Origin of the sequence: Umezawaea sp. NPDC059074 (assembly GCF_042738955.1) — a bacterium.
In the GTDB taxonomy this organism is placed as follows: domain Bacteria; phylum Actinomycetota; class Actinomycetes; order Mycobacteriales; family Pseudonocardiaceae; genus Umezawaea.
Map to the genome: position 1 here is coordinate 1 of NZ_JBHYHC010000027.1, position 52,522 is coordinate 52,522.

Annotated in this window: 39 protein-coding genes and 2 rRNA genes; 19 read left to right on the plus strand and 22 right to left on the minus strand. The window is 70.7% G+C overall.

The annotated features are described in order from the left end of the window. From ACFWW9_RS14930 to ACFWW9_RS14945, 4 genes are all read left to right on the plus strand, one after another. Nucleotides 1–1,031, plus strand: a 23S ribosomal RNA gene (locus tag ACFWW9_RS14930); the annotation flags it as partial. Between the two features lie 111 nt (nucleotides 1,032–1,142). Then, a 5S ribosomal RNA gene (rrf, locus tag ACFWW9_RS14935) occupies nucleotides 1,143–1,259 on the plus strand. 135 nt (nucleotides 1,260–1,394) lie between these two features. Beyond that, complete coding sequence (locus ACFWW9_RS14940; RefSeq protein WP_390376707.1) at nucleotides 1,395–2,963, plus strand: deoxyguanosinetriphosphate triphosphohydrolase family protein; 1,569 nt, start codon at nucleotides 1,395–1,397, stop codon at nucleotides 2,961–2,963. A 351-nt stretch (nucleotides 2,964–3,314) separates the two neighbouring features. Continuing rightward, nucleotides 3,315–6,071 carry a S8 family serine peptidase gene (locus ACFWW9_RS14945; RefSeq protein ID WP_390376897.1) on the plus strand — a complete coding sequence of 919 codons (2,757 nt, stop codon included), beginning with the start codon at nucleotides 3,315–3,317 and terminating at the stop codon, nucleotides 6,069–6,071. A 111-nt stretch (nucleotides 6,072–6,182) separates the two neighbouring features. Here ACFWW9_RS14945 and ACFWW9_RS14950 read toward each other — a convergent pair whose 3' ends face one another. The 3 genes from ACFWW9_RS14950 to ACFWW9_RS14960 all read right to left on the minus strand — a co-directional run bounded on the left by ACFWW9_RS14950 (nucleotide 6,183) and on the right by ACFWW9_RS14960 (nucleotide 9,060). Then, complete coding sequence (locus ACFWW9_RS14950; protein ID WP_390376710.1) at nucleotides 6,183–6,809, minus strand: hypothetical protein; 627 nt, start codon at nucleotides 6,807–6,809, stop codon at nucleotides 6,183–6,185. A gap of 219 nt (nucleotides 6,810–7,028) precedes the next feature. Beyond that, entirely contained in the window at nucleotides 7,029–7,754 is a 726-nt protein-coding gene (locus ACFWW9_RS14955) for a hypothetical protein (protein ID WP_390376713.1), read from the minus strand. A gap of 100 nt (nucleotides 7,755–7,854) precedes the next feature. Continuing rightward, nucleotides 7,855–9,060 (minus strand): MFS transporter, encoded by a 1,206-nt coding sequence (locus ACFWW9_RS14960; RefSeq protein ID WP_390376716.1) that lies wholly within the window; start codon nucleotides 9,058–9,060, stop codon nucleotides 7,855–7,857. Between the two features lie 121 nt (nucleotides 9,061–9,181). Between ACFWW9_RS14960 and ACFWW9_RS14965 the strand changes: the two genes are divergently transcribed. After that, entirely contained in the window at nucleotides 9,182–9,535 is a 354-nt protein-coding gene (locus tag ACFWW9_RS14965; RefSeq protein WP_390376719.1) for a MerR family transcriptional regulator, read from the plus strand. Nucleotides 9,536–9,544: 9 nt separating this feature from the next. Here ACFWW9_RS14965 and ACFWW9_RS14970 read toward each other — a convergent pair whose 3' ends face one another. Both ACFWW9_RS14970 and ACFWW9_RS14975 read right to left on the minus strand, forming a co-directional pair. Continuing rightward, complete coding sequence (locus ACFWW9_RS14970) at nucleotides 9,545–17,851, minus strand: SpvB/TcaC N-terminal domain-containing protein (protein WP_390376722.1); 8,307 nt, start codon at nucleotides 17,849–17,851, stop codon at nucleotides 9,545–9,547. Between the two features lie 398 nt (nucleotides 17,852–18,249). Continuing rightward, the gene (locus ACFWW9_RS14975) at nucleotides 18,250–18,594 is read right to left on the minus strand and encodes an ArsR/SmtB family transcription factor (protein ID WP_390376725.1); all 345 of its coding nucleotides are present in this window, start codon (nucleotides 18,592–18,594) and stop codon (nucleotides 18,250–18,252) included. Nucleotides 18,595–18,702: 108 nt separating this feature from the next. On the opposite strand from ACFWW9_RS14975, the gene ACFWW9_RS14980 reads away from it, so the two are divergent. Beyond that, nucleotides 18,703–19,581, plus strand: coding sequence for an MFS transporter (locus tag ACFWW9_RS14980; RefSeq protein ID WP_390376728.1), 879 nt, complete (start codon nucleotides 18,703–18,705; stop codon nucleotides 19,579–19,581). 243 nt (nucleotides 19,582–19,824) lie between these two features. Here the strand turns inward: ACFWW9_RS14980 and ACFWW9_RS14985 are convergent, their stop codons facing one another. Together ACFWW9_RS14985 and ACFWW9_RS14990 are read right to left on the minus strand one after the other, a co-directional pair. Further along, nucleotides 19,825–20,226 carry a hypothetical protein gene (locus ACFWW9_RS14985; protein ID WP_390376731.1) on the minus strand — a complete coding sequence of 134 codons (402 nt, stop codon included), beginning with the start codon at nucleotides 20,224–20,226 and terminating at the stop codon, nucleotides 19,825–19,827. A gap of 148 nt (nucleotides 20,227–20,374) precedes the next feature. Beyond that, nucleotides 20,375–21,349, minus strand: coding sequence for an ArsR/SmtB family transcription factor (locus ACFWW9_RS14990; protein WP_390376734.1), 975 nt, complete (start codon nucleotides 21,347–21,349; stop codon nucleotides 20,375–20,377). 60 nt (nucleotides 21,350–21,409) lie between these two features. Here ACFWW9_RS14990 and ACFWW9_RS14995 point away from each other — a divergent pair, with 60 nt between their 5' ends. After that, nucleotides 21,410–22,597 carry an MFS transporter gene (locus tag ACFWW9_RS14995; RefSeq protein ID WP_390376738.1) on the plus strand — a complete coding sequence of 396 codons (1,188 nt, stop codon included), beginning with the start codon at nucleotides 21,410–21,412 and terminating at the stop codon, nucleotides 22,595–22,597. Here ACFWW9_RS14995 and ACFWW9_RS15000 read toward each other — a convergent pair. Further along, nucleotides 22,581–23,423, minus strand: a complete 843-nt coding sequence (locus ACFWW9_RS15000; protein WP_390376741.1) for a helix-turn-helix transcriptional regulator — start codon at nucleotides 23,421–23,423, stop codon at nucleotides 22,581–22,583. The genes ACFWW9_RS14995 and ACFWW9_RS15000 overlap by 17 nt on opposite strands. A 116-nt stretch (nucleotides 23,424–23,539) precedes the next feature. Here ACFWW9_RS15000 and ACFWW9_RS15005 point away from each other — a divergent pair, with 116 nt between their 5' ends. After that, nucleotides 23,540–24,586 (plus strand): aldo/keto reductase, encoded by a 1,047-nt coding sequence (locus ACFWW9_RS15005; RefSeq protein WP_390376744.1) that lies wholly within the window; start codon nucleotides 23,540–23,542, stop codon nucleotides 24,584–24,586. Nucleotides 24,587–24,590: 4 nt separating this feature from the next. Here ACFWW9_RS15005 and ACFWW9_RS15010 read toward each other — a convergent pair whose 3' ends face one another. Further along, nucleotides 24,591–25,169, minus strand: a complete 579-nt coding sequence (locus ACFWW9_RS15010; protein ID WP_390376747.1) for a TetR/AcrR family transcriptional regulator — start codon at nucleotides 25,167–25,169, stop codon at nucleotides 24,591–24,593. A 91-nt stretch (nucleotides 25,170–25,260) separates the two neighbouring features. Here ACFWW9_RS15010 and ACFWW9_RS15015 point away from each other — a divergent pair, with 91 nt between their 5' ends. Further along, a complete protein-coding gene (locus tag ACFWW9_RS15015; protein WP_390376750.1) occupies nucleotides 25,261–25,707 on the plus strand; it encodes an anthrone oxygenase family protein in 447 nt (148 codons plus the stop codon). Nucleotides 25,708–25,767: 60 nt separating this feature from the next. Next, nucleotides 25,768–26,547, plus strand: coding sequence for a hypothetical protein (locus ACFWW9_RS15020; protein ID WP_390376753.1), 780 nt, complete (start codon nucleotides 25,768–25,770; stop codon nucleotides 26,545–26,547). Here ACFWW9_RS15020 and ACFWW9_RS15025 read toward each other — a convergent pair. The 4 genes from ACFWW9_RS15025 to ACFWW9_RS15040 all read right to left on the minus strand — a co-directional run bounded on the left by ACFWW9_RS15025 (nucleotide 26,532) and on the right by ACFWW9_RS15040 (nucleotide 30,388). Beyond that, nucleotides 26,532–27,065: a hypothetical protein gene (locus ACFWW9_RS15025; RefSeq protein WP_390376756.1), complete on the minus strand. Its 534-nt coding sequence runs from the start codon at nucleotides 27,063–27,065 to the stop codon at nucleotides 26,532–26,534. The genes ACFWW9_RS15020 and ACFWW9_RS15025 overlap by 16 nt on opposite strands. A gap of 9 nt (nucleotides 27,066–27,074) precedes the next feature. Continuing rightward, on the minus strand, nucleotides 27,075–29,183 hold the full coding sequence (locus tag ACFWW9_RS15030) for an MMPL family transporter (RefSeq protein ID WP_390376759.1): 2,109 nt from the start codon (nucleotides 29,181–29,183) through the stop codon (nucleotides 27,075–27,077). Nucleotides 29,184–29,185: 2 nt separating this feature from the next. After that, complete coding sequence (locus tag ACFWW9_RS15035; protein ID WP_390376761.1) at nucleotides 29,186–29,758, minus strand: TetR/AcrR family transcriptional regulator; 573 nt, start codon at nucleotides 29,756–29,758, stop codon at nucleotides 29,186–29,188. Nucleotides 29,759–29,890: 132 nt separating this feature from the next. Then, nucleotides 29,891–30,388 (minus strand): MarR family winged helix-turn-helix transcriptional regulator, encoded by a 498-nt coding sequence (locus ACFWW9_RS15040; RefSeq protein ID WP_390376764.1) that lies wholly within the window; start codon nucleotides 30,386–30,388, stop codon nucleotides 29,891–29,893. A gap of 84 nt (nucleotides 30,389–30,472) precedes the next feature. Here ACFWW9_RS15040 and ACFWW9_RS15045 point away from each other — a divergent pair, with 84 nt between their 5' ends. Next, nucleotides 30,473–31,123, plus strand: a complete 651-nt coding sequence (locus tag ACFWW9_RS15045; protein WP_390376767.1) for an NADPH-dependent FMN reductase — start codon at nucleotides 30,473–30,475, stop codon at nucleotides 31,121–31,123. Between the two features lie 40 nt (nucleotides 31,124–31,163). On the opposite strand, the gene ACFWW9_RS15050 is transcribed toward ACFWW9_RS15045, so the two are convergent. Then, a complete protein-coding gene (locus ACFWW9_RS15050) occupies nucleotides 31,164–31,709 on the minus strand; it encodes a carboxymuconolactone decarboxylase family protein (protein WP_390376770.1) in 546 nt (181 codons plus the stop codon). 171 nt (nucleotides 31,710–31,880) lie between these two features. On the opposite strand from ACFWW9_RS15050, the gene ACFWW9_RS15055 reads away from it, so the two are divergent. The 3 genes from ACFWW9_RS15055 to ACFWW9_RS15065 all read left to right on the plus strand — a co-directional run bounded on the left by ACFWW9_RS15055 (nucleotide 31,881) and on the right by ACFWW9_RS15065 (nucleotide 34,423). Beyond that, nucleotides 31,881–32,471 (plus strand): MarR family winged helix-turn-helix transcriptional regulator, encoded by a 591-nt coding sequence (locus ACFWW9_RS15055; RefSeq protein ID WP_390376773.1) that lies wholly within the window; start codon nucleotides 31,881–31,883, stop codon nucleotides 32,469–32,471. A gap of 69 nt (nucleotides 32,472–32,540) precedes the next feature. Next, nucleotides 32,541–33,209, plus strand: coding sequence for a type 1 glutamine amidotransferase (locus ACFWW9_RS15060; RefSeq protein WP_390376776.1), 669 nt, complete (start codon nucleotides 32,541–32,543; stop codon nucleotides 33,207–33,209). Further along, entirely contained in the window at nucleotides 33,206–34,423 is a 1,218-nt protein-coding gene (locus ACFWW9_RS15065; RefSeq protein WP_390376778.1) for an MFS transporter, read from the plus strand. The genes ACFWW9_RS15060 and ACFWW9_RS15065 overlap by 4 nt, the downstream gene beginning before the upstream one ends. Here the strand turns inward: ACFWW9_RS15065 and ACFWW9_RS15070 are convergent. Further along, the gene (locus ACFWW9_RS15070) at nucleotides 34,392–34,994 is read right to left on the minus strand and encodes a MarR family winged helix-turn-helix transcriptional regulator (RefSeq protein ID WP_390376781.1); all 603 of its coding nucleotides are present in this window, start codon (nucleotides 34,992–34,994) and stop codon (nucleotides 34,392–34,394) included. The two genes, ACFWW9_RS15065 and ACFWW9_RS15070, sit on opposite strands and share 32 nt — an antisense overlap. Between ACFWW9_RS15070 and ACFWW9_RS15075 the strand changes: the two genes are divergently transcribed. Continuing rightward, nucleotides 34,993–35,289, plus strand: coding sequence for a hypothetical protein (locus ACFWW9_RS15075; RefSeq protein WP_390376784.1), 297 nt, complete (start codon nucleotides 34,993–34,995; stop codon nucleotides 35,287–35,289). The two genes, ACFWW9_RS15070 and ACFWW9_RS15075, sit on opposite strands and share 2 nt — an antisense overlap. On the opposite strand, the gene ACFWW9_RS15080 is transcribed toward ACFWW9_RS15075, so the two are convergent. Beyond that, nucleotides 35,268–37,634 (minus strand): ricin-type beta-trefoil lectin domain protein, encoded by a 2,367-nt coding sequence (locus ACFWW9_RS15080; RefSeq protein ID WP_390376787.1) that lies wholly within the window; start codon nucleotides 37,632–37,634, stop codon nucleotides 35,268–35,270. The genes ACFWW9_RS15075 and ACFWW9_RS15080 overlap by 22 nt on opposite strands. Nucleotides 37,635–38,013: 379 nt before the next feature. Between ACFWW9_RS15080 and ACFWW9_RS15085 the strand changes: the two genes are divergently transcribed. The 3 genes from ACFWW9_RS15085 (at nucleotide 38,014) to ACFWW9_RS15095 (ending at nucleotide 41,935) form a co-directional block, all read left to right on the plus strand. Continuing rightward, nucleotides 38,014–39,477 (plus strand): arabinofuranosidase catalytic domain-containing protein, encoded by a 1,464-nt coding sequence (locus ACFWW9_RS15085; protein WP_390376790.1) that lies wholly within the window; start codon nucleotides 38,014–38,016, stop codon nucleotides 39,475–39,477. Nucleotides 39,478–39,544: 67 nt separating this feature from the next. Next, nucleotides 39,545–41,047 carry a non-reducing end alpha-L-arabinofuranosidase family hydrolase gene (locus ACFWW9_RS15090; protein WP_390376793.1) on the plus strand — a complete coding sequence of 501 codons (1,503 nt, stop codon included), beginning with the start codon at nucleotides 39,545–39,547 and terminating at the stop codon, nucleotides 41,045–41,047. 102 nt (nucleotides 41,048–41,149) lie between these two features. Next, the gene (locus tag ACFWW9_RS15095) at nucleotides 41,150–41,935 is read left to right on the plus strand and encodes an alpha/beta fold hydrolase (protein WP_390376796.1); all 786 of its coding nucleotides are present in this window, start codon (nucleotides 41,150–41,152) and stop codon (nucleotides 41,933–41,935) included. A 42-nt stretch (nucleotides 41,936–41,977) separates the two neighbouring features. Here ACFWW9_RS15095 and ACFWW9_RS15100 read toward each other — a convergent pair whose 3' ends face one another. The 6 genes from ACFWW9_RS15100 to ACFWW9_RS15125 all read right to left on the minus strand — a co-directional run bounded on the left by ACFWW9_RS15100 (nucleotide 41,978) and on the right by ACFWW9_RS15125 (nucleotide 50,151). Continuing rightward, complete coding sequence (locus tag ACFWW9_RS15100; protein WP_390376798.1) at nucleotides 41,978–45,118, minus strand: DUF4132 domain-containing protein; 3,141 nt, start codon at nucleotides 45,116–45,118, stop codon at nucleotides 41,978–41,980. A gap of 207 nt (nucleotides 45,119–45,325) precedes the next feature. Continuing rightward, nucleotides 45,326–46,492, minus strand: a complete 1,167-nt coding sequence (locus tag ACFWW9_RS15105; RefSeq protein WP_390376801.1) for a 4-hydroxybenzoate 3-monooxygenase — start codon at nucleotides 46,490–46,492, stop codon at nucleotides 45,326–45,328. Between the two features lie 107 nt (nucleotides 46,493–46,599). Next, the gene (locus ACFWW9_RS15110; RefSeq protein WP_390376804.1) at nucleotides 46,600–47,361 is read right to left on the minus strand and encodes a helix-turn-helix domain-containing protein; all 762 of its coding nucleotides are present in this window, start codon (nucleotides 47,359–47,361) and stop codon (nucleotides 46,600–46,602) included. Then, nucleotides 47,358–47,921, minus strand: coding sequence for a biliverdin-producing heme oxygenase (locus ACFWW9_RS15115; RefSeq protein WP_390376806.1), 564 nt, complete (start codon nucleotides 47,919–47,921; stop codon nucleotides 47,358–47,360). The genes ACFWW9_RS15110 and ACFWW9_RS15115 overlap by 4 nt, the downstream gene beginning before the upstream one ends. 23 nt (nucleotides 47,922–47,944) lie before the next feature. Then, a complete protein-coding gene (locus tag ACFWW9_RS15120; RefSeq protein WP_390376809.1) occupies nucleotides 47,945–48,388 on the minus strand; it encodes a response regulator in 444 nt (147 codons plus the stop codon). Between the two features lie 11 nt (nucleotides 48,389–48,399). Next, a complete protein-coding gene (locus tag ACFWW9_RS15125; RefSeq protein WP_390376812.1) occupies nucleotides 48,400–50,151 on the minus strand; it encodes a PP2C family protein-serine/threonine phosphatase in 1,752 nt (583 codons plus the stop codon). Between the two features lie 77 nt (nucleotides 50,152–50,228). Between ACFWW9_RS15125 and ACFWW9_RS15130 the strand changes: the two genes are divergently transcribed. Further along, nucleotides 50,229–52,522, plus strand: a 2,294-nt coding sequence (locus ACFWW9_RS15130; RefSeq protein WP_390376815.1) for an ATP-binding protein, incomplete at its 3' end; no start/stop codon positions are given.

The following is a 52,522-nucleotide window of genomic DNA, read 5'->3' on the forward strand; positions in this document are numbered from 1 at the left end:
AAGGGCGAAGCTGAGAACTTAAGCGCCAGTAAACGGCGGTGGTAACTATAACCATCCTAAGGTAGCGAAATTCCTTGTCGGGTAAGTTCCGACCTGCACGAATGGCGTAACGACTTCTCGACTGTCTCAACCGCAGGCCCGGCGAAATTGCATTACGAGTAAAGATGCTCGTTACGCGCGGCAGGACGGAAAGACCCCGGGACCTTTACTATAGCTTGGTATTGGTGTTCGGTTCGGCTTGTGTAGGATAGGTGGGAGACTGTGAAGCGGCCACGCCAGTGGTTGTGGAGTCGTCGTTGAAATACCACTCTGGTCGTACTGGATGTCTAACCTCGGTCCGTGATCCGGATCAGGGACAGTGCCTGGTGGGTAGTTTAACTGGGGCGGTTGCCTCCCAAAGGGTAACGGAGGCGCTCAAAGGTTCCCTCAGCCTGGTTGGCAATCAGGTGTCGAGTGCAAGTGCACAAGGGGGCTTGACTGTGAGACAGACATGTCGAGCAGGGACGAAAGTCGGAACTAGTGATCCGGCGCTGGCTGGTGGAAGCGGCGTCGCTCAACGGATAAAAGGTACCCCGGGGATAACAGGCTGATCTTGCCCAAGAGTCCATATCGACGGCATGGTTTGGCACCTCGATGTCGGCTCGTCGCATCCTGGGGCTGGAGTAGGTCCCAAGGGTTGGGCTGTTCGCCCATTAAAGCGGTACGCGAGCTGGGTTTAGAACGTCGTGAGACAGTTCGGTCCCTATCCGCCGCGCGCGTAGGATACTTGAGGAAGGCTGTCCCTAGTACGAGAGGACCGGGATGGACGAACCTCTGGTGTGCCAGTTGTCCTGCCAAGGGCACTGCTGGTTGGCTACGTTCGGAAGGGATAACCGCTGAAAGCATCTAAGCGGGAAGCCTGTTCCAAGATGAGGTATCCCACCCCTTTGAGGGTTAAGGCCCCCAGCTAGACCACTGGGTTGATAGGCCGGAGATGGAAGCCTAGTAATGGGTGGAGTTGACCGGTACTAATAGGCCGAGGACTTGTTTACGAAGACGCTACGCATCCACTGTGCGGTTCTGAAAGAACCGAACCGGACCACACGGTCCCACCAGGCTAGTTGGGTGGGGTTGTGTGCCTACGGTAGGTAATTTCATAGTGTTTCCGCGGTCATGGCGGAGGGGAAACACCCGGTCCCATTCCGAACCCGGTAGTTAAGCCCTCCTGCGCCGATGGTACTGCACTGGTGACGGTGTGGGAGAGTAGGTCACCGCGGGGCAATCTTTCCCGGTAGGGACTCCAGAAATGGGGTCCCTACCGGGCTTTTTTGCGTTTAGGGCAGGCTGGGGCGGGGGTCGCCAGGTTGGTGGCTCCTGGGCGAGGTGTAGGCCGTTCGGTCGTCTACCGTTTCGGCATGGAGAGTGAGCAGCCTGATTCTCGGTCCGGTCGGCGGTCTGGGGCGGTGGGGGTGTCCACCGCTGATCTGGCGTCCAGTCCTTACCGGGTGGATCGGGATCGGGTGGCGTCGTCGCCGTTCTTCGCTCGGCTGGGTGGGGTCACGCAGGTTGTGAGTTCCACCGGGTCCGGGTTGTTGGTGCACAACCGGTTGACCCACAGCTTGAAGGTGGCGCAGGCGGCTCGGGCCATCGCTGAGCGGTTGTGTTCGCGGCCTGAGCTGGTCGGGGTGTTGGAGAAGCTCGGGGGATGTGACCCCGATGTGGTGGAGGCCGCTTCCCTTGCCCACGATCTGGGGCATCCGCCGTTCGGGCACCTCGGGGAGCAGGTGTTGGATCGGATCGCTCGGCATCGGCTGGGGTTGGCTGATGGGTTCGAGGGGAACGCTCAGTCGTTTCGGATCATCACGACGACCGATGTGCGTGGACCCGCTGCTTTGGGGTTGGATCTGACCGTGGCTGTTCGGGCCGCGATGTTGAAGTACCCGTGGACTCGGCTGTCGCATCCCGACCCGCATCCGCGGGAGATGGCGGCACCTCCGCGTGGGGCGTCGGAGCCGTCGGACGGGCCGGGGACCGGGGCGGCGAAGTTCTCCGCTTACGTGACCGAGTTCGAGGACCTGGTGCAGGCCCGCGCTCCGTACGAGGGGCGGGTGGAGTCGTGGCAGCAGACCGTCGAGGCCTCCGTGATGGACACCGCCGACGACATCGCCTACGCGATCCACGACCTGGAGGACTTCCACCGCGTCGGGGTGTTGCAGCACGCGACCGTCGCCGCCGAACTGGGGACGTGGCTCAGCGAAGGGCTCGACCTGGCAGGGTTGTCGCGGGCTGAACTGGCCGCGCAGCAGCGGCGGCCGGGGCGGTCGTTGGAGTCGTTGCGACGACGGCTGCACGCCAAGGACTCGTGGGCGGTGAACGACGACGCGTTCGCGGCGGCCGTGCTGAAGGTGCGCTCGGAACTGGTCGACGGGTTGCTCGCGGTGCCGTTCGACGGGTCCGTCGAAGCCGAGCAGGCCGTCGCCGGGTTCTCGGCGAAGTGGACTCGGCGGCTCGTCGACGCGGTCGGCGTGCTGGAGGAGCCGACCACGCGGTCCGGGCACGTCGTGCTGGCCACGGCCCAGTGGCACGAGGTGCAGGTGTTGAAGTTCGTGCACCGGCGATTCGTGTTGCTGCGCCCGGATCTGGCGTTGCACCAGCGCGGGCAGGCGCGGTTGATCACGGCGCTGGTCGAGGCGCTGGAGCAGTGGGTGACCGACCGGCACGAGTCGGACCGGTTGCCGCGGCGGCTGCACGACCTGGTGGAGTTGGCCGAGACCGAGTACGCGTTGCTGGCGCGCACGGATCCGCGGGTGCTCGTCGGCGCGACCGGTGAGGCGCCCACGGGGAAGGACGCGGTGCGCGGGCTCGCGCGCGGTCGGGCGGTGGTGGACTTCGTCGCGTCGCTCACCGACAACCAGGCCGCCGCTCTGCTCGACGCGTTGTCCGGTCGGACAGGTCAGTTGTGGACGGACGCGTTCGTCCTCTGAGGTCTCCCGAGCCCCGCTACCGGCGGTGATGGGAACGGTTTCGGCATCGTTCCTGGTGTAAAGCCTGTGTGAGGCCAGTCGCCTGAGAGGGGTGCCGCCATTCGGCCGTGTGGACAGGTGTCCATCGCGGACGAATGCTTTGTGAACGGTCAACTCTTGGTGCCTCGCGTAGTGAGACGTCCTCCAAACGGACGCTGACCGTGTCCGGTTGAGCACAATACGTTGACGCGGCCGGTTCGATCCGGCTCACAGGCCGCGTGCGTCGGGGCACGCTCAACTTCGGGGGAGACGCCCGTGCGCTCACCGCTGCACCGTTCACGAAGAAAATCCCTCATCGCCGCGGGTACGGCGATGCTGCTCGCCACGTTGGGGACGATCACCCCGGTCTCGGCCGCTCCGGCCAAGTCCGCCAAGGAGATCTCCGACGTCACCGCGAAGCAGATCTCCGCGTTGCAGGACATCAAGAAGTCCATCACCAAGACCGAGTCCAAAGTGGACAGCGCGCTCGTGGTCGAGCAGCGCCGCCGCTCCTCGGTCGGCACGATGTCGAAGCTGCCGGACCTCAAGACCGGGGTCGAGGTGCAGGCCGGTGACACCGTCCTGGTCGACATCCGCGCCGAGAAGGTCGGCGACGACCTGCTGAACGCCATCCGCGGCGGCGGGGGTGGCGTTCGGTCGTTCTCCGTCGAGGGCGCGACGGTGCGGGCGCAGGTCCCGTTGTCGCAGCTGAGCAAGATCGCCGAACGCGGCGACGTCAAGCGGGTCGAGGCGGCCGTGGGCGCGATCACCGCGCACCTCGACGTGTCCAAGACGACCAAGAGCAAGAAGCCGCGCGCCGAGCTGTCCAAGGACGCCAAGGCGAAGCAGATCGAGGCGAAGGCGCGCCAGGCGCTCATCTCCGTGCAGGCCGTGAAGACCGGTGAGGGCGACCGCGCCCACGCCGCCGACACCGCCCGCGCGCAGTTCCACGTCACCGGCACCGGCGTGAAGCTCTGCGCCCTGTCCGACGGCGTCTCCTCGCTGGTCGCCTCGCAGGCCGCGGGCGAGCTGCCCGACGTCGACGTGCTCACCGGTCAGGGTGGGTCGGGCGACGAGGGCACCGCGATGCTGGAGATCCTCCACGACCTCGCGCCCAACGCCGCGCTCGGCTTCGCGACCGCGTTCAACGGCGACGCCAGCTTCGCCGACAACATCAAGGCCCTGCGCTTCCAGCTCGGCTGCGACGTGATCGTCGACGACGTCCTGTACTTCAACGAGTCGCCGTTCCAGGACGGCATCATCGCCCGCGCGGTCGACGCGGTCACCGCCGACGGCGCGGTGTACTTCTCCTCCGCGGGCAACGAGGGCAACGTCGCGGAAGGCACCTCCGGTCACTGGGAGGGCAACTTCGTCGACTCGGGCGTCAGCATCGGCAAGTTCGCGGGCTCGGCCCACGACTTCGACCCGAACCCCAACGCCAAGCAGGTGTTCAACCCGCTGTCGGCCAACTCGACCAACGTGCCGGTCACGCTGTTCTGGTCCGACCCGCTCGGCCAGTCGGCCAACGACTACGACCTCTACCTGACCAACGCGCAGGGCGCGGTCGTGGCGTTCAGCCAGAACCCGCAGGAGGGCACGCAGGACCCGTACGAGCGGATCAACACCCCCGCCTCCGGTTCGGGTCTGCGCCTCGCGGTCGTGAAGTTCCGCGGTGAGGACCGCTACCTCGCGCTGTCCGCGCTGGGCGGTCGCTTCAAGGACTCGACCGACGGCCTGAAGAAGTTCGTCACGCCCGGCGTGACCCGCGGCCACTCGGCCGCCAAGGGCGCGATCAGCGTCGCCGCGGCCCCGGCCGCCTCCGCGCTCCCGTTCGACCTGGAGCCCGGTGACCCGGCGAACCCGAAGGGCCCGTACCCCGGCACCTTCACCTCCGCCTCCAAGCTGGAGCGGTTCACCTCCGACGGTCCGCGCAAGGTGTTCTTCAACGCCGACGGCACCCCCGGCGCCGAGACGCGGCAGAAGCCCGACCTCACCGCCGCCGACGGCGTCACCACCAGCGTGAGCGGCTTCAACCCGTTCTTCGGCACCTCGGCCGCCGCGCCGAACGCCGCGGCCATCGCGGGTCTGATCCTGTCGGGCAACCCGACGCTCACCCCGGCCGAGGTCAAGGAAGCCCTCACGGCGACCGCGATCGACATCGCCGAGCCGGGCACGGACAACCGCTCGGGCGTCGGCGTCGTGCTGGCCGACCGCGCGCTGTCCTACACGGGCGCCAGCCCGCAGGCCCTCGCCACGGCCCAGAAGCCGACCATCGTCAACGACGCGGACGGCAGCCAGTACCTGAAGCCGGGCACCACCTCCACGGTCACCGTGCCGGTGCTCAACTCCGGTGACGGCACCGCGGCGTCGACCAGCGTCGTCCTCACCACGCCCACCGCGGGCGTGACGATCGCGCCGAGGTCCAAGCAGTACGGCAACATCGAGGTCGGCCAGACCGTCACGAACACCTTCAAGGTGACCGTGCCGTCGACGTTCGTCCCCGGTGACCAGGTGAAGCTCGACGCCCGCGTCTCGTTCTCGGGCTCGACCTCGCCCACGACGAAGTCCTTCCAGCTGGGCGTCGGCGAGCCGTCGCGCGACTTCAAGCACTTCGCCTACACCGGTCCGGCCATCCCGATCCCGGACAACAGCACCGTCGGCGCCACCGTCTCCATCCCGGTGACCGGCGTCGGCCGGGCGTCGAAGGTGACGTTCTCCGTCGACGGCGACACCTGCACGGCGGCCGACGCGGCCACCACGGTCGGCATCGACCACACGTTCGTCGGTGACCTGGTCGGCACGCTGACCTCGCCGACGGGCCAGACGGCCACGCTGTTCTCGCGCTCCGGCGCGGCGGGCAACAACCTCTGCAAGGTCGTCTTCGACGACGCGGCGGCGGCCTCGTTCTCCACGGTCACGTCGGCGCTGGCGCCGTTCACCGGTTCCTGGAAGCCCACCACGGGCACGCTCGGCGGTCTGACCACCGGGTCGGCCGACGGCACGTGGACCTTCAAGGTCACCGACGCGGCGGGCACGGACGTCGGCTCGGTGCGCGCGGTCTCGCTGCACCTCGCGGGCTACGTGTCCTAGCACGGCCTGTGGTGGCCCCTGACGCGTCGGGGGCCACCACACAGTCTCCTTCACACGAGAAGGCCCCCGCTGAACGGCGGGGGCCTTCTCGGCGTCCAAGAGGTGAACCGGCTACTTGGGCCACTCCCAGCGGACGCCGAACACGCCTGGACCGAAGCCCAGCGCCACGGCGTGCACGCCACCGGCGTTGTCGAGCGTGAGGTTGCGGCGACGCGACGGCGTCTCGTCACCGGCGGGCAGGCTGTACTGCTGGCAGCGCGCGGGCAGGTTCGACTGGTCGAACCGGACCTCGATGACGTACTCGCGCACGGGCAGTCGGAACTTGCGCGCGAAGGAGTTGTTGCCCGCGGGGTAGTGCCCCTCGGGGAAGACCAGTTCGTACTCCATGATGATGGTCTCGCCCCTGGCCAGCGGGCGGTCGAACATCATCTCGGCGACCATGATGTTGGCGTCGGTGTCCTCGGCGACCCGGCCCAGGTGGCAGTTGCGGAGGTTCGCGACCTCCGGCAGCACGTCGGAGTCCTCGGTCTCGAACACCAGCGCCCAGCGGTCCGGGCCGTCCTGCTCGGCGCGCAGGATCTGCCGCACCCAGATCGACTTCTGGCCGCCGTCGGCGGCGATCTCGATGCGGTCGTGCTGGCTGATCCGCCCGAGCTTGACGTCGGACGTCGTGTCCACCTTGGTGAGCAGGTCGGCGACCCGCTCACGCCGCGCCCAGAGCGCGTCGATGGGCATCATCGTGGTGGGGCGGCAACGCCTGCCGCGTGGACGAGGTGGCCCGAGCAGGGCGGACAGACCCGCCTGCGGGACACCCAGGACGGACTCGAGATGCCGCAGCGCTTCCAGCGACTCCGGTCGCGGGGGGGGGGGGGGGCCCCCCAGGCCGGAGGGGGGGGGGGCGGCGCGGGTGGGGGCCCCCCCCCCGCCCCCCCCGGGGGGGGGGCGGACCTCGGCTTCCTACTTCTTGAGCCTGCGGCTCCCGGCGTGCCAGTCCTCGACCTTGCCCGCCTCCTGGGTCGTGACGCCGAACGAGGGCAGCTGCGGCTGCTCGCGCAGGCTGCGCTTGAGCTCGGCGAAGCCGGGGAACCGGGCGAGGCCCACGACGTGGTCCCACAACTCGGCGGCCTGCTGCTCGTCGGGCAGCCTGCTGATCACCGGCCCGAAGAAGGCGACGCCCTCCGGCGGCTCGAAGTGCACGATCGGCGTGCCGACGTCCTTGCCCGTCAACGACAGCGCCTCGTCGGACTCCGCCTGGATCTCGGCGTCGCGGCCCGTGTCGTCGAGCGCGTCGGCGAGCGAGGTCGGCAGACCGGCCTCGGCGAGCGCCGCGGCGGCGAGACCGGGGTCGCCCTGCCAGCCGGGGACCCGCGTCTCGTCGACGTCGGTCTCGAAGATCCGCGCGCCGAAGGCGGCGTAGAGCGGGCCCATCGCCTCACGGCCGTGCGCCTCCCGCGCCGCCGACGCCACCCGCAGCAGCCGCAGGCCCGCCGTGTGCTGGGCGTCGTACTCCGGCGGGAAGTGCGTGTCGTAGTCGAGGTGGGCGTTGATCAGCCGCAGGGAGATGAACCGCCAGTCGACGGTGTAGTCGCGCTGCGCCTGGACGAGCCTGATCCACTTGCTCGTCATCCACGCGAACGGGCAGATCGGGTCGAAGTAGAAGTTGATGTCAGCGTCGCCGCTCATGAACGTGCTCCTCAGTGGTCGGAAAGCCCGCGCCGGCCATCTTTTACTGAACGATCGGTAAATTTCAAGGTGATCACAGCCACCTAACCACGGGTCCGCCCTACCCGGCGACCGGACCGCGCTTCGGGAACGCGTACCCCCGAGCCAGCACCACGACGAGCGCGGTCGGCACCAGGAGCACCACGGCCGCGACCAGCAGCGACTCGGAGCCGAAACCCGCGAGGAGCGCGCCGCCGACCAGCCCGCCCAGGCCGATGCCCAGGTTCCAGGTCGTCACCATCGACGACTGCGCCACGTCGGCGTGCTCGCCCGCGGCCCTCATCAGCGCCGACTGGAGCAGGGTCGCCGCTCCCCCGAACGCCAGCCCCCACGCCGCCACTGCGACGTAGTCGACAGCGGGACTCGCCGCCGCCACGGCCAGCACCCCCGCGGCCGCGGCGAACAGCGCGGTGCTGAGCACGACGAGTCGGCGGTGGTGCCGGTCGATGAGCACGCCCGTGAGCCAGATGCTGACGATCGAGGCGATGCCGAAGTCGAGGAGGATCCACTGGACCTGGTCGCGCAGCCCGACGTCGGCGAGGATCGGCGCGATGTAGGTGTAGAGGATCGTGTGCGCGAGCACGAACACGCCCGTCACCACGAGAACGGTGCGGAGACCTCGCAGGCGCAAGATCCGGCGCAACGGGATCCGGTCCTCGGCCTGCTGACCGGGGAAGTTCGGCAGGCTCCAGAGGGTCCAGCCGACCAGCAGCCCGGTCAGGGCCGTGACGACGCCGAACGTGAGCTGCCACCCGACCGCCCTGCCGAGGTACGCCCCGACCGGGACCCCGAGGGAGAGGGCGACGGGCGTGCCCGCCATGGCGAACGCCATCGCGCGGCCCCGCAGACCCGGCCCGACCAGGCGGGACGCGTACCCGCCGAGCAGGCTCCACACCACGCCGGAGGACGCGCCCGCGAGGACCCGGGCGCCCATCGTGACGGGGAAGCTGAGCGAGACGGCGGTCACGAGGTTGGCGAGCACGAACCCGGCGAGCGCCGCCAGCAGCAGGTGGCGGCGCGGCCACGACGCGGTGGCCAGGCTGACGGGGATCGCCGTCAGCAGCGTGCCGACCGCGTAGATCGTGACCGTCTGGCCCGCCACGGATTCCGACACCCCCAGCGCGCCGCTCATCTGCGGCAGCACGCCCGCGGGCAGCGCCTCGGTCAGGGTGGTGATCAGCCCCGCGGTGAACAGCGCGATCAGGGGTTGGAGGGGCAGCCGTTCCGCGGACGGGGTCCGCGCAACGGTCATCTGTGTGGTGCTCACGAGTGTCCTTCGGCCTGCCGGGGGTTCACCCCGGATTCGTCGGCCCTCCGCGTTCGCGGTGGCTCGACTAGGCTCCAACCTTGACATCGGTGTGAAGGCAAGCGGCGGCCAGGGAGCTGTGATGAGGATCAAGGAGCTGTCCGAGCGGACCGGCGTGTCCGCCCGGCTGCTGCGCTACTACGAGGAGCAGGGCCTCCTCACGCCGAGGCGCGAGGAGAACGGCTACCGCGACTACGACGAGCCGCTGGTCGAGAGGGTCGAGCAGATCCGCAGCCTGCTGGGCGCGGGCCTGACGACCGAGATCATCCGCGCCGTCCTCCCCTGCCTGGCCGAGGCCGCGGACTCCCGCTACCCCGCCCCGGACTTCGTGGACCGGATCCGCCGGGAACGCGGCCGCATGGCCGAGCGCCACGCGTGCCTGACGAAGAACCTCCAGGCGATGGACGCCTACCTGGCCGCCATCGTCAAGGCCTAGGGCTCTCCCCTACCTCCAGTCGTTGATCCGCATCCCCTGCAGGGTCCGGATGACGTTCTTGATGTTGCGCCCCTCCTGCTTCTCGTCGTCCCGCGGGCCCATCGGGGACACGGTGGTCATCATCGTCGACAGGAAGCTGTTGAGGTCCATCCTCGGTTGCAGCTTCGCCTGCTTCGCCACCCTGGCGAAGGTGCCGTAGAGACCGATGACGTACTGGCGGTACTGGCCGGGGTTCGCGGACGGGATGTCCGGCTGGTGGCCGCCGAACGCCGTGGCCGCGTGGCCGACCGGCAGGCTGAACATGCACGGGCAACCCGGCTTGGAACTCGACTCCGTGTCCACGTGGGCGAACGAGTCGCCGTAGGAGTGCAGGACGTTCTGGTCCTGCTCGGTGATCGTCTTCTTGTTCAGCACGATGTCGTGCACGACCCAGCCGAACGCCGTGTCCGCCCTCGCCTGCACCCGTTCGGCGTTCTCGCCGGTCAGCAGGTGGATCGCCCGTGAGTCCGCGCCCGCGTAGCCGGGGACCAGCGATCCCGCGATGGAACTCCCGGCGGTCGCGCTGCGGCCGTCGGTGTCCGGCGCCCACGCGGCCTGCCCCAGCGCCCGCGCGGTCTCCGGCGGCAGTCCGGCGGCCAGCGCGGCGGCCTCCATCGTGTACTGGTGCCCGGCCCTGCCCCACCGGCCGGTCGGGTCGCGGTGGGCGACCGGGTTGTTCTGGACGTAGGTGTACGAGGCCAGGTTGGCGCTGGCGAAGACGCCGCCGTTGGGATCACCGTCCAGGTAGGACGACGTGGCCGGGTCCGTCGACCGCCAGAGCTGGGTCCTCGGGTCGAGGTAGCGCGCGCCGTAGAAGTAGAGGCCGGTCTCCTTGTCGAACTCCTTGCCGTTGTACTGGTACGGCACCGGCGTCTTGGCCCCGCTCTCGGAGACCCACGTCTCGCCGAACGGGAAGTACTCCTGGTGGGAGACCAGCCTCCCGGTCGCGTCGGTCACCAGGCCGGACGAGCCGAGGTGGTCGGCGTGGAAGTAGAACAGCTCGTCCTCCAGCCCGCTCTCGACCTTCTTGGTCACCACCCGCGTGTCGCCCGCGAAGACGTGCTTGAACGACTGGGTGCCGACCTTGCTGAAGTCCCGGCTGGGCGAGATGTGCTTGTCGTCGCCGTCCTTGACGATCCGGTTGCCCGAGTCGTCGTAGACGAACCGGGCCACCAGGTCCACGTCACGACCGTCGCAGGACTCGGGGTCCTGGTCGACCGTGTCGTCCTCGCCGTCGGTGACGCACGCGAGCCGGTTCTCCTCGTCCCACACGAACTGGGTGCGCTTGTCCGAGGTCGTCGCCTCGAACAGCGACCCGCCGAACGCCTGGACGCTCCGGTCCTTCGTGGTGATGTCGATCTGGTTGCCGTTGGCGTCGAACCTGGTGGTGTCCTGGCCGATCCTGGTCGCCGCGTGCGGCCGGGACTGGTCGTAGGTGTAGCGCAGCGAGTAGGTCGTGGGGCTCTGCGTCTGGACGCCACCGGTCGCGGTCACGAGTTCGTGCTTCTGCGTCTTGCTCGTGGTGTTGTGGATGCTGTCGTAGGCCATGTCCACCTGGTACCGGTCGACCTTCCCGGACGGCGCGCGGTACTCGCCGGTCGCCGAGGTGAGCTGGTACAGGTCGTCGTAGGTGTAGGTCTGCGTGCTCGGTCCGCCGATGCCCTTCGGGGCCTGGGCGGGGACGTCGTTGGTGAGCCGCGTGACGTTGCCGACGCTGTCGTACTGGTAGGACAGGGCCTGGAACTCGCCCCCGCCCGGCTGCTGCGACTTCTGCGTCGCCAGCCTGCGGTCCTCCTCGTCGTAGCTGTAGGTCGTGCGGACGCCGGAACCGTTCTGGGTCACCACCTTGTTCTCGAACTTGTCGTAGTCCTGCCGGGTCAGGTACGGGTAGTCCCGGCCGCCCTTGGCGCCCGTCGCCGTGGTGACCTGCCCGCCGCTGTCGTAGCCGTAGGTGACCTGCTCGCCGTCGGGGTAGGTCGTCTGGAGCGTGCGGTTGAAGGAGTCGAACCGGGTGAGGGTGGTGAAGGACGTCCCGGCGTCCAGCGCGCTGCCGCCGAGCGTGCGGGTCTCCCGGACGGTCTCGCCGAGGGCGCTGTAGCCGCAGGTGACGGTGCCCGCGGCGTCGCGGATCTCGGTGATCCGGCCCGCCGCGTTGTCCGGTGCGCCCAGCGCTCCGTAGGTGTACCTGACGTTGTTCCCGGTGAAGACCGGGTACCGGATGCCGGTGACCCTGGTGAAGTCGTAGTCGTACTCGATCGCCTTGCGCTTCCCGCGCAGGTTCGGCGTCACCTTCGTGATCACGTTGCCCGCGAGGTCGTAGCCCGTCTCGGTCTTCCCGGAGTCCGGGCTGTCGATCACCGTGCGGCGGCCGAAGTTGTCGTAGACCGCCTTCGTGGTGAAGCCGCGGTCGTCGGTCACCGCGGTGATCTGGCCGAGCGGGTCGTAGCCGTAGCTCGTCCAGATCACCGGCTGACCGCCCGCGGGGTTGGCCTCCTTCACCGCCGTGGTCAGCTTGCGCAGGTCGCTGTACGTGCGGCGCTGCTTGCCGTTGGCGTCGGTGCCGACCATCTCGAACCGGGTCGTCCCGGCCCGGTCCGTCCCGAACCCGTACGCCGTCGTGGACGCGGTGTCGTCGGGGAGGGCGACGCGGGTCGTGCGGTCGAGGACGTCGTAGCCCGTCCGCGTCGGCCGCACGGTGTCGACGGCGGCGTTGAACGCGAAGTTGCCGTCCCCCTTGGGTTCGGTGACCGGGTAGTACGACTCGACGGCCCGGCCCGCGAAGTCGAACACCTGCTTGCCGGAGACGATCATCGCGGCCTCCGGCTCCGCACCCGGCCGGGGCGGGACGCTGGCGTCCTTCTTCGTCTGCACGACCCGGTCGAGCCCGTCGACGAACTGCACCGTGTCGATGGTGTCGTCGCGCACGCCCGTCGCGGTGTTGTCGATGTGCCTGCTGACCGCGTACGGGACCTCGGCCTCGGGGTGGTACTCGAAGTCGATCGTCACCCGGTTCTCGGGGATCTCGTTCGGTCCCGCCACGAAGTCGACGCGGCCCACCCGGTCGTAGTTGTAGTGCACCCGCTGGAAGTTCTCGTCGACGGTGCTCTCCGGCAGGCCGTACTTGTAGTTGTGGGTGATCACCGACCTGAGGTTGAAGCTGTCCACCACGGTTTCGACGTACACGCCGACCACCGGGTCGTAGCCGTAGTCCAGCCGGTAGCGCTGGCCGGTCTTGTTCGCCGGGCCGACCACGGCCTTGAGGTTGCCGTTGCCGAGGTACTCCAGGTCGGTGACCGCTCTCGAGCCGTCGGCCAGCAGGGCGCGCTGCTGCGTCACGTTTCCCGTCTTGCAGTCCACAGTGGACTGCCGTTCGCGCAGCAGGGTCTTCGGCGTGACACCCGCGACCTGGACGGCGTTGGCGATGCCGACGATGTTCCTTTCCCGGCAGGCGGCATCGGCCGCCGTGTACCCGGTGCGGGTCTCCACGTCGTCGGCCGTGCCGACGTCCGCCGCGTCGAAGACCCGTGTCGTGTTGCCGTACTCGTCGTACTCGAACTCCGAGGAGGTCGACTTGCCCGCGGTCGGCAGGCCTTCGTAGGACCGCCGTTCCGACCGCGCCAGCAGCGGGAACACCGTGGCGGTGGTGCTGCGCGGGTCGGCCGCCCTGCCGGTGCCCACGTCGCGCAACGCGTAGGTGTTCACCGACTCCGTGAACAGCCGTCCCGCCGCGTCGGCGGTCGTCGACCGGGTGACCAGGCCGCGGGCGTAGACGCTGTCCGTGCGGTACTCGGTGCCGACCGTCCGGAACACCGCGTCGCCCGCGCCGGGGTCGCGCTCCTCGCTGGTCACGCGGCCGAAGCCGAGGAACTGCCGCTCCAGCCGGTCGTACTGGCCGTTCTCGTAGCGGAACGTGGACAGCCGCACGTCCTGGCCGTCGCCGGGGTGGCCGTCGAACACCCTCGTGCTCGACAGCACGTAGTGCGACTGCGGGAGGTCGGTGGTGTTGCCGTCGCGGGTGTAGTCGAGGTCGACCCTGCCGCCCAACGGCCGGTCGACCGACCGCAGCAGGTTCGTCCGGCCGGTCCGGTTCTCCGCGACGACCAGTTCACTGTCGCGGGTGGACCGGACGTGGTCGGGGTACCCGTCGCCGTTGACGTCGCGCAGCGCCACCTCGGACCGGCCGATGCCGGTCGACACGTCCGCGCCGGGGTTGAACACGACGCAGCCGCCCGCGAAGATCCCCAGGCAGAACCCGAAGACGAAGTACGCGCCCGCGCCGAGGCTGGAGTTCTTGTCGGCGGTGATCCCGCCGAAACCGCCCTGGAACGGGACGGGCGCGAGGAACCCGCTGCCGGTGTTGATGGCGACGGCCAACGGATCGCCGCCGCGGGAGAACACCCGGTCGGCCAGGCCGTCGCCGTTCATGTCCGTGAGGCTCGCCTCCGTCCTGGACGTCCCGGTCGAGGCCGACACACCGCCCGCCAGGCCGTAGAAGTCGGTGTTGAAGCCGAGGTCGACCGCCGAGTTGCGGGTGGTGGCGTCGTTGAGCGGGCCGCCGGGCCACGGTTCGGGCGCGGCGAACCGGTACCCGAGGTTGAGCGCCGCCGTGCCGTTGTCGTGGACGCGGTCGGGCAGGCTGTCGCCGTTGATGTCGAGCAGGTCGAACCTGCCGTCGGACTCACCGCCGCCCGTGCTGCCGCCGATCCCCAGGCTCGGCATCTCGCTGCCGTTCTGGGCGGTGGCGGCGGACCGGTCGGCGGACGGCGCGGCCAACCCGCGGCCGTCGGCGGCCGTGCGGGCCGGACTGCCCGCGTTCGCCGAGGCGGTGAAGGCGTTGGAGTCGCTCTCCCGGACGTTGCCGACACCCAGGTCGCCTCGGGTGCCGCCGAGACCGCCGGTCATGTCCGAGTACTGGATCCCGGCCGAGCCGACCACGTCGGGGAAGCTGTCGCCGTTGAGGTCGAGGAAGTCCACCTGGCCGCTGCTCCGGCCCCTGGCCACGCTCGCCCCTGCGCCGATCGGCACGCCGGGCAGGCTCGCGCCGAACGTGGTCGAGATCTGCCTGCTGTCGGCCACCCTGGGCACGCCGGTCGCGCCCGCGAAGTCGGAGTCGCGGGCCACGTCGATCCGGTCGGTGCCGAGGCGAGAACTCGTGGCGCCCGTTCCGGCGATCCAGGTGTTGCCGTCCTCGCTGCCCCACCGGCCCTGAGCGGGTTTGGGCGCGAGCACGACCGCGTTGGGCGGCGTGACCCGGCCCTCGAACCCCGGCACGTCCTGCTCCCGTGGAGCGGCGGGGATGCGGTCGCGGTAGTTCTGGTCGATCGCCAGGTCGCCCTGGACGATCGGGGCGGTGGCGCGGTCGCGGTTGCCCTGGTAGCCGATCGCGGCCCACCCCCGGTAGGGCTGGGCGAACGCGCCCTGGTCGGCGGAGGCGTGCAGGGCGCTGGGCACCGGGTCGAACACCACGCCGTCGGTGCTGACCGACGCGGACTGCGCGGTCAACCGCGCGGGCACTGTCGTGTCCAGGGTGGAGAAGTCGAAGAACAGCTCGTCGCCCTCGGTCGCGTTCACCTGGACGCGCAAGGACTCCGGCGCGGGCACTTGGCCGTCGACGACGTCGATGACCTTCTTGGCCAGCAACGCGCCCCGGCGTTTGACCGTGAACACGACTCGGGTGTCGAGGGCCTGGTCGAAGGCCAGTTCCGGTTGCACGGTCAGCTCACCCGTGCGGGTGGCGGTGTAGCCGTCCTGCGGCGCGGTGAGCGTGTCGACCGGGTACAGGTCCAGGTCGTACGGCGGACTGATCTTCATGGTCGGGTTGCCGTCCCGGTCGACGACCGGCACTCCCCCGTCCGCCGCCGTGTAGTGCGCGGACGGGACCCAGTGCAGCGCGCCCGCGTCGATCGGCGAGTCCACCCGGAGCCGCCACGACAGCGTGTCGTCGGCCGACACCGGGATGTCGAGGTCGACCGGCACGGTCCCGCCCGCGGCGGCGGGGAGGTTCCTGCTGAACACCTCCCGACCGTTGCGGGTGATCACGACGGCGACGTCGTCGGTGGTCGGACCGACCTTCGACACGTCGCCGGACAGGTGCAGCGTCCCGGTCACCGGAGCGGTCACCGTGGAGGGGCGGCCGCCGAGGGTGAAGTCGCGCGAGGCGAGGAAGCGGTGCTCGTCCAGGCCGTTCACGTCGGTGCCAGCGGGCAGGGTGGTGTAGGTGATGTCCGGGTCCCAGGCGACCTGGTCGAACTTGCCGTCCAGCACCGACTGGACGCGGAAGTAGACCCGTTCACCGCGGCGGACCTGCACGGCGTCCACACCGGACGGCGTGTAGCGGGTGTGGTCGTTCGGCAGGATGCGCTGCGACCACAGCTCGGCGTTCTCGTGCTGCACGGCGACGCGGACACCGTCGGCGGTGCGGTCGGTTCCGGCGTCGTCGGCCAGTTGCACGCCACCGGCGATCCGGATGGTGCCGTCGTAGGGCGCGACCCACCGGCGCACGCCGTCCAGGAGGGGGAAGGCGTCGACCTGCCGCTCGAACTCGGCGGTCTGGTCGCCGACGACGGACCCGCTCACCCCGCCGGTGCCGATCGGCACGGGCGTGTCGTTGCTGTTCGCGCTGTAGGCGGGATTCCCGTTGGCGTCGAGGTGCCCGAACAGCACGCTGCCATTGGTGACCAGGTCGGCCAGGCCGTCGCCGTTGACGTCGGAGAAGTAGCGGTCGGTGCGCGTGGTGGTGGAGACGTGGTCGAGCTGAGCGGCCACCCCGATGAAGGACTCGACGCCGGAGGTGACGGACCGGGTCGACTCCGAGGAGATCCCCGGCAGGTTCGCCAGCCTGATCGGCGTGTCGCCGAACCTCGACTCCCCGCCCGGCCCGGACAGGTTCGGCCGGTAGAACACCCCGGCTCCGGTGCGGAACACCTTGTCCGGCAACGAGTCGCCGTTCACATCAGCCAGCGCGAGCAGCCCTTCCGCCGACCCGGCGTGGTAGCCGACCTTGCCGCCCGCCGACCCGGACTTGCGCGGCACGGCCGGGTTGAAGCCCACGTACAGGTGCCCACCCGCGCCGGTGGAGGTGCTGGCGTTCAAGGCGCTCGCCTCGCCGTCGGGCACCGAGGCGCCGAGCGAGTCGTCGTGGGCGGTCCAGTCCGCCGCGTCGGAGAACGCGCGGTAGTCGCCGTCGTCAGTGCGGATGTCGTCGAAGTAGTCGAACGTGTGGGTGGTGAAGATCCGCAGGTCCTCGCCGTACTGGGACACCGACCGCAGCAGGGTCTTGGCGAACGCGCCCGTGCGGTAGTCCAGCTCGTAGGCGCGGATCGGCTTGTCGTCGAGGTAGACGTCGATCCGGCGCAGCAGATCGGCCGTGACCTGCTTGAACCCGTAACGCGCGTCGATGTCGACGTCCTGGCGCCGCGACTCGCCGCGCTCCCGGTCGCGGGTGAACGTGATCGAGTAGCGGCCCTCGACCTTGCCCTGCCCGGTGTAGGTGATCCGCTTCGGGTAGAGGGCGAAGCCCGGCACTGTGCCGCCCGCCACGCCCATGTCCGAGACCCGGACGTTGTGGTAGCGCACGAAGTTGTCGTTGGCGTCCCGCACCTCGCGCAACGCCCACACCGCGATGTTGCCGAACTCGTCGGCCAGCGTCGTGCTCTCGGCCGCGCCGTCCGGCTGCCCACCGAAGAGCGACCTCGTGCCGTTCTTGTCGGTGACCTCCCACCAGTAGTTCCGGGGGTTGTCACCGTGCCGCACGATCCGCTCGAACCGCCCTTCGACGCGGGTGTGGAACACCTTCTCCGCACTGCGGGCCGTCAACTCGGTCCGGTGCGCAACGGGCGTGAGCTCCTCCCCGTTGAGCCGGTACGTCTCCGTTTCCAGCCCACCGTCGTACCGCGGCACACCCCACCGGGTGTCGATCGTGATGGACGGCAAGGCGACCTGCCACCCGACACCGACCCACCCGTTGTCGGCGGACGAGTCGTAGGACAGCTCGACGGTCGGCTGAGCCCCACCCCGCCCGGGTGGCACCTCGATGGGATAACTCACCCGCGCGTCACCTGTGTTGTCCGGCGTGGGCGGCTGGATCAGGTTGACCTTCGCACCGGGATCAGCGGTCTGAATTCCCTTGAGCTGGTTGGGGTTGAACGCGGCCCCTTCCGGATGCGCGGGAACGTCAACCGCCCCATCACCCGCCACCGCGACCCCGACGGGCAGCGGCCGAGGCTCGGCGACCCGCACCACCTCGGGCACCAACCCGACGACCACAGCCACCACCACCCCCAGCACCACGGCCTTCCGACTGACCCCAGACGACCGACGACGCTGACTCCAGGCGACCATGATCCCCGACACCTTCCCCGTTCGGTGACTCACAAAGGATCTTCACGCAGGGCCACGCCAAATTACCGAAACCACACACGGAACCGCAATTATTCGGCGCATTCCAGGGTGACTATTCGACAGATTTAGTCCGAACAGCCCTCACGCCTACATCACAAGGCGCACCAATTCCGCTAACCGAATTACAGGCGCTCGAACATGGCACGAATTCCAAGATTACCTGGAAATACGCAGATCAGATCGCCTTGACCTCGCCACCCTGTCGAACAGCGCGAATTCGCCGACCAGTCCATTTACGTTTATGCACGTGTTCTGGAAGTAATACGCCGAACGGCTCAGGCGGACGACTCGGATTCGACCAGGCGCTCTTGATCGGCCACGGCGGCGAGCACCGAGTCGAGCAGACCGGGGAAGCGCGCGTCCAGGTCGTCGCGGCGCAGGCTCACCAGCCGCTGGCGACCCTGGACGACCGTGAGGGTCACCCCCGCCTCGCGCAGGACGCGGTAGTGGTGCGACATCGTCGACTTGTGGACGTCCATGTCGCTGTTGATGTCCCCGCAGTTCTCGCTGCCCAGGTCGACGAGCCTCGCCACGATGGCCAGCCGGATCGGGTCGGCGAGCGCGTTGAGCACGTCGACGAGCTTGATCTCGGCCGCCGTCGGCTGCCACGGCTCCCTCATCGGGACACCTCCTCGACCGCGAGGGTACCCGTCGATTTGATAGTTGGACAACGATCCAACCAACCGTTAGTTTGATGTCCGTCCAACGATCACGACGAGGACGGAACCATGCTGAAACGACTGCTCCCCTTGTCCCTGGCCACTTTCGCGGTCGGCACCGACGGGTTCGTCATCGCGGGCCTGCTCCCCGCGATCTCGGCCGACCTCCACGTGAGCGTCCCCGCCGCGGGCCAGCTCGTGACCGCGTTCGCCCTGACCTTCGCCGTGGCCGCGCCCGTGCTGGGCTGGGCGACCAGCTCGTTCGACCGCCGCTCGGCACTGCTGCTCGCGCTGACCGTGTTCGTCATCGGCAACGCCGCCACCGCACTCAGCGACGACTACACCGCCGTGCTGCTGGCACGCGTGCTAACAGCCGTCGGCGCGGGCATCATCACCTCCACCGCCTCCAGCACCGCGGCGGCGATCTCCCCACCGGAACGACGCGGCCGTGCACTGGTGTTCGTCCTGGGTGGACTCTCCTTGTCCACCGCGCTCGGCCTCCCCCTGGGCACGCTGATCGGCCGCGACGACTGGCACCTCACGCTGTGGGCGGTCGCCGCACTCGGCTCGGTCGCGGCCATCGGCGTAGCACTCGGCCTACCGAAGATCACTCTGCCCGCGACAACCCTCCGAGCCCGCCTCGCCCCACTGCGGCAAAGCCGGGTCTTGGTCGTGCTGCTGGTGACGTCGCTGTCGATGGCGGCCCCGTACGTGCTCTACACCTACATCGGCGAGGCGACCACGACCGCCACCGGCGGCAAGTCGGGAACACTCACCGTGGTCCTGCTCATCTGGGGCATCGGAGCCCTCACCGGCAACCTGCTCGCGGGCAGACTGGTGGACCGTTTCCCGCCGTCCACGGTCGTCGCGATCGCACTGACCAGCCTCACCGCCCTACTGGCCCTGAGCCCGCTCGTGATCGGCAACCTCACCACGACCACCGTTTGAGCCCTGCTCTGGGGCATCGCGGTCGGAATGCCGACCGTGGCACAACAACAACGCCTGATCACCTTCGCCCCAGCGTCCTCACCGGTACTGCTAGGCCTCAACTCGTCGGCGATCTACCTGGGCATCGCCGCGGGCGGCGCACTGGGCGGCCTCGCCCAACACTGGCTCCCCGCCTCAACCCTGGGCCTCCCCGCAGCCGCACTCACTTTGATCGCATTGCCGTTGGCACAAAACAGGTGAGCCTCATCCTCGAGCTCGCCGCAGCAAAGCAACTCCACCGGCACCTACAACAAGCGGATGGACAACCCTGACCCATCCAGCTTGACTGTCCAGGGACCGCAACAGTGCGTGAGACGTGCCAGCGCTGACCAGCACCGACTGCCGGGGCGCCAGAGCCGCCGCGTTGACGACTTCATGCAGGTCAGCAGCGACATAGGACGAGTTCTCCGAAGTGGGGAGAACAACACTCACCACCACAGATCGCTCCTCCATGACGACGAAGTAGCCGAAGCCTTCACCGTCATATCGGACGCATGGAATCCGCCGATCGCCGACAGCCTGCTCACTGGCCCCAAGTTCGTCGACAAGAAAGCGAAACCTGGCAATGACTTCTTCACGAAATGATATGCGCGGCTTTTTACTCATCCCGACACGCTCCCCCGACTCAGTGCGTTCGCCGTTTTCGATCGCATCGTCGACAAACCTTTGTTGCGCGTCAAGTTCCAGCTGCCCGGCCCCTTGGGCCCAAGGTGAACGAACACTCCCGCCTAGCCGAGCGGCTCGGGCGGGCCCGCTACGGGTTCTCGTCGTGGAGCAGGGTGAGCAGGGTCGTGCCGCGGTCTGTCAGGCGGTAGAGGACGTGGCGGCCGGAGCGGGTGCGGGTTGCGATGCCTGATTTGCGGAGGACTGCCAGGTGGGCGCTGATCGTGCCCAGGGAGAGGTTCAGGGTGGTGGCCAGGGTGCTGCTCGTGGTGGGGGTGGTGAGTTCTCTGGCGATTCGGGCCCTTCCTGGTCCTAAAAGGACGGAGAGAGGGTCTGTGGAGGTGGAGTGAGAGTGGGTGGCGGGGCCGCGGGCGGGGTAGACGAAGGCGTAGCGGGGTGGGTGTTCGCAGGTCCAGAAGCCCTGTCTGGTGGTGTAGGGGACGAAGGTCAGGCCGTTGTCGCCGATCGGGACGTCCTGCCAGTCGCCGTGGTTGAAGCGGATCGCGTCCGGGGCCACCCAGGTCGACCGGCGGGTCATGCCGGTGACGGCCTTCTGCCATCCGTGGGCGGCCACCAGGTCCGCGCGGTAGGTGATCTCGCGGTCGATGACCGCTTGTCTGCGTGGCCAGTCGGGTTCGACGAAGCGGTGCCAGCCCTCTTCCAGCACGGCGGCGATGTGGGAGGCCGCGCCTGTGGTGGGGAGCCAGGAGGTGTCCGAACGGTGGGAGGCGGCGACGGCGTCGTCGATGGTCGCGCGCACTTGGGTGTCGGAGAACGCGGCGACATCGGCCAACTCGTCCGCGAAGCGGGTTTCCCGGCCGCCCGCGGGTGGGACGGCGACCACGTCGGGGAACCACTTCGTCGTGGCGACGAGGCCGAGCAGACCTGCCGCGACGGTGTTCCCGGCCAGCCAAGCGCGGTAGGCCGACGGGGTCTGGCGCACCGGCAGCCACGGGTCGGTGGTGGACCGGTGGAGCGCGATGAGCGTGCCCACGGTCTCGGCCAGCGGTGACACCGCGAAGTGGGAGCGCGCCACACCGGTGGAGGTCAGGCGGAGCAGGGTCATCGTTGCGCCTTTTGTCGCAAAGCTGGAGGGCTCGACGCTAACACCGCCATCCTCGGGCCCGTGATCATCGCCCCTCCCTTCCGAGTCTTCCTGGCCGCCCGTTCCGTGTCCCTGCTCGGTTCCTCGATGTCCTCGGTCGCGTTGGCGCTGGGCGTCCTCGGCGCGACCGGGCGGGCCACCGACCTCGGCGTCGTGATGGCCGCTGGGATCGGTCCCCAGCTGGTCGTGCTGCTCGTCGGCGGCGCGGCGGCCGACCGGTTCTCCCGCAAGACGCTCCTGGTCCACGCGAACCTCGGCGCGGGCCTCACCCAGGCCGGGGTGGCCGTGGTCCTGCTCACCGGTGGGTTCGACCTCCTGCTGGTCAGCCTGCTGGCGCTGGCCCACGGGGTGCTCGAGGCGTTCGCCTCACCCGCGCTGCGCGGGATCGTGCCCGAACTCGTCGCCCCGGCGGACCTGCACCGCGCCAACGCCGCCCTGTCGTTGAGCCGCAACACCACCCGGATCGCGGGTCCCGCGCTCGCCGGGGTCATCACCGCTGCCACGAACGGCGGGTGGGCCGTGGCGGCGGACGCGCTGAGCTTCCTGGTCGCCGCCGCGCTGCTGTCCCGGTTGCCGTCCACGGCACGGGTGAGCGGGGCACGGGGCAGCCTGCTGCCCGATATCCGCGCGGGCTGGCACGAGTTCCGGGCGATCCGGTGGATGTGGACGATGGCGCTGGCGTTCTTCGTCGTGAACCTCGCCAACGTCGGCCCGTGGCAGGTGCTCGGTCCGGCCCTCACCGCGCGCGACCACGGCGGGGCGGCGTGGGGGCTGGTCCTGAGCGTGCGCGCGGTCGGCATGGTGGCGACGGGCCTGCTGATGTACCGGCTCGCACCACGAAGGCCACTCCGGACCGGAGCCATGGCGTCGACGCTCGGCGCGCTCCCGTTGTTCGCGCTCGGCACCGGCGCCGACCTCCCGGTCCTGCTGGTGTGCGCCGTCCTCAGCGCCATCGGGTTCACCGTCTCCGGCGTCACCTGGGACACGGCGGTGCAGGGGAACATCCGCCCGGACGTGCTCTCCCGCGTCTCCTCCTACGACGACCTGCTGTCGTTCGCCTCGATCCCCCTCGGCCTCCTGCTCGTCGGGCCCGCCGCGGAGCACTGGGGCGCGCGGACCGTCGCGCTCGTCGGCGGGATCGCCTTCGTCATCGCGTCCCTGGCTCCCCTGCTGACGCGGTCGGTTCGCGGCCTCACCGCGCTGAGGTGACGCAGAGACCGTCCAACGCGGACCGGCTGTCCTCGTCCGCGCCGCGGTAGATCACCAGGAACTGGTCCGGGTCCTGAACGGGGACGAGGGTTTCGAACTCGACCACGATCTCGCCCGCCACCGGGTGCCGCATCGTCTTGTGGCCGCGGCCGTTGACCTTGACGTCCCGCTCCGCCCACAGGCGCGCGAACTCCTCGTCGCCCGTCACGCACTCGGTGATGAGGTCGGCCAACTCCCGGTCCTCCGGGTGGGCGGCCCACGCGGTGCGCAGGTGGGCGATGCCGTCGCGCACGACGCGGTCGCGGTCGACGTACAGCTCGCGGACCCGCAGGTGCAGCAGGCACAGGCGGATCGCGTTGCGCTCGCGCGGTGGCAGGGTGTCGAAGTCCAGCAGCACCCTCGTCATCTCCGTGTTCCACGCCAGCAGGTCGAAGCGGTGGTTCAGCACCATGGCGGGTCGCGGCGACAGGTCGTCGAGCAGGCGGACCAGCGACGGTGACGCCGTGGTCGCGGCCTTGCCATCGGCGTGGGGGCGGTGCCGGAGCAGGCCGAAGAGGTAGGCGCGTTCGTCCGGGGGCAGGCGCAGCGCACCCGCCAGGGCCTCCACCACGTCCACCGAGGGCCGCAGGCCGCGTGCCTGTTCCAGCCGCACGACGTAGTCGACGCTGACCCCGGCCAGTTCGGCGACCTCTTCCCGGCGCAACCCCGGCGTTCTCCGGGACTTCCGGCTCGACGGGAGGCCGAAGTCCCGCGGGTCCAGGCGTTCCCGCCTGCTCCGCAGGAACGCGGCCAGCTCCCGCGTCACGTCCACTGCGTCGGTGATCATGGAAGGTTCAACAGCCGGGGTAGGACGGCTGTTCCCAGGAAGTGCTTTCCCTTATCCCCCGCCCGCGCCGGTCGCAGGCTGGTGCCCGTCCACGACCACGAGCACGGGAGAACACGATGGCGCTCACCCTCGACACCTACCGGCTGCTAGGCCGTTCCGGGCTGCGGGTCTCGCCGCTGGCACTGGGCACGGCGACCTTCGGCAACGAGTGGGGCTGGGGCTCCGAGCCGGACGACGCGCGCACGCTGTTCGAGACCTACGTGGAGCGCGGCGGCAACTTCGTCGACACCGCCGCCTCCTACGGCGGCTCCGAACGGCTGCTGGGCGACCTCACCCGCGGCAGGCGCGAGGGCCTGGTGCTGGCGACGAAGTACTCCACCCTGCGCACGCCCGGCGACCCGAACTCCGGCGGCTCCCACCGCAAGAACCTGGTCGCGTCCGTGGAGCACAGCCTGCGCGCGCTCGACACCGACTACCTGGACCTGCTGTACGTGCACGTGTGGGACGCCGCGACACCGGGCGAGGAGGTCCTGCGCGGCATGGACGACCTGGTCCGGCAGGGCAAGGTCCTGTACGTGGGGATGTCCAACGCCCCGGCGTGGGAGGTCTCCCGCCTCCAGGCGATCGCCGACCTGCGCGGCTGGTCACCGCTGGTGGCGTTGCAGATCGAGTACAGCCTCGTCAACCGGGCCGGGGAACGGGACCTGATCCCGATGGCCGAGAGCCTGGGGCTCGGGGTGCTCCCGTTCTCGCCGCTGGGCGGCGGGGTGCTGTCCGGCAAGTACACCCGCGCCGACCTGACCCCGTCGGGGGAACGCGGCCGCAAGAGCTTCAACGCCGGACTGGGCATGGTCACCGACCGCACGCTCGCCATCGCCGACGTCGTGCGCGAGGTCGCCGTCGAGGTGGACCGCATGCCCGCCCAGGTCGCGCTGGCGTGGAACCTGGGACGGCCCGGCGTGACGGCACCCGTCATCGGCGCCCGTACACCCGAGCAGTTGCGGGGAAACCTGGACGCCCTGACGCTCGACCTGACCGACGACCAGACGGCCCGCCTCGACGCGGCCAGCGCCCTCGACCTCGGCTACCCGCACGACGTGCTCACCGGCGACCACCTCCGCGCGGTGATGTCGGGCGACCTCACGGTCGAGAGCCGCCGCTGACCGGTCAGAGCACGGCGAGGCGGTCCACCAGCAGTTCCGTCCGCCGCTCGGCGTCTCCCGGAGGCAGCCGTCCGGCGCGGGTCAGGGTCGCCAGGCCGTGCAGGGCCGCCCAGAACACCTCGGTGAACAGTCCTGGGTGGACGCCGTCGCCCGCGACCTCCCCCAGGCATTCCAGCAGGGCGGCGAAGGCGTCCTTCAGGGGTTCCGGGGTGGCTTCCTCGGCGAACGCCAGACCGCCGTCGAGCTGGAACATGGCGTCGTAGACCGCCGGGTTGCGCGTGGCGAAGTCGAGGTAGGCGCGGGCCAGCGCGGTGACCCGCGCTCGTGGGCCGTCCGCGGCGGCGGTCGAGGCCCTCAGCGCCACGGCCATCTCGGCCGCGCCTTGGATGGCGACGGCGCCGATGATCTCGCGTTTGCCGCGGAAGTGGCTGTAGAGGACGGGTTGGCTGTACTCGATGCGCTCGGCGAGCCGTCGGGTGGTGACCGCGTCCCACCCCTGCCGCTCCGCGAGTTCACGGGCCGTCGCGACGATGAGGCGTTCGCGGTCCGCCCGGTCGCGCTCCTTGCGTTCCTGTACCGACACGGGTCGATCCTAGCACTGCTAGACAAGAGAGCGGCAGTAGCGCTAGCGTTGCAACATCACCTGTCAACGCTAGACAACTGGAGCGGTCCCCATGCTCAACGCACTCGAGGTGCTCACCACCGTCGTCGTCGGCGTGATGGTGGGGGTGGAGTTCTCCGTCGCCTTCGTCATCAACCCGATCCTCGACAAGCTCCCGGACGACAGCTACCTCAGCGGCCGTGCCCACGGCGGCCGGATGCTCGGCGCCGTGATGCCGGTCTGGTACATCGGCTCGCTCGTCCTCGCCGCGGTCTGGGCCGTCGCGGGCTGGAACGACGGCGGCGCGGGGCTCGTCGTCACCGCGGCCGGGCTGCTGGTCGTCAGCGTGGTCATGTCGATCCTGCTGCTCGTCCCCATCAACAACCGCACCAAGAACTGGACCCCCGAGACCCGGCCCGCCGACTGGAAGGAGCAGATGAACCGGTGGGACCGCTTCCACTACGTCCGCGTCGCCGTGATCATCGCCGCCTTCGCCCTGCTGGTCGCCGCCCGCTCTTGAGGAACGACCGCCGCGCCCGGCACGTCCGAGGACCGTGCCGCAGTCAGGGAGGGACCTTTCGTGACCGACGTGGTGAGGGGCTGGGAACTCGTCCGGGACGGCGACGTCGAGCACTACCGGAAGCGCATGGCCAACAACGTGGCGGTGCTCGCGACCTGGCACGGCGACCGCGGCACGGTGGAGGCGTGCGTCGAACCGCTCGGGATCGGGCGGACGCTGACCCGGAGCCGCACGGAGTTCCGCGACAGGGAGTCGTTCTGGACCGCCGCGCGGTGCGTGGTGGACCTGGCCGCGAACCTGCCCTCGCTGGGCGCGGGCGGTGAGAGCCCCGCCGACCCCGTCCTGTTCGGCGAGGTCGCCGGGCACGTCGAGGCCGAGCCCGGCTCGGGCGGCGCACCGGAGGCCGAGCTGACGTTCACCCTGGTCGAGGGCCGCCGGGTCACGCTGGTCCTGTCCGACGAGCAGGCGTTCGACCTGTGCTCGCGGATCACCGGGCTCGACAGCCGCGTGTGGTCCGAACAGCGCGAGGAGCGGGACTTCGGCGAGACTTCGGACGCCGAGGTGCCCGACGTCGGCGAGGTCGAGTCGGGCCCGGACACCGGCCACGACGTGGTCGTGCTCCTGGAAGCCCGGTTCGGGGTCACGGCGGACCACCTCATGGCGCACGTCGACTGGTCGGCCCTCATCGTCGTGGGCGAGCCCGCCGTGAGTTCACTGGTCGAGCGGGGCGAGGAGGTGCGCGCCGCGCTGGAGCCGCGGTGGTACCCGGTGGTGGTCGACCGGCCCGGCGAGCGGTGGGTGGTCCTGCGCCGCACCGGGCTGTTCTACGGCGAGGACTGAACGCGCGCGGTGTGCAGGATCGGGTGGCGCGCGAACGCGTCCACCAGCGCCTCCGGTCCCCCGAGGCTCGCGTGGTCGTCGTCCCACAGCACCGAGTAGAGCCACGAGCGGTCCGCCGGGAACACCAGGTTGGGCAGCGAGCCCTTCCAGAACGCCCCCGGTCCCTCCCGCCGCCACGTGGCGGCCTGCCCGGGTCCGGCCTCGACCAGGACGTAGCTCCACCCCGCGTACAGCGTCACCACCGGCGCGTCGGGGAAGACGAGGTCGTCGGCCCCGGTGTCGAGGTAGCCCAGCCACCACGGCCGCGCCGCCCACCGGCTCAGCAGGGCGACGACCGTGCGGTCGTGCTCCTCCTGCGCCGCGTCGTCGGTGGGCAGCGGGATCGTGGCGTAGGCGTCGAACACCGGCGGAACGGCCGCCGCGATGGTGCGGCTCGCCCGCGTGCCGTCCACGATCCACGCCACGTCGTCCTGCGTCCCGACGCGCCACGTGCCGCCGTCCTTGGTCCTGGTCACCATCCCGCCAGGCTAGGACGTGCTCGCCTCCAGTTCCGGCGACGGGAGCCCGCGGAGCCACCGGGGCAGTCGCCAGGCCGCGTCACCGAGCAGGGCGAGCGCCGCGGGCACGACGACCAGGCGCAGGACGATCGCGTCGAGCAGGACGCCCACCGCGAGGGCGAAGCTGATCGGCTTGATCGTGGACTCGCTGTCCGGCACGAAGCCCGCGAACACGGCGAACATGATGGCGGCCGCGGCGATGATGACCGGTGCGGCCCTGGTGAACCCGAGCGCGACGGCCTCTCTCGGATCGCCGCCGCCGGTGCGGGCTTCGCGAATCCGCGAGACGAGGAAGATCTGGTAGTCCATCGCGAGCCCGAACAGGATCGCGACGATGAGGATCGGCGCGAGGCTCATCAACGGCCCCGTGGGCTCCGCGTTGACGACCTCGGCCAGCACTCCCCACTGGAAGACCGCCGTGGTGGCTCCCAGGGTCGCGCTGGCCGTGAGCAGGAAGCCGAGCACGCCGACCACCGGCACGAGCACCGACCGCGACACCAGCACGAGCAGCACCATGGCCAGCCCCGCCACGAGCAGGACGTAGGTGAGCAGGGCGTCGGTCAACTGCTGCGACACGTCGATGCTCACGGCGGTGCCGCCGGTGACGGAGAAGTCCACGCCCTCGAAGTCGGCGCGCAGCGCGCGGATGCCGTGCACGAGGTCGACCGTGGCCACGTCGTCCGCGCCGTGCCGCGGGATGACGGTGATCAGCGCCGCCGACCCGTCCCCGTTCGGCCGGGGAGGGGCCGCCACCGCGACGCCGGGCAGGGCCGCTACGCGCTGGCGCACCTCCGCGGCGCGGTCGACGGACGCCGCGCCGTCCACGAGCACGAGCAGCGGGGCGATCCGGCCCTCGCCGAACTGGTCGGCCAGCACGCGTTCGGCTGTGGCCTGGGTGCTGCCCACGTCGGGGCGCGAGGTGAGCGAGGTCCGCGTCGACAGCACGGGCAGCGCGACCACGACGAGCGCCGAGACCGCGAGGACCAGGCACAGCCTCGGACTCTCGACGACGCGCCTCGCCCAGCCGCTGACGAACCTCCGCTCCCCGCCGCCGATCCGCACCCTCCGCGGGCGGCCGGGGTTGGCGCGCTCACTGACGAAACCGAGCATCGCCGGGACGAGCGTGACGGCCACGGCGACGGTGAGCACGACCGTCGCGGCGGCGGCCAAGCCCATCTGGGTGAGGAAGGGGATGCCCGCGACCGTCAGCCCCGCCAAGGCGACGGCGACGGTGAGCCCGGCGGTGAGAACGGCGGACCCGGCCGTCGCGACGGCCGTCGCCGCGGCTTGCTCGACAGGTGCGCCGTCGCCGAGTTCCTGCCGGAAGCGGCTGATGATGAACAGGGCGTAGTCGATGCCGACCGCCAGGCCGAGCATCACCGCCAGCACGGGCGTGGTGGACTGCAACTCCACGAACCCGGTGAGCGCGGTGATGCCGAAGACGCCGATCCCGACACCGACCAGCGCGGTCAGCAGGTTCATGCCCGCGACCACCAGCGATCCGAAGGTGAGCACCAGCACCAGGAAGGCGACCACGACGCCGATCGCCTCGGCCGACCCACCGCCGCTCGCGGGCGGTTTCAGGGCCGTGCCGCGGACGTCGACGGTGAGGCCGTCCGCGCGGGCCCGCTCGACCGCGTCGAGGAGCGCTCCGCGCTGCGCGTCGGTGATCTCCGGCGCGCGGACCCGGTAGGTCACCGTGCTGTAGGCGACGGTCCGGTCCTCGGACAACGCCCCGCCCGCGGGGTCGAGGGGATCGCTCGCCGTCGCCACACCGGGCAGGCTCGCGAGGTCCCCGACCAGGTCGCCGACCTTCGCCGCCGTCGCCGGATCGGTGAGCGCGGCGGCCCGCACCACGACCTGCGCCGAGCCGGACCCCGCGGTCTCGCCGAACTTCTCGCGCAGGAGGTCCAGCGCGGTGGTGGACTCCTGTCCGGGGATCTCGAACGTCGACACGGTGGTCGCGGCCAGGGTCGCCGAGCCGACGAACGCGGCGATCAGCAGGGCAGACCACGCGAGCACGACGACGGCACGGCGGCGCACGCAGGCCAGCCCGAGTCGGTACAACCGTTGCGCCATGGTCAGTTCTCCCCCTCGGACCGGGTGTGGCCCAGCGCGTCGTAGCCCACGGCGACGAGGTTCCCCACCGCGGCGTCCGTGGACAGGTACTGGCTCAGCGAGACCCGCGCGACGGTGAGCGCGCCCACCGCGCCGACGACCCGCACCGCCCGGTCGAGGCCGGTGTCGGGGCCGACGAGGAACGCTTCGACGATGGCGTCGCCGACCGGCTCCAGGAGTGCCACGTCGCTCGCGGTGGGTTCCTGCAACAGCCGCCACAGCAGGAGAGCCATGAAGCCCGGCCACCGGATCGCCATCCGCGCGAGCCCGGTGAGCACCGCGTGGTCGCGCTCGGCTCCCGGCCCGATGTCGGCCACGTCGCGGACGATCCCCGTCAACGCGGACAGGCACCGGTCCACCACGGCGCGCTGGAGGGCGTCCTTGGACGGGAAGTGGCGCAACAGCCCGCTTTTGGAGTACCCGACCGCGTCCGCGACGCGCTGGAGGGAGGTCTCCTCGAAGCCGTAGCGGGCGAACAGGGCGGCGGTGCGGTCGATGATCTCGTCGTCGATCTGCTGACGGGTCTGGCGAGGCATGCGACCACTATAGTCACATTGCGACCAAGTTGGTCGCACAATTCTGCGGGCACACGGCAGACCTCGAGGAACCCGCTTTTCGGCATGCCTGAAGAGGACTCCGGACGAGGAAGTCGGAAGAGCGGCAGTCCCCTACTTGGGGTGCGGGCGGTTGCGGTCGACGATCTCGGCCAGCGTGGCCAGGAAGCGGTCCCCGTCGTCGGCGTCGAGGAAGTCGGTGAGGTGGGCGAGTTCGGCCGACGCCTCGAACTGGAACGCCCTGGCCGTGCCGCGGCCGAGGTCGGTGAGGACCACTCGCAGTGAGCGGCGGTCGCCGGGGACGGCCGAGCGGTGCGCGAGGTCGCGGCGTTCGACGCGGTCCATCAGGCCGGTGAGCGCGGCCTTCTCGACGCGGAGGATCTGGGCCAGGTCGGCCATCCCGCGCGGCCCGTCCAGCAGCAGGCACAGGAGCCGAGCCTGGACGGGGGTCAGGTCGTGGCGCAGCGCCACACGGGTCTGGACGGCCTGGACCAGGTGGCTGAGCTGCACCAGCCCGCCCGCGACGTCCACGACGGGGCCGGTGACGGCCGTGGTGCAGCGCTCGGCCGCACAAGCCTCGGTGGCGGCCGTCGCGGGCGCTGCTCGTTCCACCGGGGTCACTTTACCCTCCGCATACAGTTAAGGTCGCGTACAGTACGTTGTGCGAACTGTTCTAGCGCGATGAGGAGAACGTCGATGGCGAAACTTCTGGTGATCACGGCGAGCACCCGCCCCACCAGGGCGGCCGACCGGGTCGTCCCCTGGGTGCTGTCCCACCTGCGGGAGCACGCGGGCTTCGACGCGGAGCTCGCGGACCTGCGGGACTGGCCGCTGCCGTTCTTCGCCGAGCACTCCGGCACCATCGGCGACCTGGCCGACCCGACCTACTCCGAGCCGCTCGTGCGGGCCTGGAACAAGAAGGTCAAGGACTCCGACGCGTTCCTGGTCGTCACCCCGGAGTACAACCACAGCGTCCCGGCCGCGTTGAAGAACGCCATCGACACGGTCTGGCTGTCGTTCGGGTTCCGGCACAAGCCCGTCGCCACGGTCGGGTACAGCGCGGGCATCGGCGGCGGGATCCGCTCCATCGAGCACCTGGCGCAGATGTTCGTCGAGACCGAGGCCGTCCCGCTGCGCAACGCCACCGTCATCCCGTTCGTCAACGACGCGTTCGACGAGCACGGCCAGCCCGTCAACCCGATGACCGCCGCGAGCCTGACCATCACGCTCGACGACCTGGCGTGGTGGACCTCCGCACTCGCGAAGGCCCGCGCCGAAGGCGAACTCCCACCCGGCCAGCTCCGCGCACGGGCCGCCATGGCAGCCATCACCGCCGCCCGCGGCTAGGACGGCGGTGATGGCGGTGATGGCGGCACGATCCGAGTGATCAGTGACCGAGGGTCGCGTCGACCGCGGGGAAGTCGAGCTGCGTCTCGCCGACGGAGTTGAAGTAGTTGGTGAAGGTGTTGAGGGCCACCGCGGCGACGATCTCGCCGATCTCGCCGTCGTCGTAGCCCGCGGCGCGCACGGCGGCGAGGTCGGTGTCGGCGACGAAACCCTTGGTGGAGATGACCGCGAGGGTGAAGCGCAGCGCGGCCTCGACCTTCGGGTCGGCGGCGCGGGCGTGGCGGCCCGACACGAGGTCCTCGTCGCTGACGCCGGCCCGCGCGCCCAGGACGGTGTGGGCCGCCAGGCAGTAGCCGCACTCGTTGGCCACGGCCGTGACGAGCGCGATCTGCTCCTGGACCGCGGCGGGCAGGCGCCCCTTGGACAGCGCGCCGCTGAACGACAGGTAGGCGTCGAGCACGGCCGGTGAACTGGCCATCGCCTTCATCATGTTCGGCGTCACGCCGAGGGCGCGTTCGACCTTGTCGAGCAGGGCGCGGGTGCGGGGTTCGGCGGTGGCGGGGTCGACGACGGTGAGACGAGGCATGACAGGGGTTCCTTCCGAACGGAGCATTACTTGGCAGTGCCAACTATAAGGACCCGACCGTGGACCGCAAGACCCCGTGCGCCACGTCACAAGAGGGGTTTCACCAGGGCGCGACGCACGGGCCGCGGTGCGTACCATCCAGGTGATGAGGAGTCCTACCCGAGGTGTTCGATGACGGCCGACCTCGATCGGCGGGTGGCGGACGCGGTCGAACGCCTGGGGCATGGACTGCGCTCGCTGGCCCAGCACAGCGCTCGCGCGCAAGGCCTGTCGCCGTTGCAGCAGCAGGTGGTGCTGGCCCTCACCCGGCAGCCGCTGGCCAGGCGCGAGGTCAACACCCTCGCCGCGGAGTTCGACGTCACCACGCCCACGCTGTCGGACGCGGTCGGGTCGTTGGAGCGCAAGGAACTCCTGACCCGCTCCCCCGGTTCGGACGGGCGACGACGCCTGCTCACGTTGACCGAACGCGGCGAGGAGGTCGCCCGCGAGCTGGCGTCGTGGGACGAGCCTTTGCTGTCCGCGCTGGCGAACCTGTCACCGGAGAGCCGGGCGACCACATTGGACAGTCTCCTGCACGTCATCGCGGACCTGCACCGCCGAGGCGTGGTCAGCGTCGTGCGCATGTGCACCACGTGCCGTTTCTTCCGCCCCGACGCGCACTCGGACCCGGCCGCGCCGCACCACTGCGCCCTGCTGAGGACACCGCTGCCGCTCGCGGAGTTGCGGACCGACTGCCTGGAGCACGAACCGGCCGCCGTCTGACGATCGGTAGGACTCCTACCGGTAGTGTGGCATGCTGGTGCCGTCGACAGCGCGGAAGAGGAGGTCGCCGTGCGAGCGGTGGTGGTCCAGCACGTCCCGTTCGAAGGTCCGGGCCTGATCGCCCCCGCGCTGGCCGCCGTCGGCGCGGACTGCCGGGTCGTCCGGGCCTATGACGGGGAGCCCCTGCCGGACGCGGCGGACCTCGACGTGCTCGTCGTCATGGGCGGCCCCATGGGAGCGTTCGACGACGACGCCCACCCGCACCTGGCACGGGAACGCGACCTCATCGCGAAGTGCGTTGGCCTCGACAAACCGGTCCTGGGCGTGTGCCTGGGCGCGCAACTCCTCGCCGCGGCCTTGGGCGCACGGGTGTGGCAGGGCCCGGACCTGGAGGTCGGTGTCGGCACGGTCGCGCTCACGCCCGCCGGGCTCGCCGACCCGGTCCTCGGGCCCGCGGGACCACGGCCGCCGGTCGTGCACTGGCACCACGACACGTTCGACCTGCCCGAGCACGGCGTGCGGCTCGCGGGCTCGGACCTGTACCCACAGCAGGCGTTCCGGGTCGGCTCGTCGTACGGCTTCCAGTTCCACGTCGAGTTCGACGCCGACGCGCTCGAAGCGACCGCACCGCACCTGCCGGCGGGAACCACCATCACCCCGGACGAGATCCACGCCGTGGCCGCGGAGGGCGAGCAGGTGCTCAGGCGTTGGGCCGAGCACGTCGCGGGTGACCGGTGACGCGATCGGCGTTGCGCGGCAAGGACTTCCTCCGGCTCTGGGCGAGTTCGACCGCGTCCGGCCTGGCCACGTGGGCGCTGCCGTTCATCCTCGGCCTTGCGGTGCTCGACCGGTCGATCGGTGCGGTGGAACTGGGCGTGGTCCTGGCCGCGCGCACGGCGGGGTTCCTCGTCGCGGTGCCGGTGGCCGGGGTGCTGGCCGACCGGTACCCACGACGGCGCATCCTGCTGTGGGCGGGCTTGGTCGCCGCTGCCGCGTCACCCCTGATCGCACTGGGTGTGGGGCGGTCGACGGTGGTGATGGCGGTGGCCGCCGCGGCGGTGGGAGCGGGCCAGGGCGCGTGTCGCCCCGCGTACCAGGCGCTCGCGGCGGAGGTCGTCGCCGAGGACCGGCGGCAGCAGGCGAACGCGGCCATGACGTTGTCCGTGCGGGTGACCACCCTCGTGGCGCCCGGTCTCACCGCGCTCGTGGCGGTCTTCGTCGACACCCCCGTCCTGCTGATCGCGACCGGCGTCCTGTGGCTGGTCGCCGCCGTCCTCCCGCCCGCGGGCACCGCACGGGTGGCGGTCACGACGACCCGTCCCCGCTTCACAGCCGACTTCGTCGACGGCCTCCGGGAAGCCCGCAGGCACCCGTGGTTCCTGGCCGGTCTGGGCGCGCTGACCGCGGTGATCGCCACCGGCTACTCCGCCACCGGTGTCGCGCTGCCGCTGGTGAGCCGCGACCGGTACGGCACGGAGGCCGTGCTCGCCGCGGCCCTGACCGCGTACACGCTCGGCGCGCTCGTCGGCGCGGTCCTGATGGCCCGCTGGCGGCCGCGTGCCCAGGGGTGGGTGGCGCTCGCGGGTCTCGGCGTCTACGGGTTCGCGCCGCTGAGCCTGCTGCTCCCCGTGCCCGCGGCGGTCGTGGTCGGCGCGTACGTCGTGGCGGGCCTGGGGATCGAACTGTTCAACGTGCCGTGGTTCACCGGCACCCAACGGGAGGTCGAGCCCGCGAAACTGGCTCGGGTGTCCTCACTGGACTTCCTGCTCTCCTACGGCCTGGCGCCCGTCGGCCTCGCGCTGATCGCCCCGGCCATCGACCACTTCGGGGCACGCCCGGTGCTGGCCGTGTGCGCCGTCGTCTGCTTCGCCGCCCCCGCGGCCGCCGCGCTCGTGCCGTCCACGCGCGAGTTCCGGGCGGCTACTCCGCGGGTTGGTGGTCCGGGCAGGTGACCCGCAACTGAGCGTCGCCGAAGGGCGCGTCGACGAACCCGCAGTGGTGCGGGTGGCGCGCGTCCTCCGGGTGGGCGTCCGGCTGGAAGAACCGGCAGGTCAGGCACATGCGGGACACCGGGATCGCGTGCCGGTCCTGCAACCCCTTCACGACGGCGGCGGTACCGCGGAGCATCGCGGCGAGGTCCGCCTCCGACAGCACCGAGAACGCCTCGCTCATCGCCCGCGACACGTCGCCGAGCCGGCCAGCCTCCGACTCCCCCTCGGGCGTCAGCCGCACGACGATCGCCCTGGCGTCCTTCTGGTCGCGAACACCTTCCAGGAGTCCTTTGGCGCGCAACGACTTCACGGCGTCGGACACGGTGGGCGGCGTGGACGCGAGCGCCGCCACGATGTCGCCCTGCCTGCGGGGCAAAGCTTCCTCGGCGAGGAAGGTGACGATGTCGGCCTGCAAGGGGGAGAGGTTGTGCGGCCCGTTGTTGCGCCACGCGTCCATGCGGATGGCTTGACCGAGCCGCGCGATCCCGACCAGGAGCTGCTGCGCCGGGGGCACACCGGGCACCTCCGACATGGAACTCCTCCACCGCACGACTCAGCGGGCCCGCCGCACCGACAGCCGCATCCTACGCGCCACCACCGGACCCGCCCGTGGACGGCGAGCGGAGGAGGGCCTGCTTGTCGGGTTTGCCGCGGGCATCGTGACGAAGGAGCTGTTCAGCGTCCTGGTCGTGGTCGCGCTCGTCACGACCGTCATGGCCACCCCGATGCTCACGTGGTGGGACCGCCGCGACCGGGCCCGCCACCACGCCGGAGCCGAGCGTTCCCTGAGCACGGCTACTCGCGGTCACCCGCGGCTCCACCGCTGAGCGCTCCCCCCGTCGCAGGTGGCGAGGACCACGGGTGCGCCGTTGGCCGTGGAACCTCCGTTCGGGGCGAGGCAGAGGCCGGACTGGACACCGGTGACGGTGCCGTTCGAGTTGACGGTCCACTGCTGGTTCGCGCCACCCGTGCAGTCCCAGATGATCACCCTCGTGCCGGGCGCGGTGCTCTCGCCCTCCGCGTCCAGGCACTTGGTGTCGTACACCCGCAACTGCTTCGAGGACCCGAGGAACCACTGCTGGTTGGACCCGTTGTTGCAGTCCCACAGGGTCGTCTGCGTCCCGTTGGTCTGCGACGCGTTGGGCACGTCCAGGCAGCGGCCCGACGCGGTGTTGCGCAGCGGCGAGACCGTTCCGCCGCCACCGGAGCCGGGCAGCACGCTCAGGTTGTCGAACCGCGCGGTCTCGCCCTGGCTGATGCCGATGCCGACCTGGCCCGCCGCCAAGGTGGAGTCGGTCAGCGTCGCCACCACGGCCCCGTCCACCCGCGCGGTGATCGTGCTGCCCTCGAAGCCGAGCGCGAGGGTGTGCCAGCGGTTCGTGCCCAGCGCGGACGTCGTGCCACTGCGCAGGGTGGTGACCTGGCGGTTGGTGTCGTTGCGCAGGATCGACCACGCGCCGCTGTCGGCGACCCGGAAGTAGTACGCGTTCACCGCGCCCTGGTCGGTGGTCTTCTGCCCGCCGACCCGGCCGAGCAGCTCGACGTGCCCGGACTTCTCCAGCAGCACGTCGGCGGACACGGTGTAGTTGCTCCAGCCCACGTCACCCAGCAGCGCGTACGGCGCCGTCTCGGTCTTCCACGGGATGGCCTTCTGCGGTGACGCCTGGCGGACGCACGTCCCCGACCGCCCGCTGCCGCACGAGGCCGTCTCGAACGCGCCCTCCATGTCCATCAGGTACGCGGCCTCCTTGCCGGTGGCGTACCGCTCGAAGTCGTCGGCGTAGGGCAGGGCGAGCGACCCCGAGGACGGGCTGGTGGCGGTGCCCTTGCCCTGGCCCGAGGTGGTCGTGAGGCTGTAGAGGAAACCGGGCCGCACGCTCAGCGAGAACCGGCCACCGGAGGGCGTGATGTCGGCCGAGCGGACGAAGTGGCTGGACGTGCTGCCGGAGTTCAGGTCCGTCGACCACACCCGGACCGTGCCAGTGGACAAGCCGCCCGCGACGGTGAAGTCCATCGTCTGCGTGGCGGTCGCGTCCGCGGTCTCGACGATCGTGCTGTAGTCGGAACCGTTGGGGGACTTCAGCGTGACGTAGCTGCCGTTGGCGCGGTTGCCGCCGAGGTAGCCGCTGGAGGAGTCGAGGTACTTCCAGCCGGGGGCGGTGAACTGCGCGGTGTGGGCCAGCGCCCACACGTCCTTGCCCACCGCGTAGTGGCCGGACCACGGCTGGTTGGCCAGCACCAGGCCCACGGTCGGCCACGGGATGTTCGGCGTGGTCGCGGCGACCAGGTCCCAGTTGAGGTACGCGGTCATCTTCCCGTCGAGGTAGACCCGGTTGATGCCGCGCGCCAGCGGCTTCGCGCCGTCGTTGTAGTCCTGCGACCCGTTCTCGCTGGACCACAGCACCTTGCCCGAGGAGGAGACGTTCGACGGGACGGTGCACGAGGTCTGCGCGCTGAGGTAGCCGCACGTGTAGTGGGCGCTGAGCACGTCGACCGCGTTGCGGTAGGCGGTGTTGCCGGAGATCGGCCCCGCGGGACCCCAGTCGCCCGGATACGAGTCGCCCGCGATGACCTTCACCGAGCTGTAGCCGTTGGCGTTGAGGGCGTTGCGGACGTCGACCACCCACTGCACGCTCCACGCCTTCTCGTTCTGCGCTGCCGTCAGGTAGTCGATGGTCAGCCCGTGCTGCCGCGCGCACCCCAGCCAGCTCAGCAGGTAGTCGATCATGTCCTGGGACAGGAAGCTGCCGCCGCCGATCCAGCCCGGCGCGCCCCAGGGCAGGCCGACGAGCTTGATGCCGGGGTTGCGGGCCTTGGCCTGCTCGGCGATCCACCACTCGTACCCGCGGTAGCAGTCGAGGTCACCGCGGAAGTGGGAGTGGCTCGGCTCCGCGCCGCTGGTCGAGTTGGTGTCGCCGCCGATCTCGACCTTGAGGATTTGCAGCGTGGCCCCGTAGGAGGGCTTGAAGAGGTAGTCGAGGATCTGCCCGCGCTGCGGTTCGGGGTAGTCGATCAGCAGCCTGCTGTTGCCGCCACCGCCGCTGACCGCGCCGACCCCGTCGAAGGTGCGGCCTCCCGACGTCCCGTCGAGCGTGATCGAGGTGGCGGCCGCGGCGGGCTGCGCCACCGAGACCACGACACCACCGGACACCAGGGCCAGTACCGCGATCACGACCGGAATTCGCCACGACCAACGCCGTCGACCTGTGAGCAGCACGGTGCTTCCTCCTTCGCCTGGGCCACGTCGCCAAGAGCGCGGGAGCACGATGGGTCCTCTGTGGACGCCCGCCGTGCGCCGGTGGAGTGCCATGGTGGCAGCGCCGACTCGACCGGGTCAACGATTTCGCAAGATCGATGTTAGCGCTAAATATTTAGCTGAACGATCAGTTCACTCCATCATCACGGCAAATAAGCGGACGAATTCGGCAGAATTGCTCTATTCAGTCCACCGGCCCCGACTAGCCGCGAGCTAGATTGTGATCGCTAACATTCGGCACGCCGCTGTCAGCGGCCCGCCCGGAAGCGCCTTTCGCCCGTCCGAGGAGATCGCAATGAGGCTGTCATCCTTGATCCCGCCCGGCCGTCCGCGGCGCGTGGTCGTGTCCGTCCTGGCCGTGCTGCTCGTGACGGGGGTCGTCGGACCGCCCGCGGCGTCGGCGGCGACCGCTCCCCTGGTCGGCGTCGCCTCGGGGCGCTGCCTGCACGTGAAGGGCGACTCCGGCACGGCGGGGACCGCGCTGGAGATCGCGGACTGCACCGGCGGCAGCGCCCAGGCGTTCGAGTTCACCTCGGCGGGCGAGCTGCGGACGACGAGCGGCACCCGGTGCGTGGACGCCCAGAACGGCCAGACCTCGCCGGGCACGCCCGCGGTCATCTCGTCGTGCGACGGGCGCGCGACCCAGCAGTGGCGGCACAACAGCGACGGCTCGATCACCGGGTCCGGCTCGTGCCTGGACGTCAACGGCGCGGGTACGGCTAACGGCACCGCGGTCATCCTGTGGACCTGCCACGGCCGCGACAACCAGAAGTGGACCACCTCCGCGCCCCAGGCGAGCGGCCCGTGCGACCTCTACGCCTCGGGCGGCACGCCCTGCGTCGCCGCCCACAGCACGGTGCGCGCCCTCCTGCGCTCCTACGGCGGCTCCCTCTACCAGGTCAGGCGCGCGTCGGACAGCGCGACCAGGGACATCGGCGTGCTCACCACGGGCGGTGTCGCCAACGCCGCCGCGCAGGACTCGTTCTGCTCGGGCACCTCGTGCGTGATCACGGTGGTCTACGACCAGTCCGGCCGCGGCAACGACCTGTGGTACCAGGGGTCGAGCGTCGTGCCGGGGTCGAGCCAGAGCCGTCCGGCTACCGCGACCACGGAGTCGTTGACGGTCGGCGGCTCCAAGGCCTACTCGCTGTACATCAACGCAGGCAACAGCTATTGGCGCGACGGGCACCTGACGGGCGTCCCCACCGGCAGCGCGCCCGAGGGCATGTACATGGTCACCAGCGGCACGCACGTCAACAGCGGCTGCTGCTTCGACTACGGCAACAGCGAGACCACCCGCAAGGCCGACGCCGCGGGCGCGATGGACGCGATCAACTTCGGCAAGCAGTGCTGGTTCGGCGGCTGCTCGGGGTCCGGCCCGTGGGTGCAGGCCGACCTGGAATGGGGCCTCTACCCCGGCGGCAGCCAGAGCTGGAACCCCAACCAGCGGGCGTTCACGAGCAAGTTCGTCACGGCGGTGCTCAAGAACAACGGCACCTCGCGGTTCGCGCTCAAGGGCAGCGACGCGCAGTCCGGCGGCCTGACCACGCTCTACGACGGCGCCCTGCCGAGCGGCTACAGCCCGATGCGCAAGCAGGGGGCGATCGTCCTCGGCAGCGGCGGCGACTGCTGCAAACCCGGCGGTGGCGCGAACCTCAGCGCGGGCACCTTCTACGAAGGGGCGGTGGTGTCGGGCTACCCCTCCGACGCGACCGAGAACGCCGTGCAGGCGAACGTCGTCGCCGCGGGCTACCGCTGACCGCCTCCCGACTCCCACCCCTGCCACCTCGGGCCCCGTGCGGCCCTGATGTCGAAGGAGAACCACCATGACACCGTTGGGCCAAGCCCGGCCGACCGCACCACCCCGCCGCGGGGGTCGCGGCCGATGGGGTCGAGCGCTGACCGCCCTGCTCGCGACCGTACTGGCGACGGGCTCGGCGGTCGCGCTCGACACCGGCTCGGCGTCGGCGGCCACCGTCGACACCAGCGCGTGGTACGTGCTGGTGAACCGCAACAGCGGCAAGGCGATGGACGTCGCGGGCACCTCCACCGCCGACGGCGCGGCCGTCCAGCAGTGGGCTCGGCACGACCTCGGCAACCAGCAGTGGCAGTTCGTGGACTCCGGCAGCGGCTACTACAAGCTCAAGTCGAAGAACTCCGGCAAGGTCCTCGACATCGACAGCAAGTCCACGGCCGACGGCGCGAAGGTCCAGCAGTGGACGGACCTCAACGGCACCAACCAGCAGTTCAGCCTCGTGGACACCGACAGCGGCTACGTCAAGCTGATCAACCGCAACAGCGGCAAGGCGGTGGAGGTGACCGGCGCGTCGACCGCGGACGGCGCGGCCGTCGTCCAGTACGGCGACGCGAACGGGTCCAACCAGCAGTGGCAGCTCGTCAAGCTGGACGCCCCGAGCGGCTCGTGCTCCCTCCCGTCCAGCTACCGCTGGTCGTCGACGGGGTCGCTGGCCAGTCCGAAGAACGGCTGGCTGTCGCTCAAGGACTTCACCAGCGTCGTCTACAACGGCAAGCACCTCGTCTACGGGTCGAACGTCAACTCGTCGGCGTCGTACGGCTCGATGAACTTCGGCACGTTCACCAACTGGTCGGACATGGCCTCGGCGAGCCAGAACGGGATGAACTCCGGCACCGTCGCGCCCACGCTGTTCTACTTCGCGCCGAAGAACGTGTGGATCCTCGCCTACCAGTGGGGCGGGACCGCGTTCAGCTACCGGACGTCGAGCGACCCGACCAACGCGAACGGGTGGTCGGCGCAGCAGACCCTGTTCACCGGCAGCATCCCCAACTCCAGCACCGGACCCATCGACCAGACGTTGATCGCGGACGGCTCGAACATGTACCTGTTCTTCGCGGGTGACAACGGCAAGATCTACCGCGCCAGCATGCCCATCGGGAACTTCCCCGGCAGCTTCGGCTCGTCGTACACGCAGATCATGAGCGACACGACCGCCAACCTGTTCGAGGCGGTGGAGGTCTACAAGGTCAAGGACCAGAACCAGTACCTCATGATCGTCGAGGCGATGGGGAGCAACGGGCGTTACTTCCGCTCGTTCACGTCCAGCAGCCTGAGCGGGTCGTGGACGCCGCAGGCCGCCAGCGAGAGCAACCCGTTCGCGGGCAGGGCCAACAGCGGTGCGAGCTGGACCAACGACATCAGCCACGGCGACCTGGTCCGCAGCAACCCCGACCAGACCAAGACCATCGACCCCTGCAACCTCCAGTTCCTCTACCAGGGCAAGGACCCGAGCGCGGGCGGCGACTACAACCGCCTGCCCTGGCGGCCGGGTGTGCTGACGCTGCAACGCTGACGCCTGCCGGCGGGCCCGCCCCGAGCGGATCGCTCGGGGTGGGCTTGTCGGGCGTCGCATTCCGCGATGCGCCCACCACGGCCCTTCGCCTACTCTCGCAGCGTGTTCGCACTCGAGAGCGGTTCCGGCACCCCCGTGGTGCTCCTGCACGGATTCGGCCTTGACCATCGAAGCCTGCTCCCGCTGGAGCCGACGTTCGAGCGCTCGGGGGGCTGGCGGCGGATCTACCTCGACCTCCCCGGCGCGACCGGGTCACCGGCAGGCTCGGTGAGCAGTTCGCAGGAGGTCGCGGACGCGGTGGTCGAGGAGGTCCTGGCGCGCGTCGGCGACGAGCCGTTCGCCGTGCTGGGCAGCTCGTTCGGCGGGATGATCGCCCGCCACGTCGCCCACGAACTGCGCTCGCGGGTCCTCGGGCTCGCCACCCTGGCAGGCGTCTTCATCGCCCAGCACGACCGGCGGACCGTGCCGCCGAGAACGGTGCTGAGGCAGGACCCCGCTGTCGAGCCACTCCTCGGGGCTGCGCTCGACCAGTACCGGGAGGTCGCCGTGGTGGAGTCGCCGGACGACGCGCGAGCGTTCGCCCAGTACCTCCTGCCGGGCCTCGACGGCGCGGACCAGACCGCCCTGGACCGCATCACGAAGAACTACTCCCTCGACCACGAGCCCGAGGACAAGCACCCCGACCCCTTCGTGCGGCCGACCCAGCACATCACCGCCAGGCAGGACGACGTCGTCGGCCACTCCGACGCCTGGAACCGCATCGACCACTACCCGCGAGCGTCGTTCGCCTCCCTCGACGCGGCAGGCCACAACGTCCTCTTCGAACAGCCGGACCTGTGCTCGGCACTCGTCCTCGACTGGCTGGCGAGGATCCGGCAGGGCGACTAGCACCCGGCACGCCGCACGGGTGGACGTGCCGGGTGCCACGGGTCAGCTCGTCAACGTGGCCAGTTCGGCCAGCACCTCCGACGCCGTGACGGGACTCAGGTCGGCGAACGTGCCCCCGCTTCCGAGCAGGCGGACCTCGCGCAGCTGTTGCGGCCCGGACTCGTGCGGTTCGCCGACCACCAGGCCCGGATCCAGGGTCGCCTCGATCGCGCCGCCGTCGGGCAGCGGGCGGAGGATCTCGTTCTCGATGCCCGCGTCCATCGGCGAGCCGCGTTCCCACTCGCCCTTGGTCAACCGCAGCAGCCTGCCCACCTCCACGTAGACGCCGTCGACCCGGTGCAACTCCCGCGACGACAGCTCGGCCTCGGTGAACCGGAACACCGGTCGTTGCAGCTGCGCGAACGGCTGGAGGATCTCGTAGTCGGCGAACAGCTCGCCCCACGCCGCCAGGGACTCGCCCAGGTGCACCGGATGCGCCACCCCGACCAAGGCGTTGTCCGGCAGGACGAAAGTGTCGTCGTGGGCGTCCGCGAAGCTGTCGTCCTCGGCCACCCGGAACGAACTTCCGGCATCGGTGACCCACACCAGCCGCCGGACCAGGTGGCGCAGCAACGGGTGCTCGACCAGCAGCGCCCGGAACTCCGCGGCGGGCCACCGGCGTTCCCGGACCATCGACCGTTCCAACCGGACGACCTGGTCGCCCGCGATCGTCCGCACGTCCTTCTTCACCTGCCCGAACCGCTTGTGCTCCTCAACGGCCCCCTCACCGTCCTTCGCCCCCGGCTTCGGCAGGTCCTTGAGCCGACGCCCCGACTCGTCCAGCACGAACGGCTTGAGCTGCTCGTCGAACCCGATCGTGAACTGCCGCGTCCCGTAGTCGACGGTCATCCGCGAGGCGTCGTCCAGACCGAAGTGGGGCACCAGCCGGTCGCCCAACTGCTCGGCGGTCAGCCCCATCCCCTCCGCGACCTCTTCGATCTTCTCCTGCGCCCGGTACTTGATCCCGGCGAACTTGACCCGTTGCGCGATGCTGTTCAACGCCCCCAACGCCGTGTCCGTGCCGATCGCCGCCAGCACGTCCAACCCGACCACCGCCCGCGCGTGCTGGGACTCCCCCGGCCACGCGCGGATGAACGGCTCCAACGCTCGCGCAGTCCCGTCGTCGCCCAGCAGGCCGAGCGACGGCAGCACCCACCCGTCCTTGGACGGCATCCCGTTGGTGCGCCACACCTCGAACAACTCCCACGCGAACCGGGCGAGCGACGCCGGGTCGCACGCCGCGCGCACGGCCCCCAGTCCGGGGTGCTCCTCCTCCAGGGTGCTCAACGCCAGCAGCACCAGCAGGTTGCCGACGGCGTCGGCGGACAAGGCCTGGTCCGTCCCGCTCACCAGCACCGGGGGCAGCACGATCGGGTCGAGCCACTCGCCGATCTTCGGGGCCACCACCGACGGCACGGTCGCCAGCGCGACCTCGACAGCCTTCTCCGCCTCGGGCCCGTACTCGCGCGCCGCGACCGCGGCCTGCTCCGGGATCACCCGCAGCGCCGCCTCCGCGGCCTGCCGCGCCGCGCCCGGCTTGCCCACCGCGTCGGGCACCAGGAACCGGGCCGCGTGCTCGGCGTGCCGCCGCAGCCACTCCGGGGCGAACTCCTGGGCCGTCTTGAGCTTCACCAGCCACCTCGCGACCAGCTTCGCCGTCTTCAGCGACACCACCGGCGCCACCAGGACGTCCTTGTCCTCCCGCGTCAGCGCCGCGAGGGCCAGCGCGCTCGGGATGGCGTCGACCCCGAAGCGGGCCAGGAGCCGCTTGCCGTGGGCCGGACCGAGGGAGAGGGCGACGACGTCCCACCCCGCCACCAGGGGGCGCAGTTCCTCGACCGGACCGCGGAGGAACAGGTCGACCTGCTGAACGCTGTAGAGCGTCCCGGCCCGGTACTGCTCGAGGTGCCCGGACCAGTCGACGTCCTGGCGGTACCTGTCTACCCCGCCCGAGTACTCCTCCCGCTCACCGGGTTCCCACTCCACCGCCTGGTGGTCGACCGCCTTGAGCCCCTTCACCACCACCGGCTCCACGCGCACGACCTCCGTCACCCACGGCGGGTCCACGAGCACGGCGGGCAGTGCCTCCGCGGGCGCCACGGCGAGGGCCGCCGCGCGCACGGCCTCGGCCGCCTCCCGCGCGGCGTCGGGCAGGTCGTCGAGGTCGGCCAGGTCCGGATGGCTCTTGAGGTGCCGTTCCAGCAGCCGCCTCACCAGGGGGTCGCCGGACGCGGCGAACCGGTGCAGCGCCACGACGGGCTCCCGGCGGGACAGGTCGACCAGGGTGGGCAGCACCCGCTTGGCCTTCAGTCGGGTCAGCAGCGCGTCGAACGTCCCGGCCGTCGGGAACTCGGCCATCGCCTCCAGCACCATGTCCCGGACATCGCCGTCCAGTTCCGGGCTCGGGTCCAGGAGCACCGCGAGAGCGGGCATGGCGTCGGGGCCGATCCCGTCCACCAGGGTGTACAGGCCGTCCTTGCCGTGCCTCAGGTACCGCCCCACGGCTCGGGCGGTCAGGGCCCGCTCCAGCCTGTCGACGGTGTCGACCGAGTACGTCAGCAGCGCGAACGCTCGCACCCGGTCGTACCCACTGGCGTTGGACCGCTCGACCTCGTCGAACGCCTCGTCGACCCAGTCCCGCCGGTGCGGGAAGAGGTAGGCCGCGGACACCATCGAGCCCAGGTCGGTGCGGTCGGCGGCCACGGCCTCCTCGGCCGCCCGGTGCTCCGCGTCGGACGCCCGCGCCAGCAACGTCCGCACGCGCCGCGCCGTCCGCACCCCGGACCCGACCGGCACCGGAACGGAAACCCGCCTCAACTGGGTCCGGTAGGTCTCGGCGCGGCGCACCTCGACGGCGGCCCGCGCGGCGAACGCCACCCCGTGCTCCACCACCATCGCGTCGGCGGCCCACGACTCGGACCCCTGCAACACCGCCACCACCGCCGCGCCCAACGGCGTCACCTCACCGGCCAACTGCGCCCGTGCCGCGGCGACCAACACTTGATCACTGGACGGCTCGCTCAACACCGCCTCCACGGCGGCCACGTCCCCGGCCAGCACCGACCGCGCCCTCTCCAGCGCACCGACATCGACCTCGACGTCATCCCGCACCCCGCCACCACGCCGCACGTGAACGTGCGGCACCCACTTAGCGGGAAAGCCCGATCTGGACGTGCTCACATCGCCCCTTCCTCGTCTCCGACCACCGCTCCGAAGCCGCCGCGAGTGAACGTCCACAAAGGATTCACGGTGTCACGGGTCCCGCTCACGCCGCTCCGGTGCCGCAGACCTTATTGGGGCGGTCCGACAATCCCGATCGGCAGCCGCTGGTCCGTCGTGGAGCGAAACACCTCAGACCGAGCGGTCCGGTGCGGTTTCCCGTGGTCGCAGCAGGGTTTCCAGGTTGACCCTCGCGATCCGCCTGCGGAACTCGCCCGCGGCGGAGGCGTCACCGGACTCGTGCATGGTCTCCGTCATCCACACCGCGGCCGCCTGCCGGTCCCACGTGTGGTCGAGGCACGTGTCGGAGTACGCCTTCAGCAGGCTGTCGTCGCCCTCCTCGACGTGCTTCACGAGAGCGCGCGCGAGCGTGTCGGCGTCGTGCAGCGCGAGGCTCATCCCCTCGGCGCTCATCGGGGAGATGAGGTGCGCGGCGTCGCCGACGAGGTGGAGCGCGCCGTGGCTCATGGGGCTGAACACGACCCCGCGCAACGGCACCACCTGCTTGCTCACGATCGGTCCCCTGACGGGCAATGAAGCGCCGAACCTCGCCTCCACCTCGGCCCAGATCCGCTCGTCCGACCACCGGTCGACGTGATCGGTCGCCGAGCACTGGAGGTAGAACCGGCTGGCGTTCGGGCCTCGGGTGATCTGGGCCGCGAACCCGCGGTCGTGCACGGCCATCACCGCGGGCGGATCGGCGGGCACCTCCGCCAGGATCGTCAGCCAGGCGTAGCCGAACTCGTGCGTGTCGCAGCGCAGGACGCCTTCGGGGATCGCTGCCCTGCTGATCCCGCGGTGACCGTCGCACCCGGCGACGAAGTCGCAGTCGATCACGGTCGTCGCACCCGACGAATCCCGGTACCGGACAACGGGATGTTCGGTGTCCACGCCGGACAACGTGATGTCCTCGGCCTCGAACCGGAGGTCGCCGCCGTCCCGGAGGAACACCTCGATCAAGTTTCGGACCAAGACCTGCTGCGGGCAGAACACCGATTCCCCGTCCTGGTCGTCCATCCGCCAGAACCGCTTCTCCCCGTCGACCAGCAGCGGCATCTCCTGGTCCCCGACCTCGTCGCCGACGTCCTCGGCCACCACGTCGACGTCCCACTTCCGCAGCAGGCGGACGCCCTCGCCGTCGAGGGCCCCGGCCCGCTGCCGGTTCTCCACGTGGTCACGGCCGCGCTTTTCCAGGATGGTGCAAGGGATTCCGCTGCGCAGCAGGAAGGTGCCGAGCGCGAGTCCGGCGACACCGCCTCCCACGACGACCACCGTGGTGCGCTCGTTCTCGTGTGCCATGCGCTGTCCGTTCTCTCGAGGGCGTGTCCCTGTCGATCACCACAGTGCGCCCTCGACACCCTTGCGCCCCACCGTTATGCGGCCACCGGATACCGGAAACCCGCCAACTACTCCCCCGCGGGGCTCATCGAGGCTTGGTACCGACCCGGTGTCTGCCCGACGACGGCGGTGAACGCCTCGATGAACGTGGACGGGTTGGACCACCCGCACAGGATCGCGGTGTCGGTGACGGACCGGCCGTCGGTCAGGTGCACCAGGGCGTGGTGGACGCGGAGGATCGTGCGCCAGCGCTGGAAGCTCATGCCGAGGTCGGTGTGGAACAGGCGGCTCAACGTCCGCTCGCCCGCCCCGACCATGCGCCCCAGCTCGGTCAGCGTCGTGCCCCGACCCGGCTCGGCGCGCAGCAGGTCCGTCACGGCGCGCAGCCGGTCGTCACGCGGCTCCGGCAGGTGCAAGGACTGCTCCGGGGCCTCGACCAGCTCGTCGATCATCACGGCCCGCAGCCGCCGCTCGGCGACCGGACTTCGCCGTCGCGGGCCGGTGAGGGCGAGCAGCACCTCGCGCACCAGCGGGCTCACCGCGAACACGCCGGGATGCGCCAGGAGCCTGCCGCACAGCTCGGCGGGGATCGCGAGGATGCGGGCGTCGGTCTCGCCGTAGAAGCGGTGGGAGTGCTCGAACCCCGGCGGTGTCCAGGTGATCCGGTTGGCGGGCGCGACCCACGTCCCACGTTCGGTCGTGGTCGCCAACGCCCCCGCGGCCGCGTAGACCAGCTGCCCGTCCGCGTGCGAGTGGCTGTCGAGGTGGAACCCGTGCGGGAGCCACCCCGCGCCGTGCGGCGTGGGCCCTCCCCGAGGTCGCCCGCTCACCCGACGACGGCCTCGGCGGACAACCAGTCGCGGAACAGCAGGAAGTGCGCGTTCGCCGCCTCGACGACAGTCCCCGCGTCTTCGGCCGGCACGGCGTCCTCCGCCATCGCGCAGAACCGCCGGAACCTCCGGCGCGCGTCCCCGTCCCCGGCGAAGAACGACACCGGCACCGGACCGAGCGCGTCCCCGACCCACCGCGTGATCAGCCGACCGCCGAGCCTCGCGCCCTCCAGCACGTACAGCGACCCGACGAGCGCGGGCAGTGCCGCCACGTCCGGTGGGGACGAGCGCGGCAGCGCCGCGACGCGCGAAGGGCTCCAGCCGAGCCGGAGCAGGTCGGCCACCAGCCGTTCGGCGTCCGACAGCGGTTCCCACGGCAGTCGGTGGGCCACGAGGGACTCCGTCAACGCCCGCTCCAGCGGCTCGTGGAACCCGAGGAACGCCGCCAGCACGTCCTCGTAACGCGACGGCGAGGTCAGCCGGGACAGGAAGTCGAGGTCGTCCTCCAGCGCGCGGTGAGCGGCGCGGGTTTCGGCGCGCAGACGCTCCAGGAGGGACACCCGCGACATCCTAGGGAACCGCGTCAGCCCACAGCCGCGTCCGGCCGCGCGTAGCCGTTGGCGTGCCAGTACTCGACCGCCCCTTGCAGCACCGTCCGGAACAGCGCGAAGTTCACCGGCTTGTAGACGTAGCTGTCCGCGCCCGCCTCGCGGGACCGGTCGATGTCCGAGGACGTCGTCGACGAGGTGAACACCACGACGATCACGTCCCGCACCCGCGCGTCCGGGTCCGAGCGGATGTCGGCGAGCACGCGGTAGCCGTCGGCCCCCGGCATGTTCAGGTCGAGCAGCACCAGCACCGGGCGGGTCAGGCCGGGGTCCCGCAACCGGTCCGCGACGAGGTGGCCGTCGGGGAGGAACTCCAGCACCAGCTCCGGGTGCGAGCGCGACAGGGCGCGGTGGATCGCCTCCCGGTCCTCGTCGCTGTCCTCGACGACCAGCACGACCTGGTCCTCGTCCGCGGTCACAGGACCTCCCATCACGTCCGCCCGTCGGCGTCGAGCACCCGAGGGCCGTGGTACCTGATCAGCAGCACCGCCGCGTCGTCGTCCACCGCGTACCGCCCGTCCCCCGCGACCAGGGTGTCCGCCATCTCGGGCAGCGGCAGGTGGTGCAGCGCCGCGAGCGTGGTCTCCAGGTCGGTGTCGCCGAAGAACGCGCCGGCACCGTCGCGCGCCTCGATCAGCCCGTCGGTGAACAGCACCACGCAGTCACCGGGGTGGAGCACGTCGTCCACCAGCGTCAACGAGGGCTCGGCGACCACGCCGACGAGCTGCCCCAGGCAGGCCGTCTCCTCCACCCGGCCGTCCCGCCGGACGATCATCGGCGGCGGGTGCCCAGCCGTGAGAGACCGGATCGGCAGGCCTTCGGGACCGGCGGTGCCGAAGGTGACCGTGGCCATGGTGAGGAACTTCCCGACCCTGTTCCGCAGCATCTTCCCGTTGAGCTGGCGCACCGCGTCGTCCGGCTGCCCGCCGGTCTCCAGGATGGTCTCCACGGTGTGCCGGGCGAGGCCGGTGAGCGCGGCGGCCCCGGCGCCACGACCGCACACGTCGCCGATGAGCGCGGTGAACCGGCCGTCCGGCTGCCGCACGACCCCGTAGAAGTCGCCGCCGACGTCGAGTTGGCGACCGGCCACGTTGTACCCGGTCGCCACCTCGACGCCGTCCAGCTCGGGCAGCACCGCGGGCAGGAGGTGCCGTTGCAGCTCCTCGACCTCGGCGCGGCGCTCGTCGTAGAGGGTCGCGTTGCCGATGGCGAGCGCCGCCCGCGTCGCGATGTCCTGCACGAACTCCCGCGTGGGCGTCCGCCGCACCCCGGAGCGGTAGAAGAACGTCAGCACGCCCAGCACCCGGCCCCGCGCCCGCAGGACCGCGCTGGTCATCAGCTCCAGGCCGACGTCCTCGGGCAGCCGCGACGACCGCGGCCGGTTCTCGTCGTCGTCCTGCGAGGTCACCCCGGCCCACCGGCCGTCGCGCAGGTGGTCGTTGAGCAGGCGCTCCCGGTGCACGTCCACGTGCGCGGCGGCGATCTGCACCAGCGCCCCGTCCCGGCGGATGTGCACGGCGGCCCCGTCTGCGAGCCCCGGCACCACCATCCGCACGACCGCCCGCAGCGTCTCCTCCACGTCCAGCGACCGGGCCAGCCTCAGGGAGACCTCCGCGAGCACCGCGTCGGCCGCGAGCCGGTTGTCCAGCAGCGCTTGGTCGGCGATCCGGTCGTCCGCCGCGATCACGACGTCCGCGACCTGGCCCAACGCCCTCGCGACCACGTCGTCCCCTGGCTCGCGCGCCAGGCTGAGCAGCAGCAGCCCGCTGTCCCCCGCCGCGGCGCGGAACGAGGCCGCGACCACCGTGGTGCCGCCGACGCCCCGCACGCGCGCGCCCAGTCCGGGGGCGAACGACGCCAGCTCGTCGACGCCCAGCACCGCGACCCTCGCCTGGCCGAAGTCGACCGTCGCGAGCGGGCCGGACCCCTCGACCCACGGGACGACGTCCTCGGCGAGCCCGGCCGGGCCGGTCGCCACCCCGTGGTCGTGGTCGGCCCAGCGCACGACCGGCACGGCCCCTCCGGGACCGATCCGGGCCCCGAGCACCCCGCGGACGTGCGGCAGCTCCAGGAGACCCAGGTAGAGTTCCTTCGCGAAGACCTTGGTGCTCCCCGCGGCGAACGCGGTCCGCCACAGCGCGTGCAGCAGGTCCGGCCACAACGGCGGATCGCCTGCGATCATCTGGCCGACACCTCCGTTCCGTGCTCCCGTGAATGGTCTTCACGACGGAGCCGAGCCCACCGGAAGCAGGATCGAGTATGCACGACGAGCAGCGGCTTCCCGGTGTTCCCCAGGACGAGTTGGGGGCGGAGTGGGTCCGCGCGGCGCAGGCCGAGGCCGAGGCGGGCACGACGTCGTTCGACCTGACCGTGTGCCTCACCGAGCCCATCCACCTGCTGGGCGGCATCCAGTCCTACGGCGCGCTGCTGGCCACGGACGACTCGGGGGTGGTCGAGGTCGCGAGCGAGAACACCACGACCGTGCTCGGCCCCACCCCCGAGGCGCTGCTCGGCACTCCCCTGGAGGCGCTGATCGGCGCCGAGGGCGTCGAGGCCGTGCGCGCCACGCTCGACGCCCCGACCGGCGACCGGGGGCTGTGCGGGCTCGTGCTGCCCGGCTCCGGGGAGAACTTCGACGTCACGGTGTACCGCGCGGACGGCCGGACGGTGCTGGAGTTCGAGCCGCGCCCGGTCGAGGCCGCGTTCCGCTTCTCCCAGTTCTACCCGCGCCTGCGCACGTCGCTGACCAAGCTCCAGCACGAGTGGACCGTGGTCGACGTGTGCGCGTCGGCGGTGGCCGAGATCCGCGCGCTGACCGGGTACGACCGGGTGGTCGCCTACCGGTTCGAGGGCCAGGCGGGTCCCGGCGAGGTGATCGCCGAGTCGGTGGCCGACGGGCTGGAGCCGTGGCTCGGCCTGTGGTTCCCGGCGACCGACATCCCGCCCCAGGCGCGGCGGCTGTACGAGCGCAACTGGATCCGGGTGATCTACGACGTGGACGACGAGACGGCCAAGGTGCTGCCGCAGGTGCTGCCGGGCACGAGCGCGCCGCTGGACCTGTCCGACTCCACGCTGCGCACCGTCTCGTCGTTCCACCTGGAGTACCTGCGCAACATCGGCGTGGCGTCCTCGATGTCGGTGTCCCTGCTGCGCTCCGGCTCGCTGTGGGGGCTCATCGCGTGCCACGGCGTCGTGCCACGCCGCCTGGACGCGGAGGTGCGCGCGGCCTGCGAGTTCTTCGGGGTCACGCTGTCCCTGCAACTCGCCGCGCTGGAGGAGGCGCAGACCTCCCGCGCCCGCCACGACACGCGAACGGCCCTGTCCCGCCTGGTCACGGAGCTGAACACGGACATCACCCAGTCCGTCACGACCAGCGTCGACCTCCTGCACGAGCTGATCGACGCGACGACCGTGGTGCTGCGGCTGGACGGCAGGACCACGGTCGTGAGCGGCGACGACGAGGACCCGCTGCGGCCGGGGCTGGCCGCGCTGTGGGCCGTGCTGCCGGACCTGGAGGCGGGCGAGGTGTGGAGCACGGACAACCTCACCGCGCACGACGAGTCCCTCGCGGCGCACGCCGAGCACCTCAGCGGGGTGCTGGTGCTCGCGCTGGCGGCGGGCACCGACGACCTGATCGCGTGGGTGCGCCCCGAACGCCGGGCGAGCCGGACGTGGGCGACGGACCCGAACACGCCGGTGCGGCTCGGCGAACTCGGCGAGCGCCTCACCCCGCGGGGGTCGTCGGCGGTCTACCAGGCCGTCGTGCGCGGCCGCTGCGTGCCGTGGACCTCGTCGGACGAGGCCGTCGCCGGGGAGTTCGGCCGGGCGATCACCACGATGGTGGTGCGGCACAACGCCCGTCTCACGACGTTGAGCGACGAGCTGCGCCGCGCGAACGACGACCTGAGCACGTACGCGCACGTGGCGGCGCACGAGCTCAAGGAGCCCCTGCGCGGCATCTTCAACTCGACGGCGTTCATCCGCGAGGACGCCGAGGACCTGGACGCCACGACGGTCCGCAGGCTGGACACCGTGCAGCGCCTGGCCCAGCGGATGGACGAGCTGATCAACTCCCTGCTGCACTTCGCCCAGCTGGGCGACGGCGCGTTGCGCCGCACCGACGTCGACCTGCGCGACGCCGTCGAGGCCGCGCTGGAGGTCGCCGGTCCGCGGTTGGCGGAGCACGAGGTCGAGGTCGAGCTGCCCCCGGCCGGACAACCGGTCTGGGCCGATCCGGACCGGTTGTCCGAGGTGCTGGTGAACCTGCTGGTGAACGCCGCGAAGTACGCCCGCGAGGAACGGCCGCGCACGGTGTCGGTCGCCCTCGTCGGCGAGGACGAGGTGCGGGTGCGGGACAACGGCATCGGCGTCCCGCCCGAGCACCGCACCGAGGTGCTGAGGCTGTTCCGCAGGCTGCACAAGCGGGACCAGCACGGCGGCGGTCACGGAGCCGGGCTGGCGATCGTGAACCGCATCGTCGAACGGCACGGCGGCGAGGTGCGCCTGCACGCCACGCCCGGTGGTGGAGCCACCGTCGCGTTCACGCTGCCCCG

Excerpts from the sequence above, each read along its gene's own strand:
- ACFWW9_RS15070 (WP_390376781.1), bottom strand. The coding sequence starts at position 34,994 with ATGTCGGAGGTGCCCGGTGTGCCCCCGGCGCAGCAGCTCCTGGTCGGG.
- ACFWW9_RS15085 (WP_390376790.1), top strand. The coding sequence starts at position 38,014 with ATGAGGCTGTCATCCTTGATCCCGCCCGGCCGTCCGCGGCGCGTGGTC.
- ACFWW9_RS14985 (WP_390376731.1), bottom strand. The coding sequence starts at position 20,226 with ATGAGTAAAAAGCCGCGCATATCATTTCGTGAAGAAGTCATTGCCAGG.
- ACFWW9_RS14975 (WP_390376725.1), bottom strand. The coding sequence starts at position 18,594 with ATGAGGGAGCCGTGGCAGCCGACGGCGGCCGAGATCAAGCTCGTCGAC.
- ACFWW9_RS15045 (WP_390376767.1), top strand. The coding sequence starts at position 30,473 with ATGGCGAAACTTCTGGTGATCACGGCGAGCACCCGCCCCACCAGGGCG.
- ACFWW9_RS15000 (WP_390376741.1), bottom strand. The coding sequence starts at position 23,423 with ATGATCACCGACGCAGTGGACGTGACGCGGGAGCTGGCCGCGTTCCTG.
- ACFWW9_RS15050 (WP_390376770.1), bottom strand. The coding sequence starts at position 31,709 with ATGCCTCGTCTCACCGTCGTCGACCCCGCCACCGCCGAACCCCGCACC.
- ACFWW9_RS15125 (WP_390376812.1), bottom strand. The coding sequence starts at position 50,151 with ATGATCGCAGGCGATCCGCCGTTGTGGCCGGACCTGCTGCACGCGCTG.
- ACFWW9_RS14990 (WP_390376734.1), bottom strand. The coding sequence starts at position 21,349 with ATGACCCTGCTCCGCCTGACCTCCACCGGTGTGGCGCGCTCCCACTTC.
- ACFWW9_RS14965 (WP_390376719.1), top strand. The coding sequence starts at position 9,182 with ATGAGGATCAAGGAGCTGTCCGAGCGGACCGGCGTGTCCGCCCGGCTG.
- ACFWW9_RS15035 (WP_390376761.1), bottom strand. The coding sequence starts at position 29,758 with ATGCCTCGCCAGACCCGTCAGCAGATCGACGACGAGATCATCGACCGC.
- ACFWW9_RS14980 (WP_390376728.1), top strand. The coding sequence starts at position 18,703 with ATGCTGAAACGACTGCTCCCCTTGTCCCTGGCCACTTTCGCGGTCGGC.
- ACFWW9_RS15055 (WP_390376773.1), top strand. The coding sequence starts at position 31,881 with ATGACGGCCGACCTCGATCGGCGGGTGGCGGACGCGGTCGAACGCCTG.
- ACFWW9_RS14940 (WP_390376707.1), top strand. The coding sequence starts at position 1,395 with ATGGAGAGTGAGCAGCCTGATTCTCGGTCCGGTCGGCGGTCTGGGGCG.
- ACFWW9_RS15090 (WP_390376793.1), top strand. The coding sequence starts at position 39,545 with ATGACACCGTTGGGCCAAGCCCGGCCGACCGCACCACCCCGCCGCGGG.
- ACFWW9_RS15075 (WP_390376784.1), top strand. The coding sequence starts at position 34,993 with ATGGAACTCCTCCACCGCACGACTCAGCGGGCCCGCCGCACCGACAGC.
- ACFWW9_RS15030 (WP_390376759.1), bottom strand. The coding sequence starts at position 29,183 with ATGGCGCAACGGTTGTACCGACTCGGGCTGGCCTGCGTGCGCCGCCGT.
- ACFWW9_RS15015 (WP_390376750.1), top strand. The coding sequence starts at position 25,261 with ATGCTCAACGCACTCGAGGTGCTCACCACCGTCGTCGTCGGCGTGATG.
- ACFWW9_RS15105 (WP_390376801.1), bottom strand. The coding sequence starts at position 46,492 with ATGGCACACGAGAACGAGCGCACCACGGTGGTCGTCGTGGGAGGCGGT.
- ACFWW9_RS14955 (WP_390376713.1), bottom strand. The coding sequence starts at position 7,754 with ATGAGCGGCGACGCTGACATCAACTTCTACTTCGACCCGATCTGCCCG.
- ACFWW9_RS15025 (WP_390376756.1), bottom strand. The coding sequence starts at position 27,065 with ATGGTGACCAGGACCAAGGACGGCGGCACGTGGCGCGTCGGGACGCAG.
- ACFWW9_RS14950 (WP_390376710.1), bottom strand. The coding sequence starts at position 6,809 with ATGATGCCCATCGACGCGCTCTGGGCGCGGCGTGAGCGGGTCGCCGAC.
- ACFWW9_RS14945 (WP_390376897.1), top strand. The coding sequence starts at position 3,315 with ATGCTGCTCGCCACGTTGGGGACGATCACCCCGGTCTCGGCCGCTCCG.
- ACFWW9_RS15005 (WP_390376744.1), top strand. The coding sequence starts at position 23,540 with ATGGCGCTCACCCTCGACACCTACCGGCTGCTAGGCCGTTCCGGGCTG.